The sequence below is a fragment of the Perlucidibaca piscinae DSM 21586 genome, assembly GCF_000420045.1.
Taxonomy (GTDB): domain Bacteria; phylum Pseudomonadota; class Gammaproteobacteria; order Pseudomonadales; family Moraxellaceae; genus Perlucidibaca; species Perlucidibaca piscinae.
The window spans coordinates 1-54,882 of the sequence record NZ_ATUE01000008.1 but is presented as its reverse complement, the minus strand read 5'-3'; the positions used below and the strand labels follow the sequence as shown (position 1 = coordinate 54,882).

General features: G+C 64.7%; 62 protein-coding genes and 1 other RNA gene (1 of these 63 only partly in view). 19 read left to right on the top strand and 44 right to left on the bottom strand.

Annotated features, from left to right (window positions below; translation table 11 throughout):
* From murC to rsmI, 13 genes are all read right to left on the bottom strand, one after another.
* On the bottom strand, positions 1-449 hold the 5' end (the start) of the coding sequence (gene murC / locus F595_RS0109465; protein WP_022956630.1) for a UDP-N-acetylmuramate--L-alanine ligase. 985 nt of this gene lie to the left of the window's left edge; the window shows 449 of its 1,434 coding nt (coding positions 1-449); its start codon is at positions 447-449; its stop codon lies off the left edge, out of view.
* Positions 446-1,525 carry an undecaprenyldiphospho-muramoylpentapeptide beta-N-acetylglucosaminyltransferase gene (gene murG, locus F595_RS0109460; protein WP_022956629.1) on the bottom strand — a complete coding sequence of 360 codons (1,080 nt, stop codon included), beginning with the start codon at positions 1,523-1,525 and terminating at the stop codon, positions 446-448. Before murG ends, murC begins: the two co-directional genes overlap by 4 nt.
* Positions 1,522-2,709 (bottom strand): putative lipid II flippase FtsW, encoded by a 1,188-nt coding sequence (gene ftsW / locus F595_RS0109455; RefSeq protein WP_022956628.1) that lies wholly within the window; start codon positions 2,707-2,709, stop codon positions 1,522-1,524. Before ftsW ends, murG begins: the two co-directional genes overlap by 4 nt.
* The gene (gene murD, locus F595_RS0109450) at positions 2,709-4,070 is read right to left on the bottom strand and encodes a UDP-N-acetylmuramoyl-L-alanine--D-glutamate ligase (protein WP_022956627.1); all 1,362 of its coding nucleotides are present in this window, start codon (positions 4,068-4,070) and stop codon (positions 2,709-2,711) included. The genes ftsW and murD overlap by 1 nt, the downstream gene beginning before the upstream one ends.
* A gap of 10 nt (positions 4,071-4,080) precedes the next feature.
* Entirely contained in the window at positions 4,081-5,163 is a 1,083-nt protein-coding gene (gene mraY, locus F595_RS0109445) for a phospho-N-acetylmuramoyl-pentapeptide-transferase (RefSeq protein WP_022956626.1), read from the bottom strand.
* 1 nt (position 5,164) lies between these two features.
* Complete coding sequence (locus F595_RS0109440) at positions 5,165-6,520, bottom strand: UDP-N-acetylmuramoyl-tripeptide--D-alanyl-D-alanine ligase (protein WP_022956625.1); 1,356 nt, start codon at positions 6,518-6,520, stop codon at positions 5,165-5,167.
* Positions 6,517-7,989, bottom strand: coding sequence for a UDP-N-acetylmuramoyl-L-alanyl-D-glutamate--2,6-diaminopimelate ligase (locus F595_RS0109435; protein WP_022956624.1), 1,473 nt, complete (start codon positions 7,987-7,989; stop codon positions 6,517-6,519). Before F595_RS0109435 ends, F595_RS0109440 begins: the two co-directional genes overlap by 4 nt.
* Before the next feature lies 1 nt (position 7,990).
* Positions 7,991-9,733: a peptidoglycan D,D-transpeptidase FtsI family protein gene (locus tag F595_RS13625; RefSeq protein ID WP_022956623.1), complete on the bottom strand. Its 1,743-nt coding sequence runs from the start codon at positions 9,731-9,733 to the stop codon at positions 7,991-7,993.
* On the bottom strand, positions 9,730-10,041 hold the full coding sequence (ftsL, locus tag F595_RS0109425) for a cell division protein FtsL (protein ID WP_022956622.1): 312 nt from the start codon (positions 10,039-10,041) through the stop codon (positions 9,730-9,732). The genes F595_RS13625 and ftsL overlap by 4 nt, the downstream gene beginning before the upstream one ends.
* Positions 10,038-10,979 (bottom strand): 16S rRNA (cytosine(1402)-N(4))-methyltransferase RsmH, encoded by a 942-nt coding sequence (gene rsmH / locus F595_RS0109420; protein WP_022956621.1) that lies wholly within the window; start codon positions 10,977-10,979, stop codon positions 10,038-10,040. Before rsmH ends, ftsL begins: the two co-directional genes overlap by 4 nt.
* Before the next feature lie 2 nt (positions 10,980-10,981).
* Positions 10,982-11,437, bottom strand: coding sequence for a division/cell wall cluster transcriptional repressor MraZ (gene mraZ / locus F595_RS0109415; RefSeq protein WP_022956620.1), 456 nt, complete (start codon positions 11,435-11,437; stop codon positions 10,982-10,984).
* A 305-nt stretch (positions 11,438-11,742) separates the two neighbouring features.
* An RNA gene (gene rnpB, locus F595_RS14285) (RNase P RNA component class A) lies at positions 11,743-12,162 on the bottom strand.
* Positions 12,163-12,194: 32 nt separating this feature from the next.
* Positions 12,195-13,058, bottom strand: a complete 864-nt coding sequence (rsmI, locus tag F595_RS0109410; RefSeq protein WP_026913450.1) for a 16S rRNA (cytidine(1402)-2'-O)-methyltransferase — start codon at positions 13,056-13,058, stop codon at positions 12,195-12,197.
* A 77-nt stretch (positions 13,059-13,135) separates the two neighbouring features.
* Between rsmI and F595_RS0109405 the strand changes: the two genes are divergently transcribed.
* Genes F595_RS0109405 through F595_RS0109395 form a run of 3 tightly spaced genes read left to right on the top strand, consistent with a single transcriptional unit; the run spans position 13,136 to position 14,731 of the window.
* Positions 13,136-13,531: a YraN family protein gene (locus F595_RS0109405; RefSeq protein ID WP_022956618.1), complete on the top strand. Its 396-nt coding sequence runs from the start codon at positions 13,136-13,138 to the stop codon at positions 13,529-13,531.
* Positions 13,532-13,539: 8 nt separating this feature from the next.
* Entirely contained in the window at positions 13,540-14,133 is a 594-nt protein-coding gene (locus F595_RS0109400; protein WP_022956617.1) for a D-sedoheptulose-7-phosphate isomerase, read from the top strand.
* Entirely contained in the window at positions 14,126-14,731 is a 606-nt protein-coding gene (locus F595_RS0109395; protein WP_022956616.1) for a BON domain-containing protein, read from the top strand. Before F595_RS0109400 ends, F595_RS0109395 begins: the two co-directional genes overlap by 8 nt.
* Here F595_RS0109395 and F595_RS0109390 read toward each other — a convergent pair whose 3' ends face one another.
* From F595_RS0109390 to F595_RS13620, 9 genes are all read right to left on the bottom strand, one after another.
* The gene (locus F595_RS0109390) at positions 14,732-15,139 is read right to left on the bottom strand and encodes a ClpXP protease specificity-enhancing factor (protein WP_026913449.1); all 408 of its coding nucleotides are present in this window, start codon (positions 15,137-15,139) and stop codon (positions 14,732-14,734) included.
* Between the two features lie 3 nt (positions 15,140-15,142).
* Positions 15,143-15,781 (bottom strand): glutathione S-transferase N-terminal domain-containing protein, encoded by a 639-nt coding sequence (locus tag F595_RS0109385; RefSeq protein ID WP_022956614.1) that lies wholly within the window; start codon positions 15,779-15,781, stop codon positions 15,143-15,145.
* 116 nt (positions 15,782-15,897) lie between these two features.
* Complete coding sequence (locus F595_RS0109380; protein WP_022956613.1) at positions 15,898-16,566, bottom strand: cytochrome c1; 669 nt, start codon at positions 16,564-16,566, stop codon at positions 15,898-15,900.
* Positions 16,566-17,774, bottom strand: a complete 1,209-nt coding sequence (locus F595_RS0109375; RefSeq protein WP_026913448.1) for a cytochrome b — start codon at positions 17,772-17,774, stop codon at positions 16,566-16,568. The genes F595_RS0109380 and F595_RS0109375 overlap by 1 nt, the downstream gene beginning before the upstream one ends.
* Positions 17,775-17,797: 23 nt before the next feature.
* Complete coding sequence (gene petA, locus F595_RS0109370) at positions 17,798-18,388, bottom strand: ubiquinol-cytochrome c reductase iron-sulfur subunit (protein ID WP_022956611.1); 591 nt, start codon at positions 18,386-18,388, stop codon at positions 17,798-17,800.
* A gap of 227 nt (positions 18,389-18,615) precedes the next feature.
* Positions 18,616-19,008 (bottom strand): 30S ribosomal protein S9, encoded by a 393-nt coding sequence (gene rpsI, locus F595_RS0109365; RefSeq protein WP_022956610.1) that lies wholly within the window; start codon positions 19,006-19,008, stop codon positions 18,616-18,618.
* Between the two features lie 10 nt (positions 19,009-19,018).
* Positions 19,019-19,447 (bottom strand): 50S ribosomal protein L13, encoded by a 429-nt coding sequence (gene rplM, locus F595_RS0109360; protein WP_026913447.1) that lies wholly within the window; start codon positions 19,445-19,447, stop codon positions 19,019-19,021.
* A gap of 131 nt (positions 19,448-19,578) precedes the next feature.
* Positions 19,579-20,676 (bottom strand): cell division protein ZapE, encoded by a 1,098-nt coding sequence (gene zapE, locus F595_RS0109355; protein ID WP_026913446.1) that lies wholly within the window; start codon positions 20,674-20,676, stop codon positions 19,579-19,581.
* 20 nt (positions 20,677-20,696) lie between these two features.
* A complete protein-coding gene (locus F595_RS13620; RefSeq protein WP_211213169.1) occupies positions 20,697-21,215 on the bottom strand; it encodes an alpha/beta hydrolase in 519 nt (172 codons plus the stop codon).
* Between the two features lie 292 nt (positions 21,216-21,507).
* Between F595_RS13620 and F595_RS13615 the strand changes: the two genes are divergently transcribed.
* Entirely contained in the window at positions 21,508-21,957 is a 450-nt protein-coding gene (locus tag F595_RS13615; protein ID WP_022956606.1) for a YhcB family protein, read from the top strand.
* 127 nt (positions 21,958-22,084) lie between these two features.
* Positions 22,085-24,700: a bifunctional aconitate hydratase 2/2-methylisocitrate dehydratase gene (locus tag F595_RS0109340; protein WP_022956605.1), complete on the top strand. Its 2,616-nt coding sequence runs from the start codon at positions 22,085-22,087 to the stop codon at positions 24,698-24,700.
* A 215-nt stretch (positions 24,701-24,915) separates the two neighbouring features.
* Here the strand turns inward: F595_RS0109340 and F595_RS0109335 are convergent, their stop codons facing one another.
* A complete protein-coding gene (locus F595_RS0109335; protein WP_022956604.1) occupies positions 24,916-25,482 on the bottom strand; it encodes a phosphatase PAP2 family protein in 567 nt (188 codons plus the stop codon).
* A gap of 128 nt (positions 25,483-25,610) precedes the next feature.
* Here F595_RS0109335 and F595_RS0109330 point away from each other — a divergent pair, with 128 nt between their 5' ends.
* Positions 25,611-26,639: a glycosyltransferase family 4 protein gene (locus tag F595_RS0109330; protein WP_022956603.1), complete on the top strand. Its 1,029-nt coding sequence runs from the start codon at positions 25,611-25,613 to the stop codon at positions 26,637-26,639.
* Positions 26,640-26,658: 19 nt separating this feature from the next.
* Here F595_RS0109330 and F595_RS0109325 read toward each other — a convergent pair whose 3' ends face one another.
* Entirely contained in the window at positions 26,659-27,564 is a 906-nt protein-coding gene (locus F595_RS0109325; protein WP_026913445.1) for a PhzF family phenazine biosynthesis protein, read from the bottom strand.
* Positions 27,565-27,701: 137 nt separating this feature from the next.
* On the bottom strand, positions 27,702-28,568 hold the full coding sequence (locus F595_RS0109320; protein ID WP_022956601.1) for a Tim44 domain-containing protein: 867 nt from the start codon (positions 28,566-28,568) through the stop codon (positions 27,702-27,704).
* 213 nt (positions 28,569-28,781) lie between these two features.
* On the opposite strand from F595_RS0109320, the gene fadI reads away from it, so the two are divergent.
* Positions 28,782-30,083, top strand: coding sequence for an acetyl-CoA C-acyltransferase FadI (gene fadI / locus F595_RS0109315; protein ID WP_022956600.1), 1,302 nt, complete (start codon positions 28,782-28,784; stop codon positions 30,081-30,083).
* 59 nt (positions 30,084-30,142) lie between these two features.
* Here fadI and F595_RS0109310 read toward each other — a convergent pair whose 3' ends face one another.
* The 8 genes from F595_RS0109310 to F595_RS13605 form a co-directional block, all read right to left on the bottom strand.
* Positions 30,143-30,928 carry a nitroreductase family protein gene (locus F595_RS0109310; protein ID WP_022956599.1) on the bottom strand — a complete coding sequence of 262 codons (786 nt, stop codon included), beginning with the start codon at positions 30,926-30,928 and terminating at the stop codon, positions 30,143-30,145.
* A gap of 87 nt (positions 30,929-31,015) precedes the next feature.
* Positions 31,016-31,345, bottom strand: coding sequence for a hypothetical protein (locus tag F595_RS13610; RefSeq protein ID WP_022956598.1), 330 nt, complete (start codon positions 31,343-31,345; stop codon positions 31,016-31,018).
* A 91-nt stretch (positions 31,346-31,436) separates the two neighbouring features.
* Complete coding sequence (locus tag F595_RS0109300) at positions 31,437-32,423, bottom strand: serine/threonine protein kinase (protein WP_026913444.1); 987 nt, start codon at positions 32,421-32,423, stop codon at positions 31,437-31,439.
* 63 nt (positions 32,424-32,486) lie between these two features.
* Positions 32,487-33,386: a lipid A hydroxylase LpxO gene (gene lpxO / locus F595_RS0109295; RefSeq protein ID WP_022956596.1), complete on the bottom strand. Its 900-nt coding sequence runs from the start codon at positions 33,384-33,386 to the stop codon at positions 32,487-32,489.
* 94 nt (positions 33,387-33,480) lie between these two features.
* Positions 33,481-34,008: a DUF2058 domain-containing protein gene (locus F595_RS0109290; protein WP_022956595.1), complete on the bottom strand. Its 528-nt coding sequence runs from the start codon at positions 34,006-34,008 to the stop codon at positions 33,481-33,483.
* A gap of 7 nt (positions 34,009-34,015) precedes the next feature.
* Complete coding sequence (locus tag F595_RS0109285) at positions 34,016-35,062, bottom strand: hypothetical protein (protein WP_156873856.1); 1,047 nt, start codon at positions 35,060-35,062, stop codon at positions 34,016-34,018.
* A gap of 11 nt (positions 35,063-35,073) precedes the next feature.
* Positions 35,074-35,841, bottom strand: coding sequence for a glutathione S-transferase N-terminal domain-containing protein (locus F595_RS0109280; RefSeq protein ID WP_022956593.1), 768 nt, complete (start codon positions 35,839-35,841; stop codon positions 35,074-35,076).
* A gap of 157 nt (positions 35,842-35,998) precedes the next feature.
* Positions 35,999-36,550 (bottom strand): C40 family peptidase, encoded by a 552-nt coding sequence (locus tag F595_RS13605; protein WP_022956592.1) that lies wholly within the window; start codon positions 36,548-36,550, stop codon positions 35,999-36,001.
* A gap of 172 nt (positions 36,551-36,722) precedes the next feature.
* On the opposite strand from F595_RS13605, the gene F595_RS0109270 reads away from it, so the two are divergent.
* Entirely contained in the window at positions 36,723-37,730 is a 1,008-nt protein-coding gene (locus F595_RS0109270) for a hypothetical protein (RefSeq protein ID WP_022956591.1), read from the top strand.
* Between the two features lie 3 nt (positions 37,731-37,733).
* Positions 37,734-38,369, top strand: coding sequence for a pyridoxamine 5'-phosphate oxidase (gene pdxH / locus F595_RS0109265; protein WP_022956590.1), 636 nt, complete (start codon positions 37,734-37,736; stop codon positions 38,367-38,369).
* A gap of 16 nt (positions 38,370-38,385) precedes the next feature.
* On the opposite strand, the gene F595_RS0109260 is transcribed toward pdxH, so the two are convergent.
* Complete coding sequence (locus F595_RS0109260) at positions 38,386-39,144, bottom strand: Nif3-like dinuclear metal center hexameric protein (RefSeq protein ID WP_022956589.1); 759 nt, start codon at positions 39,142-39,144, stop codon at positions 38,386-38,388.
* A gap of 102 nt (positions 39,145-39,246) precedes the next feature.
* Here F595_RS0109260 and F595_RS0109255 point away from each other — a divergent pair, with 102 nt between their 5' ends.
* The gene (locus F595_RS0109255; protein ID WP_026913440.1) at positions 39,247-40,380 is read left to right on the top strand and encodes a S1C family serine protease; all 1,134 of its coding nucleotides are present in this window, start codon (positions 39,247-39,249) and stop codon (positions 40,378-40,380) included.
* A 14-nt stretch (positions 40,381-40,394) separates the two neighbouring features.
* The gene (locus F595_RS14670) at positions 40,395-41,174 is read left to right on the top strand and encodes an OST-HTH/LOTUS domain-containing protein (RefSeq protein ID WP_156873855.1); all 780 of its coding nucleotides are present in this window, start codon (positions 40,395-40,397) and stop codon (positions 41,172-41,174) included.
* 82 nt (positions 41,175-41,256) lie between these two features.
* Here F595_RS14670 and F595_RS0109245 read toward each other — a convergent pair whose 3' ends face one another.
* From F595_RS0109245 to F595_RS0109200, 10 genes are all read right to left on the bottom strand, one after another.
* Positions 41,257-42,333, bottom strand: a complete 1,077-nt coding sequence (locus F595_RS0109245) for a pyridoxal phosphate-dependent aminotransferase (protein ID WP_022956586.1) — start codon at positions 42,331-42,333, stop codon at positions 41,257-41,259.
* Positions 42,334-42,338: 5 nt separating this feature from the next.
* Entirely contained in the window at positions 42,339-43,655 is a 1,317-nt protein-coding gene (gene hisD, locus F595_RS0109240; protein WP_022956585.1) for a histidinol dehydrogenase, read from the bottom strand.
* A gap of 96 nt (positions 43,656-43,751) precedes the next feature.
* On the bottom strand, positions 43,752-44,402 hold the full coding sequence (hisG, locus tag F595_RS0109235; RefSeq protein ID WP_022956584.1) for an ATP phosphoribosyltransferase: 651 nt from the start codon (positions 44,400-44,402) through the stop codon (positions 43,752-43,754).
* Entirely contained in the window at positions 44,399-45,673 is a 1,275-nt protein-coding gene (murA, locus tag F595_RS0109230; protein WP_022956583.1) for a UDP-N-acetylglucosamine 1-carboxyvinyltransferase, read from the bottom strand. The genes hisG and murA overlap by 4 nt, the downstream gene beginning before the upstream one ends.
* Positions 45,674-45,708: 35 nt before the next feature.
* Positions 45,709-45,960, bottom strand: coding sequence for a BolA family protein (locus F595_RS0109225; RefSeq protein WP_022956582.1), 252 nt, complete (start codon positions 45,958-45,960; stop codon positions 45,709-45,711).
* Between the two features lie 6 nt (positions 45,961-45,966).
* Positions 45,967-46,281, bottom strand: a complete 315-nt coding sequence (locus F595_RS14525; protein WP_169447009.1) for an STAS domain-containing protein — start codon at positions 46,279-46,281, stop codon at positions 45,967-45,969.
* A complete protein-coding gene (locus F595_RS13595) occupies positions 46,278-46,952 on the bottom strand; it encodes an MlaC/ttg2D family ABC transporter substrate-binding protein (protein WP_022956580.1) in 675 nt (224 codons plus the stop codon). Before F595_RS13595 ends, F595_RS14525 begins: the two co-directional genes overlap by 4 nt.
* A gap of 30 nt (positions 46,953-46,982) precedes the next feature.
* Complete coding sequence (mlaD, locus tag F595_RS13590) at positions 46,983-47,492, bottom strand: outer membrane lipid asymmetry maintenance protein MlaD (protein WP_022956579.1); 510 nt, start codon at positions 47,490-47,492, stop codon at positions 46,983-46,985.
* Positions 47,492-48,268 (bottom strand): lipid asymmetry maintenance ABC transporter permease subunit MlaE, encoded by a 777-nt coding sequence (gene mlaE, locus F595_RS0109205; protein WP_407635952.1) that lies wholly within the window; start codon positions 48,266-48,268, stop codon positions 47,492-47,494. Before mlaE ends, mlaD begins: the two co-directional genes overlap by 1 nt.
* A gap of 8 nt (positions 48,269-48,276) precedes the next feature.
* The gene (locus tag F595_RS0109200) at positions 48,277-49,080 is read right to left on the bottom strand and encodes an ATP-binding cassette domain-containing protein (RefSeq protein WP_022956577.1); all 804 of its coding nucleotides are present in this window, start codon (positions 49,078-49,080) and stop codon (positions 48,277-48,279) included.
* Between the two features lie 166 nt (positions 49,081-49,246).
* Between F595_RS0109200 and F595_RS0109195 the strand changes: the two genes are divergently transcribed.
* From F595_RS0109195 to F595_RS0109160, 8 genes are all read left to right on the top strand, one after another.
* Entirely contained in the window at positions 49,247-50,218 is a 972-nt protein-coding gene (locus F595_RS0109195) for a KpsF/GutQ family sugar-phosphate isomerase (RefSeq protein ID WP_022956576.1), read from the top strand.
* Positions 50,219-50,220: 2 nt separating this feature from the next.
* Entirely contained in the window at positions 50,221-50,751 is a 531-nt protein-coding gene (gene kdsC, locus F595_RS0109190) for a 3-deoxy-manno-octulosonate-8-phosphatase KdsC (RefSeq protein WP_026913438.1), read from the top strand.
* Between the two features lie 2 nt (positions 50,752-50,753).
* Entirely contained in the window at positions 50,754-51,317 is a 564-nt protein-coding gene (gene lptC / locus F595_RS0109185; RefSeq protein WP_022956574.1) for an LPS export ABC transporter periplasmic protein LptC, read from the top strand.
* Entirely contained in the window at positions 51,301-51,843 is a 543-nt protein-coding gene (gene lptA / locus F595_RS0109180; RefSeq protein ID WP_022956573.1) for a lipopolysaccharide transport periplasmic protein LptA, read from the top strand. The genes lptC and lptA overlap by 17 nt, the downstream gene beginning before the upstream one ends.
* Positions 51,840-52,565, top strand: a complete 726-nt coding sequence (gene lptB, locus F595_RS0109175) for an LPS export ABC transporter ATP-binding protein (protein ID WP_022956572.1) — start codon at positions 51,840-51,842, stop codon at positions 52,563-52,565. Before lptA ends, lptB begins: the two co-directional genes overlap by 4 nt.
* The gene (locus tag F595_RS0109170) at positions 52,565-54,037 is read left to right on the top strand and encodes an RNA polymerase factor sigma-54 (protein ID WP_022956571.1); all 1,473 of its coding nucleotides are present in this window, start codon (positions 52,565-52,567) and stop codon (positions 54,035-54,037) included. Before lptB ends, F595_RS0109170 begins: the two co-directional genes overlap by 1 nt.
* Before the next feature lie 212 nt (positions 54,038-54,249).
* Positions 54,250-54,537 carry a ribosome hibernation-promoting factor, HPF/YfiA family gene (hpf, locus tag F595_RS0109165; RefSeq protein ID WP_022956570.1) on the top strand — a complete coding sequence of 96 codons (288 nt, stop codon included), beginning with the start codon at positions 54,250-54,252 and terminating at the stop codon, positions 54,535-54,537.
* Positions 54,538-54,644: 107 nt separating this feature from the next.
* The coding region (locus F595_RS0109160; RefSeq protein WP_022956569.1) for a helix-turn-helix domain-containing protein at positions 54,645-54,882 on the top strand (238 nt) is incomplete at its 3' end.

Here is a 54,882-nt window from a genome sequence, read left to right as displayed (position 1 = left end):
ACGTAGGTCGGATCAAAGCCGCCTTCGCCCAGGATGGAGGCGATCAGGCTGGTCGTGGTGGTCTTGCCGTGGGTGCCGGCAATCGCGATGCCATGGCGGTAGCGCATCAGCTCGGCGAGCATTTCGGCACGACGCACGATGGGCAGACGACGCTCCTGGGCTGCCTTCACTTCCGGGTTGCTGGCATCGATGGCCGTCGACACCACGAGCACGTCGGCCTTGTCGATGTGTGCGGCGTCATGGCCGATGAAGATCTCGGCACCGAAGGACTTGAGGCGGTCCGTGGTCTTGCCGGCCTTGGCGTCGGAGCCGGCCACCTGGTAACCCTGGTTGAGCAGCACCTCGGCGATGCCGCACATGCCGGCACCACCGATGCCGACAAAGTGGATGCGCCGGATGCGGCGCATTTCCGGAATTTCAATCAGGCGGGTGCGCGGGATGTTGCTCATGCGTTACCTCGAAGAATGGCATTGACGACCAGCCCGGTGGCATCCGGCCGGGACAGGGCACGGGCCTTCACGGCCATGTCCTGCAGGCGGGAACGATCGAGCAGCTCGCGAAGGGTGTCGGCGAAGGACTCGGGTGTCAGATCGCGCTGCTGGAACAGCACGGCGGCACCGGCATCGCTCAGGAAGCGAGCATTGGCGGTCTGGTGATCATCGACGGCATGCGGAAACGGAATCAGGATGGAGGCCACGCCAGCGGCGGCAAGCTCGGATACGGTGAGCGCGCCACTGCGGCAGATCACCAGATCGGCCCAGCCATAGACCGCTGCCATGTCGTCGATGAAGGGCAGGATCTCGGCATCGACGCCCAGGCGACGATAGGTTTCTTCCGCCTTGCCGGCGTGCTTGCGACCGGCCTGATGGCGGATCTGCGGACGCTGTGCCGGATCAAGATGGGCAAAGGCCGCCGGCACCAGCTCGTTGAGCGCCACGGCACCGAGGCTGCCGCCCAGCACCAGCACGTGCAGGGGACCGCGACGGCCCTGATAACGCTGCTCGGGGCCGGACAGGTTGCAGATCTCGGCACGTACCGGATTGCCCACCCAGTCGACATTGGCCGCTGCCGGAAAGGCCTGCGGAAAGGCCTGCAGGATACGGGTCGCGAAATGCGACAGCGCCTTGTTGGTGAAACCGGCCACGGCATTCTGCTCATGCACGTACAACGGCAGGCCGGCCAGGCGGGCAGCCAGGCCACCGGGGCCGGTGACATACCCGCCAAGACCGATGACCGCATCCGCCTCGACGCGGCGGAACAGCGCCAGCGACTGCCAGAGCGCGCGCAGCAGCTTGAAGGGCGCCTGCAGTAGTGGCTTCAGACCGTTGCCGCGCAAGCCGCCGACATCCAGATAGGTGATGTCGATTCCTGCGGCCGGCACCACATCAGCCTCGATGCCGGCACGCGTGCCCAGCCAGTGGATGCGTACGCCCTGGGCCTGCAGGGCGCGCGCCACGGCGAGCGCCGGAAACACGTGGCCACCGGTCCCGCCGGCCATGACCACCACGGACTTGACGAGCGTCATGCCGACCTCCCCGCGCGCCGCACGCCACGCTCGCGCACCTCGCCCGACTCGGCGTCGATGCGCAGCAGCACGGCCAGCATCATGAACACGATGACCAGGCTGGAGCCGCCGTAGCTGACCAGCGGCAGGGTCAGACCCTTGGTCGGGAAGAAGCCGATGTTGACGCCGATGTTGATACAGGACTGGATACCGATGATCACCGCCAGCCCGTAGGCGACGTAGGCGGAAAACAGCTGGCCGGCCTTCTCGGCACGCTGGCCGATGCGCAGCGCCGAGGCCACCAGGGCGACCACGGCCAGCAGCAGCAGGAACACGCCAATCAGTCCGAACTCCTCGGCATAGACGGCGAACACGAAATCGGTGTGTGCCTCCGGCAGATAGAACAGTTTCTGCACACTGTGGCCGAGGCCGACACCAAACCAGTCGCCACGGCCGAAGGCGATCAGGCTCTGCACCAGCTGGTAGCCGGACCCGTACTGGTCCTCCCAGGGATTGGTAAAGGCCAGCAGCCGCTTCATGCGATAGGGTTCGGCAATCATCACCGCGACGCCGGCCAGCGCCACCACGCCGGACATGGCAAGAAACTGGTTCAGCGGAGCGCCGGCCAGGAACAGCATGGCCATGACGGCGGTGAGAATGACCAGGCTGGCCCCGAAGTCAGGCTCGAGCAGCAGCAGGAAGAGCACGATGCCGACAAACGCCAGCGGCTTGACGAAGCCGGCGAGACGGCTGCGGACTTCCTCCTGACGACGCACCAGATAGGCGGCCAGCGCAATCACGGCGCCCATCTTCATGACTTCGGAGGGCTGCAGCGTGATGCCGCCAAACCCGATCCAGCGCATGCTGCCGTTGACGCGACGACCGATGCCCGGAATCAGCACGATCAGGATCAGGAACAGCGCCAGCAGGAAGAACGGATAGGCATAGCGATGCCAGACCTGCATCGGCACCTGCATGACCACGGCGGCCGCACACAGACCGATGCCGAGATAGACGAAGTGGCGCACGAAGAAATAGAACGGGTTGTCGAAGCTGGCTTCCGCCACCCCCATGGAGGCTGATCCGACCATGACCAGACCGACGCAGAACAGGAACCCCGCCGACAGCAGCAGGATCTGGCGTTCGCTCAGGTTGGCGCGGACATCGCGCAGCAGCTCCAGCGGGCGGGCGAGAAGCGTCATCATCAGACCTGCCCCTCCACCAGGCGGCGCACACCCGCCACGAACTGGTCACCGCGATCCTCGTAGTGCTTGAACATGTCAAAGCTGGCACAGGCCGGTGACAGCAGGACGGCATCGCCAGGCGCGGCCAGTGCCAGCGCCGCCACGATGGCCTCGTCCAGGCTGCTGCAGTACTGCTTGCTGATCGGCGCCTGCACGGCATGGTCGATCTCCAGCGCATCCTCGCCGATCAGCAGCAGGGCCTTGCCGTAGCGAGCCATGACTGGAGACAGCGGACTGAAGTCCTGACCCTTGCCTACGCCACCGGCAATCAGCAGCAGCTTGCCGGGAATGGCCGCGCCCAGACCGCGAATGGCGGCCAGCGTGGCACCGACATTGGTGCCCTTGGAGTCGTTGTACCAGCCGATGCCGTTGACCAGCGCCACACGCTGGCAACGGTGCTTGAGTCCGGAGAATTCGCGCAGCGTGGCCAGCATGGCCTCGCGCGGGATGTTCACGGCTTCGCCCAGGGCCAGGCAGGCCAGCGCGTTGGCAACGTTGTGCTCACCGAAGATCTGCAAGTCCGACACCGGCATCAGGGCTTCGCGGCCACGGGCCAGCCAGGGCTTGCCATCGACCAGACGCACGCCGAAGTCGCCCAGGTCCGGCTCACCGAGGCCGAAGCTGGCGCGCGGCAGATCATCAGCGATCAGCGGCATGGTCAGGGCGTCGTCGCGGTTGAACACGAAGCGCTGGCAGTTGCGGAAGATGCGGTGCTTGGCCTGGTGGTACTCGACCATGCCGGCATAGCGGTCCATGTGGTCTTCACTGATGTTGAGCACCACGGCAACCGCCGCCTTCAGCGAGTGCGTGGTCTCGAGCTGGAACGAGGACAGCTCCATCACGTAGAGGTCCTTGTCGCCTTCCAGCAGCATGTCCAGCACCGGGGTGCCGATGTTGCCGCAGACGCCGGTACGCAGTCCGGCGCGCTCCGCCATCAGGCCGACAAGCGTGGTCACCGTGCTCTTGGCATTGGAGCCGGTGATGGCGACGATGGGCGTTTTCACCTCGCGACAGAACAGCTCGACATCCCCCACCACCGGAATACCGCCACCGAGACGCGCGGCAGCGATGGCCGGCTCGTTGATGGAGATGCCCGGGCTGCAAACGATCTCGCGTGCCTTGAGCAGCAACGATTCGTCGAGCTGACCGAGACTGACCTCGACTTCGGGAAACTCGGCACGCAGTTCCGCCAGGCCGGGCGGCGTGTCGCGCGTGTCGTTGACCGCCACCGGATAGCCCTGACGACGCAGGAAGCGCACGCAGGAGAGCCCGGTCTTGCCCAGACCGACCACCACCCGCAGACCGTCACGCTGAATCAGCATCGTCATCTCCTCAGCGCAGCTTCAGGGTCGCCAGACCCACCAGCACGAGCATGAAGCTGATGATCCAGAAGCGCGCGACCACGCGGGTTTCCGGCCAGCCCTTGAGCTCGAAGTGATGATGAATGGGCGCCATGCGGAAGATGCGCTTGCCGGTGAGCTTGAAGCTGGCCACCTGCAGCATCACCGACACCGTCTCCATGACGAAGACGCCGCACATGATGAAGAGCACGATCTCCTGACGCACGATCACGGCGATGGTGCCGAGCACGGCGCCCAGCGACAGCGCGCCGACGTCACCCATGAACACCTGTGCCGGATAGGCGTTGAACCAGAGGAAGCCGAGGCCGGCACCGATGATGGCGCCGCAGATGATGATCAGCTCGCCGGTCCCGGCGACGAAGGGAATCTGCAGGTAGCTGGCGAACTTGATGTTGCCGGTCAGGTAGGCGAACACCGCGAGCGCGCCGGCGACCATGACCGTGGGCATGATGGCGAGGCCGTCGAGGCCGTCGGTGAGGTTGACCGCGTTGCTGGCACCGACGATGACGAAATAGCTGAGCACGATGTAGAACAGGCCCAGCGGCAGGATGATGTCCTTGAAGAACGGCACGATCAGGCTGGTCTCGACCGGCGTCTTCGCGGTCAGGTAGAGCGCGACGGCAGCGCCGAGGCCGCCGAGGGACATCCAGAAGTACTTCCAGCGGCTGGGCAGGCCGCGCGGGTTCTTCTCCACCACCTTGCGGTAGTCATCGACCCAGCCGACCGCACCGAACACGGCCATCACGGCGAGCACGATCCAGATGTAGAGGTTGTCGAGACGCGCCCAGAACAGCGTGCTGACCGCGATCGCGATCAGGATCAGGGCACCGCCCATGGTCGGCGTGCCGGTCTTGGCGAGGTGGGTCTGCGGACCGTCGGTGCGGATGGCCTGGCCGAACTTCATCTCGCGCAGCTTGTCGATCAGGCGCGGACCCAGCCACAGCGACAGCGCGAAGGCGGTGGCGATGCTGAGCATGAAGCGGAAGGTGAGGTAGCTGAAGACCCCGAAGCCCTTGTAGCCGGGCGCCAGCTGTTCGGCGAGCCAGAGCAGCATGTCAGTGATCTCCTGTCTGACCGGTGAGCGCGGACACGACGCGGTCCATGTGCGCACTGCGCGATCCCTTGACCAGGATCGACACGACGCCGCTGAGTTCGGCCTCGAGCGCACGAATCAGGTCCGCCTGCTCGCTGAACTGGCGAGTACCCTCGCCGAAGCCGCGGGCATAGTCGCCACGGTGGCGACCGACGACATACATGGCATCCATGGCTTTCATCCTGGCGTACTCCCCTACTTCTTCATGGCCGGCAGCAGCCGACTCGCCCAGCTCGCCCATGTCACCGACCACCACCAGACGACGTCCCGGCAGTTCCGCGAGCAGGTCGATGGCCGCCTTCATGGCGACCGGATTGGCGTTGTAGCTGTCATCGATGACGCAGATGTCCTTGCCCAGGCGATGCAGCACGGCGCGCCCGGCGTAGGGACGCGCCTTCTGCAGGCCGCTGACGATGGTCTCGATACGGATGCCGACGGCATGCGCCAGCGCGGCAGCCGCGAGGGCATTGGCAACCTGGTGGCGCCCGAGCAGCTGCAGCTGGACCGGGGCGCTGCGCTCGCCGACCTGCAGCATGAAGCGGTACTGCGCCATGCCGTTGCTGGCGATGTCGGTGGCACGAAGGGTGGCCGGCGCCTGTTGCGAAAAGGTGATGACCCGCTTCGGATCCAGCTTCTGCAGCCAGAAGTTGGCGAAGTCGTCATCACGATTCACCACGGCGATGCCGTTGTCCGGAAGGGCGTCATAGATTTCGCCCTTGGCGCGGGCAATGCCTTCGCGGCTGCCGAAACCTTCGAGATGGGCAACGCCGACATTGGTGATGACCGCGGCATGCGGCTGCACCAGACCCGCCGTGTAGGCGATCTCGCCGGCATGGTTGGCGCCCAGCTCGAAGACGCCGTACTGGTGCTGGTCACGCAGACGCAGCAGGGTCAGCGGCACGCCGATGTCGTTGTTGAGGTTGCCGATGGTGGCCAGGGTCTCGCCCTGCTCCTCGAAGATGCGCGCTGCGAGCTCCTTGGTCGAGGTCTTGCCGGCACTGCCGGTCATGGCGACGCGGATGACGTCCGGGAAGCGGGCACGCCAGGCAGCGGCAATCTGGCCCAGGGCGCGGTGTGCATCCGCGACAATGATCTGGGGAATGCCGGCCTGGGGATCCATGCGGGTGACGATCGCGGCCAGGGCGCCCTTGCCGGCCGCCTGGGCGATCAGCGTGTTGGCATCGAAATTCGGCCCCGACAGGGCAATGAACACATCACCGGCATGCAGCGAACGGGTATCGGTGGAAAAGCTGCCGGCATCGGCATCCAGGCCGATCAGCTCGCCACCCACCTGACGGGCGATGTCGGACAGTCTCATGACTGCGCCTCCAGACCGAGAACCTGGCGCACCTGGTCCGCATCGTTGAAGGGGTAACGCACGCCCATGATCTCCTGGTAGGTTTCGTGACCCTTGCCGGCGATCAGCACCACGTCCTCTGGACGCGCCTCGCGCAAGGCATGGGCAATGGCTTCGGCACGATCCGCCACCACCACGACATCGACATCTGCCGGCATGCCGCTGCGGACATGGGCGATGATCTCGTCCGGCGCTTCCTCGCGCGGGTTGTCGGTGGTGATGACGACGCGATCGGCGAGTTCGGCGGCGACGCGGCCCATCTGCGGACGCTTGCCGGTATCGCGACCGCCGCCGCAGCCGAACACGCACCAGAGCTGCCCGGTCGTGTGCTCGCGTGCGGCCTTCAGCGCCTGCTCGAGCGCATCCGGGGTATGTGCGTAATCGACCACGGCCAGCGCCGAACCGGCGTTGCGCAGGCACTGCATGCGACCGGCCACCGGCGGCACGGCGGCCAGCGCGGCAGCCGCTGAGACGGCGGAGTGGCCCAGGGTCATGAGACCGCCCAGCACCGCCAGCAGGTTGCTGGCATTGAAGCGTCCGAGCAGCGCGCTGTGCAGCGCGATCACGCCCTCGGGCGTGCGCACGCGCAGCTGCAGCCCCTGCAGCGAGGGTTGCACGGACTCGGCCACCAGCTCGGCATCACTGGCCGGATCCAGGCTGTAGCGCAGGCAGCGCACGCCCGGGGCGAGCAGGCTGCGATAGATGGCACCCTGCGGATCGTCCGCATTGATCACGGCAGCCTTGAGATCCGGCCACTGGAACAGCAGGCCCTTGGCTGCCGCATAACTGGCCATGTCTCCGTGGTAGTCGAGATGATCACGGGTCAGGTTGGTAAAGAGGGCGGTATGGATGCGTGTGCCGGCCATGCGCCCCTGCTGCAGGCCATGCGAGCTTGCCTCCATGGCGATGCAGCGGGCACCGCGATCACGGAAGGAGGCCAGCAGCCCCTGCAGCTGCAAGGGATCAGGGGTGGTGAACTGCGACGGCAGCAGCTCGCCGTAGAAGCCGTTGCCGAGCGTGCCGATGACCGCGCTGCGCTGGTGCAGCTGCTCCAGTGCACCGGCCAGCAGATTGGCGATGCTGGTCTTGCCATTGGTGCCGGTCACCGCGAGCACGGTCATCGCGGCCGAGGGCTGGTCGTGGAAGCAGGCGGCAAGGTCGCCAAGACGCTGGCTGAGCTCCGCCACCACGACCACCGGCACGGATCCGCAGACGCCGTGCTGCTGCCAGTCACCGCCCGCCTCGGCAAGCACCAGGCGGGCACCGGCGGCCACGGCGGCCGGGATATGCTGGCGCGCATCATGCTGGATGCCGGCCAGCGCGACGAAGGTGTCGCCCGGCTGGATGCGACGCGAATCGACGATCAGGCGCGATACCTGCAGATCGGCGGCAGCGGCAGGGGCATCGCTCAGCCAGTCACGCAGCAGCATCTCAGCCCTCCTGCCCGGGACGTGCCCAGGTTGCCGGATGCGGCAGACGGTGCTGCTCGGCCAGACGCTCGGCACTGCGATCAGGGGAAATGTTCATCAGACGCAGCGTCTCCGACATGGCTCGGGCAAATACCGGGGCAGCCGCCAGGCCGCCGTAGTAGCCACCCTTGCGCGGGTTGTCGATGACCACCACGGTCACCACACGGGGGTTGCTGGCCGGTGCCAGACCGGCAAACAGCGACATGTACTGGTTGCGGGCATAACCACCGGATTGCGCCTTGTGCGCCGTGCCGGTCTTGCCCGCCACGCGATAGCCCGGCACCGCGGCCTTGAGCGCGGTGCCTTCCTGGGTCACCACGTTCTCCATCATGGGAATCAGGCTGCGCGCCACGGTCTCGTCCATGACCCGCTTGCCCGCCACGGGGCCGCTGACCTTGATGAAGCTGACCGGACGTTCGATGCCGCCGCTGGCAATCGCCGCATAGGAGCGCGCCAGCTGCAACGCCGTCACGGTGAGGCCGTAGCCATACGACATGGTGGCCAGCTCGACCGGATTCCAGCGGTTGGAAGGCTGCAGGCGACCGGCGCTCTCACCCGGGAAACCGCTGCCGGTCTTGCTGCCGAATCCCAGGCGCTGATGCAGCGTCGGCAGGGTCTCGCGCGGCAGTGCCAGAGCGATCTGCGCAGACGCGATGTTGCTGGACTTGGTGATCAGCGTGGCCAGATCGATGACGCCGTAGTTGTCGTGATCGCGAATGGTCTTGTTGATGACCCTGAACGTGCCGGGATTGGTGTTGAACAGGCTGCGCGTGTTGTAGCGCCCGCTTTCCAGCGCGGCAGCCACGGTGAACGGCTTCATCGTCGAGCCCGGCTCGAACATGTCGGTGACGGCGCGATTGCGCAGTGCCTGCGGCGTCAGCCGGCTGCGATTGTTGGGGTTGTAGGACGGCAGGTTGGCCATCGCCAGCACCTCGCCGGTCTCGACATCCAGCGACACCAGCACGCCGGCGTCCGCTTCATGCTCGGAGACGCCACGCGCCAGTTCGCGGTAGGCGGCATACTGGACGCGCGAATCAAAGCTGAGCGTGACCTCGCGCCCCGGTCGGGCCGCCTTCAGCAGCGCCACGTCCTGGACGCGATGTCCCTTGAGATCCTTGACGACACGCTTTTCGCCGGGCACGCCGTTGAGCTGCTCGTCCAGCGCCAGCTCCAGGCCTTCCTTGCCGCGTCCGTCCAGATCCGTGAAACCGAGCAGGTGCGCCGTGACCTCGGCTTCCGGATAGAAGCGACGGTATTCGGTCATGCCGTAAACACCGGGAATGTCACGATTCAGCAGCGCTTCGGCGACCACTGGCGACAGGTGACGTCTGGCATAGAGAAAGCCCTTGCGGGCATTGCGCTGTATGCGCCGGCTGAACTCGACCGGCTCCAGGCCAAGCTGACCTGCCAGCGCATGCAGATCGACCTTGGCAGCCAGCATCTGGCGCGGATTGACCCAGATCGACACTACCGGCGTGCTCACCGCCAGCGGGGCGCCATTGCGGTCGCGAATCATGCCGCGCATGGCCATGATGGGCTCGGTGCGCATCATGCGCGCATCACCCTGGGCGCGCAGAAAGTCACTGTCGATGACGGTCAGATAGGCGGCACGCGCCGCCAGTCCGGCAAACAGAATGCCGAAAACCCCGACCAGCACACGGTGCCGCCAGGGGTAGCGCAGTTCGGGCTCGATACGCCGGGTCATGGCCGCACCATCATGATTTCCTGAGGTGCCGGCGGGCGCATGCCCATCTCGTCAACCGCCACCTTGCCGATGCGACCGTAGGCACCCCATGCCTGCTGCTCGAGCAGCAGCTGACCCCACTCCACCTCAAGCTGGTCACGCTCGGCCTGCAGCGCCTGCAGCTGGGCCAGATTGAGGCGTGACTTGTGTACGCTGAAGGCGACCGCGACCGAGGCTGCCACCAGCGCCAGAATCACGGCAGCCGTCTGCAGCAGACCTGGTTGCAGCAAGGAGTAGCGCAGCGAGCGCAGGCGCGTCTGCCAGTTCATGCCGCCACCCCCAGTCGCTCGGCGACACGCAGGCGGGCGCTGCGCGCACGCGGATTGGCGGCGACCTCGTCAGCACTCGGCTCGACAGCCTTGCCGACACGACGCAGACGCGGATTCATCTGCGCCTGCGTCACCGGCAAGCCGGCCGGAAAGTCGTCGCCACGCTCTTCGCGCTGAATGAACTGCTTGACCAGCCTGTCTTCCAGCGAATGGAAGCTGATCACGGCCAGTCGACCGCCCGGCGCCAGCGCGGAAAGCGCCTGCGCCAGCAGATCCTCGAGATCACCGAGCTCGCGATTGATGACAATGCGAATGGCCTGGAAGCAGCGCGTGGCCGGATGCTTGTGACGCTCCCAGGACGGGTGCGCAGCCGCAATCAGCTCGGCCAGCTGGCGCGTACCGGTAATCGGGGCCTTCGCGCGAGCCGCCACCACGGCACGAGCAATGCGTCGCGAGTGACGCTCCTCGCCATAGGTGAAGAAGACATCGGCAAGCTCGCTTTCGCCCACCTCGGCCAGCCACTCGGCGGCAGAGCGGCCGCGCGTGGTGTCCATGCGCATGTCGAGCGGACCGTCATTCATGAAGCTGAAGCCACGCGAGGCATCGTCCAGCTGCGGAGACGACACACCCAGATCCGCCAGAATGCCCGTGACGCGACCGAGCAGACCACGCTGCTCAAGCTGCTGGCGCAGCGTGGCGAAGGACTCGTGAACGATCTCGAAGCGGGCATCGCGCTGAGCCAGCGCCTCACCCTCGGCGATCGCCAGCGGATCCTTGTCGAACGCGATCAGCCTGCCCTGCTCGCCCAGCTGCGCCAGCAGATGACGGCTGTGGCCGCCACGACCGAAGGTGGCGTCGACATAGCAGCCTTGCGGGTCCACCATGACAGCGGCAACCGTTTCTTCGAGCAGGACGGTGAGGTGCTGGAAGCTCGTCATGGTCAGAGCGCCAGAGTGTCGATCGCTTGCGCGAGCTCGGCAGCCGAGAAGTCGGCCGCCAGAATCTGCGCCTGCAGGGCATCCCAGGCCGCCTTGTGCCAGATTTCGCACTTCTTGCCCTGACCGGTCAGCACCACGGCACGATCAAGACCGGCAAACTGGCGCAGCTCCGGGCTGACCAGAAAGCGGCCGGCGCTGTCGAGGGAGATTTCGGTGGCATAGCCGAGGATGCGGCGCTTGAGCAGGGCAATTTGCGGGTTGGCACCCGGCAGGGCATTGAAGCGCGCCTCGATGGCCTCCCACTCGGTCAGCGGGTAGAGCACCAGGCAGGGTTCGCGCAGGTCGACGGTCAGGACAAATCTGCCCTGACACTCGGCCAGCACGCGATCGTGGTAGCGGCTCGGCAAGCCGATCCGCCCCTTCGCGTCCATGGTCAATTCGTCGTAGCCACGAAACATGCTGTCATCCCTTGGCTGGGGGCGGGTTTTCCAGAAAACACCACAAACCCACACTTTCCCCCACCATTGGAGAAATATAGGGAGCGCACGCGGGAGCGTCAAGGACAATCAAGACAGTTATAAGTCTTTATTAGTCATTAAATATCAATAAGTTACAGCATCAGCAGAAAGCTGATGCACAGAATGGCAACCAATTAAATCAATAGGTTACAAGACAGTTCTAATGCACACCTTATGGTCTCGCGATAGCTAGAATTTTTAGCTATATGCGAAAAGGGCTTACAAACATTAGACATGAGGAAATGAGGTGGAGTCGGCCTGTAAGCCGGGTTCTGTCGAGGACGGTCATTCCTCTAGGCGCACCGTCGCCGGTGCGCTCAAGCAACCTACCCGTGTCCCGCGCGGGCCACGCGTCTGGACACCTATTTGGTCTTGCTTCGAGTGGGGTTTGCCGTACCGGTCTGTTGCCAGACTCGTGGTGCGCTCTTGCCGCACCGTTTCACCCTTGCCTGATCCCTCCATCCTCGCCGCCTGCGGCGGTGCAGGAGCACTTTGTCAACCTTGCGGTCGACAAGTGTCCTCGCGGACATCGGGCCATCGGCGGTCTGCTCTCTGTTGCACTTTCCGTCGGCTCACGCCGCCCAGGCGTTACCTGGCACTCTGCCCTGCGAAGCCCGGACTTTCCTCCCCCGCCTTGCGGCGGCAGCGACCGTCCGGCCGACTCCGGCGCGGAGCTTACGGGCAGGCGCCAGCGAACTCAAGGTGAATTTTTCGCCGCCGCCTGTTTCAGCGCCTGGGCACGGTCATAAAGCGCATTGCGCTTGAGCCCGAACAGCTGCGCTGCCAGCCCGGCCGCCTGCTTCACCGGCAACTCGCCAACCAGCACCGACAGCACCTGATCCAGCGCCAGCAGGCGCTGGTCGTCCAGCGTGCGCGCTGGCGCCCCCGCCACCACCAGCACGATCTCGCCGCGCTGCTGATTGGCATCCTCGGCCACCCAGGCCGCGAGCTCGGCCAGCGTGGCGCGACGCACCGTCTCGAAGGTCTTGGTCAGCTCGCGCGCCAGCGTGGCCTGGCGCTCGCCCCCCCATTCCGCCACCAGATCCTGCAGGGTCTCGGCAATACGGTGTGGTGCCTCGTAAAAGATGACGGTATGCGGCAGCTCAGCCAGCTCAGCGAGACGCGCACGCCGCGGCCCCGTGCGGGCGGCCAGGAAGCCCTCGAACAGGAAGCGGTCACTGGGCAGGCCTGCCGCGCTCAGGGCGGCAATCGCGGCACAGGGTCCCGGCACCGGAGACACCCGCACGCCATGCTCATGCGCAGCAGCAATCAGGCGATAGCCCGGGTCGCTGATCAGCGGCGTCCCGGCATCCGAAATCAGTGCCACGCTGTCGCCGGACTGCAGTCGCGCCAGCAGGTCAGGCACCCGGTCTGCCTCGTTGTGATCGTGCACGGCCGTAAGCGCACGCTCGATGCCGTAGGCCGCCAGCAGACGCCCGGAATGACGCGTGTCTTCCGCCGCCACCAGGGAGGCATCGGCCAGCACCTCGCGGCCGCGCTGCGTCATGTCATCCAGATGGCCTATCGGAGTGGCAACGACATACAGGGTTCCGGGGGTCATGGCGAGTCTCGGGCGAGGTGGCGCAAACGATGCGCAGAGTCTATCCGTTAATGCGGACCGGAATGCAGGAGCACGCCATGAAAAGCCATCACCGTCTCGCTGCAGGCTCGCCCAAGCAATGCCAGGGACGTGTCGCCGAGGATCATGCATTGCGCCGGCTGCTGCAGGCGGGCCACCATCTGCTGGCACGCAACTATCACTGTCGCGCTGGCGAGATTGACTTGATAACCTTGTCCACTGCCAATGTGCTGGTGTTCACCGAGGTACGCTGGCGACGCAACCTGGCCTATGGTGGTGCACTGGCCTCGGTCACCCTCAGCAAGCAGCGTCGCCTGATTGTCACCGCCCGTCACTTTCTCGCCTGTCACCCGGTCAACCAGATCCGGGCCATGCGGTTTGATGTCTTCGGGCTGACCGGATTGCCGCCACACTGGCAATGCCACTGGATACGCGGCGCATTTGCCGCCGCTTAGGAAATCCCATGCAAGAACGCATCGTGCAACTCTGCCAGGACAGCATGACCATGCTGGCCCGTCTCGCGGAAGAACAGGCCGGGAGCATCGAGCAGGCCGCCATGGTCATGGTGGATGCCCTGGTCAGCGGGCACAAGCTGATCTGCTGCGGCAACGGTGCCTCCGGCGCCAATGCCCAGTCCTTTGTCAGCAAGCTGCTCAACCGCTTCGAACACGAACGCCCGGCACTGCCCGCCTACACCCTGGCGCCGGACAGCATCACGCTGAGCGCGCTGGCGCAGGACAACCGCCTCACCGAATCGTTCTCGCGTCCGTTTCTGACCCTGGCGCAACCCGGAGACGTGCTGGTGGTGCTGTCGGCCACCGCCACGGCCGCCAACATCCTGAACGTGGTTGCCGCCGCCCACGAGCGTGGCTGCCCCGTCATCGCCCTGACCGGCAGTGGCGGTGGCGACCTGCAGCACATCCTGCATGAACGCGACATCCTGATCGCGATGCCCGAAAGCCGCACCTACCGTGTGCACGAGGCGCAGCTGTTTACATTGCACTGCTGCTGCGCCTTAATCGATACCGCCCTGTTTGGAGACCCAGATCTTGTCTAGCCCCCGTCATTCCCTGCTTGCCGGCCTGGTTGCCGGCACCCTGCTGCTGCCGCTGAGCGGTTGCACCACTCTCGCCAAGCTCGGCGTCGGTCCCGATGTTGCCGACCCCGGCTCGCGCACCACCAGCGTGCGCCTGAACGACATCAGTCTGGGCCAGGCCATACGTCGCGACATCTACCGCGACATTCCGGCCGCCCGCGATGCGCGCATCGAGGTCACCGTGTTCTACAAGGCCGCCCTGCTCACCGGCGAAGTCCAGGATCAGACCCTGAAGGATCGCATTGCCGACATCGCACGCAGCTATCCTGACATCCAGGTGGTGCACAACGAACTCAGCATCGGCCCGACGCGCACCTTTGGCGAGCGCAGCATCGACAACCTGCTGGAGTCCAAGGCCAATGTCAGCCTCGGCACCGCCGATGGCGTGCACAGCGGCCAGACCAATGTCATTGCCGTCGGCGGCACGCTCTATCTGATGGGCAAGCTGACCCAGCGCGAAACCGATCGCGCCATCGTGCGTCTGCAGGCACTGGATGGCGTCAAGCGCATCGTCAAGATTGTCGACATCCTGCCCGATCCGGGCCCGGACGCACGCTGATCACTTCACCACGCGCAAGGCAGGCCGGGGCTTTGCTTCCGGCTCGCTGCCGCTGCCGCCGGCACCATCCGTGACCGGCGGGAGTGGCTCGTACTCATCGCCATCGAAGAACAGACCTTCGCCATTTTCCCGGGCATAGATGCCCAGCACCGCCGCAATCGGCACCCTCACCTGCATCGGCTGCCCGCCGAAACGTGCCGAGAAAGTGATCTCGTCATTGCCCAGCTGCAGATAACGCACAGAATTCGGCCCGATGTTGAGCACGATGCGACCGTCCTCGACATAGGCCCGGGGCAGCTCGGTACCCGGCCACTCGGCATTCACCAGTAGATAGGGCGTCCACTGGCGATCCACGATCCAGTCGTGAATGGCCCGGATGAAGTACGGTCGCGTTCCCTGCATCGCCATGACTCAGCCCCCGCGCCGGATGTCGCGCTCAATATCGGTCAGGCTGGCAAGGAAACCGTCGCGGCGGAACACCCGGTCCATGTACTTGAGCAGGCCGCGGCAGGAACGATCCGGCAGCTCGATGCCCAGTACCGGCAGACGCCAGAGGATGGGTGCCAGCATGCAATCGAGCAATGACAGCTCGTCGCTCATGAAGAAGGGCTTCTCGTCGAAAACCGGCGCAATGGTCACCAAGTCGTCACGCAGGATCTTGCGTGCCTTCTGCATCGCGGCATCGCGACCGCCGCCAGCCAGCAGCAGGTCGACCTGCGGACACCAGTCACGCTCGATGCGATAGGCGAGCAGACGCGCCTGCGCCCGCGCCACCGGATACACAGGCAGCAGCGAGGGATGCGGAAAGCGCTCGTCGAGATACTCCATCATGATGCGGGTCTCGTACAGCGACAGCTCGCGGTCCACCAGCACGGGGAGCGTGTTGTACGGCGTGAGGTCAGCGAAGTCATGAGGCCGGTTGGCATCGGTCACCTGGATCACGTCCACCGAAACCCCCTTTTCAGCCAGCACGAAACGAACACGGTGACTGTAGTGATCTGCCGCGTCCGAATAGAACGTCATGGACGCACGCCTTGCCACGATACCCATACCTCACTCCTCCCCTTGCACGCGCCAGGGACTAGAAAAGACAAAAGGGAGACACCCTGAAGTGTCCCCCTTGCGTCCCGCCGGACCGCCCTCGCGTCACGAGGGCAGGCTTGCGCTTACTTGATGTCCTTCCAGAACTCCTTGTTCAGGAGATAGACCGGAATGAACAGGATGCCCAGGAACAGCAGCACCCAGAAGCCCATGCGTTCACGCGTGGCGCGAATCGGTTCGGCCATGTAGGTCATGAAGTTGACCAGATCGCCCACCGCCTCTTCATAGGCTTCCGGACCCAGCTTGCGCTCAAGCGGTTCGAGCACGTGCGGCATCGCCACGTCCTTGAACACCCGGTTGTTGACGCCGAACGGGCGCTTGTCATCCGGGTAGAAGTTGAGCAGGTAGGTGTAGACCCAGTCCGGCGAACGGAAACGGGTCTCCAGCGACAGGTCAGGCGGTGCGTTGCCGAACCACTTGGCCTGGTCCTTGGGGTTGACCTTGGCATCAATCGGATCACCGATCTTGTCGGTGGTGAACATCATGTACTGCTCGACCAGCTTGGGATCGATCTCCAGATCCTGGGCGATGCGCTCGTAACGCATGTACTTGGCGCTGTGGCAGCCGGAGCAGTAGCTCAGGAAGAGCTGGGCACCATGCTGGAGGGAGGCCTTGTCATGCAGATTGACCGGCGCCTTTTCGCACTCGTGCAACGTACCGCAGCCACCACCTGCTGCTGCCATGGCAGCAGCAGGCGACAGCACCAGAAGGAGCGACAGAATCAGCTTTTTCATCAGTGCGCCCCTCCGGTGACACGATCAGGAACCGGCTTCACCGTTTCCATCGAGGTGTAGAACGGCATCAGCAGGAAGAACAGGAAATAGATCAGGGTGAAGATCTGCGAGAACAGGGTACGCACAGGATCCGACGGCACCGCACCCAGGTAGCCGAGACCGACGAAGCTGATCACGAACAGGGTCAGCCAGATCTTGCTCTGCGTGCCCTTGTAGCGGATCGAGCGCACCGGACTCTTGTCCAGCCACGGCAGCACGAACAGGATCGCGATCGCGGCACCCATGGCAATCACGCCACCGAGCTTGGACGGCACGGCACGCAGGATCGCGTAGAACGGCGTGTAGTACCAGACAGGCGCGATGTGGTCAGGCGTCTTCAGCGGATTGGCCGGCTCGAAGTTGGGACGCTCGAGGAAGTAGCCGCCGCCATCCGGGAAGAAGAAGATCACCGCCGAGAAGGCTGCCAGGAACACCACGATGCCGACCAGGTCGTGCACGGTGTAGTACGGGTGGAAGGCCACGCCGTCGAGCGGAATGCCGTCCTCGCCCTTGACCTTCTTGATGTCGACGCCGTCCGGGTTGTTCGAGCCGACATGGTGCAGCGCCACCAGGTGCATGAACACCAGGGCCACCAGGATCAGCGGCAGGGCCACCACGTGCAGCGCGAAGAAACGGTTCAGGGTGATGCCGGAGATCAGGTAGTCACCGCGCACCCAGGTCACCAGCTCCTCGCCCACCACCGGCACGGCACCGGCAAGGTTGAGAATCACCTGGGCACCCCAGTAGGACATGTTGCCCCAGGGCAGCAGGTAGCCGAAGAAGCCTTCCGCCATCAGCACCAGGTAGATGCCCATGCCGAACAGCCAGACCAGCTCGCGCGGCTTCTTGTAGGAGCCGTAGAGCAGACCGCGGAACATGTGCAGATAGACCACGACGAAGAACGCCGACGCGCCGGTGGAGTGCATGTAGCGCAGCAGCCAGCCGTACTCGACGTCACGCATGATGTATTCGATGGAGTCGAAGGCGTCCTCGCCGGTCGGGCTGTAGGACATGGTCAGCCAGATGCCGGTGACCAGCTGGTTGACCAGCACGATCATCGACAGCACGCCAAAGAAGTACCAGAAGTTGAAGTTCTTCGGCGCGTAGTACTTCGACATGTGATATTCGTAGGTTTCAGTCGCGGGGAAGCGCGCATCCACCCAGCCCATCAGGCTCTTGCCGATGTTTGCCATTAGGCCTTCTCCTCACCGATGATGATGACCTTGTCGCTTTCGTACATGTGCGGCGGCACCACCAGGTTGGTCGGCGCCGGAACGCCACTGAAGACACGGCCCGCGAGGTCGAAGCGGGAACCGTGGCAGGGGCAGAAGAAACCGCCCTTCCAGTCGGCACCGAGATCGGCGGCAGCCACTTCCGGACGGAACAGCGGCGAGCAGCCCAGGTGGGTGCAGATGCCGGTCAGCACGAGAATCTCGGGCTTGATCGAACGCGTCGCGTTCTTCGCGTAGGCCGGCTGCTGATCTTCAACGTCGGAGTTGGGATCGCTGAGATCGCCTTCGACCGCCTTCAGGTTGGCGATCATCTCGGGCGTGCGACGCACCACCCAGACCGGCTTGCCACGCCATTCGAAGACAGCGCGCTGACCCGGCTCAAGCTGGCTGATGTCGGCCACGACAGAAGCACCGGCGGCTTTCGCCTTGGCACTCGGGTTCCAGGATTTGACAAATGGCACGGCAACTGCCGCGACGCCTACCGCCCCGAGGGCTGCAGTCGTCCCCAGCAGCAAGCGCCGGCGATCCATGTTTACGCCGTCAGTACTCATTGACGCACTCTCCGAATCAGCTTTGGGCCGTCAGCGACATTGCAGACCACTGACAGAGCGAGAAAAAAGCCCACTAATGGTAATGAAATCACTTTCCAGTGACAAGGCGGACGATCTGCCGGAAAGCCAATAAACATGCGGCTTCCAACCGACGAACGGGGCCTTGGACAAAAACGAAAAAGGCCCGCAGACGGAAGTCTGCAGGCCCTTTCGACAAACGCCGGAGATCAGCGCTTGGAGTATTGCGGACGCTTGCGCGCCTTGCGCAGGCCGAGCTTCTTGCGCTCGACTTCGCGGGCGTCGCGAGTCACGAAGCCGGCCTTGCGCAGCGGCGACTTCAGTTCTTCGTTGTACTCGATCAGTGCACGGGTGATGCCATGGCGAATGGCGCCAGCCTGACCACCGATGCCACCACCAGCGACGGTGACCTTGATGTCGAACTTGCTCAGCAGCTCAACCAGCTCCAGCGGCTGACGAACCACCATGCGAGCGGTTTCACGACCGAAGTAGGTGTCCAGCGGACGGTCGTTGACGACGATGTTGCCAGCGCCCGGGCTCAGGAAGACACGAGCGGTTGCCGTCTTGCGACGACCGGTACCATAGTTAGCTTGCACAGTCATGATGCTCTGCTCAGATGTTCAGTTCTTGCGGCTGCTGCGCGGCGTGCGGGTGCTCAGCACCACCGTACACCTTCAGCTTTGCCAGCATGTCGCGACCCAGCGGGCCCTTGGGCAGCATGCCCTTGACGGCGATCTCGAGCGCGGCTTCCGGACGGTGAGCCATGAGCTTGTCCAGATTCACGCCCTTGATGCCACCCGGGAAGCCGGTGTGGTGCCAGTACATCTTGTCCTGCATCTTGTTGCCGGTGACTGCCACCTGGGCAGCGTTCACGACAACGATGTAATCGCCGGTATCCACGTGCGGAGTGAACTCCGGCTTGTGCTTGCCGCGCAGGCGACGGGCGATCTCGGACGCCAAGCGACCCAGCGTCTTGCCGTTGGCATCGACGACGAACCAGTCGCGCTTCACGGTTTCGGGCTTGGCACTGATAGTCTTCATGTCAACATGCCTTCAAAAAATCAAGTTTGGCGACCACCCGTATTTCAGGCCGCCGCAATGAGGTCGCGAATAGTACCCAAGGACTCGCCCCTGTGCAACCGCCAGCAGCGAAGTTTTTCTGCCGGCGACACTCAGGGCCGATGCTCACGGGCAAGATACTCGTGCGACTGCATCTCCTGCAGCCGGCTCAGGGTGCGCTGGAACTCGAAGTTCAGCCTGCCCTGGCCATAGAGCTGAAGCAGCGGAACGGCAGCCGTGATGATGAGCTTGACGCCTCGATCATAGAACTCGTCGACCAGATTGATGAAGCGGCGGGCCGCATCGTCATTCTCCGCCCCCATGGCCGGCACCGCCGACAGCAGCACGGTATGGTACTCGCGCGCCAGCTCGATGTAGTCATGCGCACTGCGCGACTGCTCGCAGAGCTCGGCAAAGTCGGCCCAGAGCGTGTCCTCGGTACGTTGCACCACGGCGATCTGGCGTGCATTCACCGTTATCGGCTCGTGACTCGATGCCATGCCCTGGGCCAGCTCGTCGAAGTTCGTCCGCAGCATGGCGGCGGCAGCGCCATCCAGCGGCTCGTGATAAAGCTCGGCACGGCTGAGCACGCGCAGGCGGTAGTCGATGCCGGCGTCGACATTGAGCACCTGGCAATGCTGCTTGACCAGGGCGATCGCGGGCAGGAAGCGCTGACGCTGCAAGCCGTTCTCGTACAGCCTGTCAGGCACGATGTTGGAGGTTGCCACCAGGGTCACGCCACGGGCGAACAGGCGCTCGAAGAGACCGCCGAGAATCATGGCGTCGCCGATGTCGGTGACGAAGAACTCGTCGAAACAGATCACCACGGCATCCTTGTGCAGACGCTCGGCGACCTCGGTGAGCGGATCGGCAATGCCCTGCAGCTCGGCCAGCTGATGATGCACCTGCTGCATGAAGCGGTGGAAATGGATGCGCAGCTTGCGACGGAACGGCAGCGTGTCGAAAAACAGATCCATCAGCCAGGTCTTGCCACGCCCCACCCCACCCCAGAGGTAGACCCCCTGGGCCGGCACCTTCTGGCGCTTGATCTCGCGCAGGCGCGCCGGACCGCGCACCCGCTGCGCACGCTCGTAGCGTTGCAGCAGCACCTGATGGACGCCATCAAGAGCCTCCACCGCAGCGCGCTGCGCCGGATCCGGCTGGTATCCGCGCTCCGCGAGCTCGGACTCGTAGCGCTGCAGAGGCCCCATGTTCAATGACATCGTTGTGCTCACTCCCTGACACCACTGTTCTGAATACACCGCGTCGCCCAGTCTTTCAATTCACCCAGGCGCGCGTGAAAGAAATGACCGGCCCCAGCCAGACAGGTGACCGCCTCGGCCGGCAAAGCGCGCCTCAACCAGTCCGCCATGGCCACCGGATCAACCACCTCGTCGGCATCTCCGTAGATCGCGCGGGTGACTGGCGGCAGCACCAGGTCATCGAGCGGGAAACGGGTCACCGGCGGCGCCACCAGCAATGCGGCACGCAATGTCCAGCCAGCCGCCTGCACACGCGCCAGCACCGACGCCGTCACCCAGGAGCCGAACGAGAAACCGGCCAGAACCAGTGCCGGACGCTGCGGCAGCGTGTCCAGCCAGGCCAGCACGGCGAGCAGATCCTCCTGCTCGCCAACCCCTTCGCCATAGCCCCCGGCACTGGCACCCACGCCGCGAAAGTTGAAGCGTATCGTGGCCATGCCCAGGTCGCGACAGGCACGATGCAGCGTGAACACGACTTTGTTCTGCATGGTGCCCCCCATCAGTGGATGAGGGTGGCAGATCACTGCCACTATTGTCGGAAAAGCCGTGCCCTCCAACGCGCTCTGAGGCACACTCAGAACCGCCTCGAGCCCGCCCGCAGCTCCCGGAATCAGGATGGCCCTCTCTCCTGGCTGCCCAAGGCAGTCTTCTGCGTGCTGGCAAGTCACCTGGCCGTCCCTCCCGGGGCTGCAATCGAGGACGGCATGGTATAGCGACACGCGGCCTGCGCCAACGCGCACGTCGGCAAACTCCGGCTGCGTCCGGACCTGGAGACATCTGATGACGGTATTGCTGCATATTCTTTTTTTCGTGCTGGGCGCTGGCGCCGGCTTTCTTTATGCCCGCCGCCAGCCATCCGATCTGCGCGTCAAGGAACTGGAAACCCTGCTCACCGACCTGCAGGGCCGGCATGAGAACTACCAGCATGCCGTGGCCTCGCACTTCGAGCACTCGGCCGAGCTGGTCAACGAGCTGACCCAGCGTTACCGCGACATGCATCAGCATCTGGTCGATGGCGCCCGCACGCTCTGCGAGAACCCGCGCCGGGCCAGCGAAGACAATCCGGCCAACAACTTCCAGCGCCTTGAAAGCCCGGTGAATCCGTCACTGCACTACCATTCCTATGGTCATGACAGTGCCGACCTGGCCGACTTCGAGCCGCCGCGCGACTACGCCACCAAGCAGCCCAGCGACAAGGGCATGCTCGACGAGCGGTTCGGCTTCAAGTAATGACCTACCCTTCCAGAGGGCTTTCCGCTAGACTTTTCAACCGTTTTCTCGCCCTGCCTCCGGCTTCTGCCCCACTCGGCAAACGGTCGGCGACAGGGCTCCTCCCGCCCGATTGAGGACACACACTGTGCTCGAAGCCTACCGTCAACACGTTGCCGAACGCGCCGCCCTCGGCGTTCCCCCGAAGCCCCTCGATGACAAGCAGGTCGCTGCACTCGTCGAACTGCTGAAGAACCCGCCCGCCGGCGAGGAAGCCTTCCTGGTCGACCTGCTGGAAAACCGCGTTCCTGCTGGCGTTGACCCGGCCGCTTACGTCAAGGCCGCCTTCCTGGCTGCCGTCACCCAGGGCGAAACCAGTTCGCCGCTGGTCAGCAAGGCACGTGCTGTCTATCTGCTCGGCACCATGCTCGGCGGCTACAACGTCGAACCGCTGATTCGTCTGCTCGATGACGCCGAACTCGGTGCTGCCGCCGCCGAAGCCCTGAAGAAGACCCTGCTGGTCTTCGACGCCTTCCACGATGTCGAGGAAAAGGCCAAGGCCGGCAATGCCAATGCCAAGGCCGTACTGCAGTCCTGGGCTGACGCCGAATGGTTCACCGGCCGTCCGGACGTGCCGACCGAGATCACGCTGACCGTGTTCAAGGTCACCGGCGAAACCAACACCGACGACCTCTCCCCGGCGCAGGACGCCTGGAGCCGTCCGGACATCCCGCTGCATGCCAACGCCATGCTGAAGAACACGCGCGACGGCATCACCCCGGAAAAGCCGCAGGAAATCGGTCCGCTGACCCAGATCAAGGGCCTGATCGCCAAGGGCAACCCGGTCGCCTACGTCGGCGACGTGGTCGGCACCGGCTCCAGCCGCAAGTCCGCCACCAACTCGGTGCTGTGGTTCTTCGGCAACGACATCCCGCACATCCCGAACAAGCGTGAGGGTGGCGTCTGCATCGGCTCCAAGATCGCCCCGATCTTCTTCAACACCATGGAAGACGCCGGCGCCCTGCCGATCGAGCTCGATGTCGGCCAGATGGGCATGGGTGACGAGATCGTCCTGAAGATCGACCACGCCACCGCCACCGTGACCGCATTCAAGGCTGGTGCCGAGATCGCCAAGGCCCCGCTGAAGACCCCGGTCCTGCTCGACGAAGTGCGCGCCGGCGGCCGCATCAACCTGATCATCGGTCGTGGCCTGACCGCCAAGGCACGCGAATCGCTGGGCCTGGCGCCCTCGAGCCTGTTCCGCATGCCGGTGCAGCCAGCCGACTCCGGCAAGGGCTACACACAGGCCCAGAAGATGGTCGGTCGTGCCTGCGGTCTGCCGGAAGGCCAGGGCGTGCGCCCGGGCACCTACTGCGAACCGAAGATGACCACCGTCGGCTCCCAGGACACCACTGGCCCGATGACCCGTGACGAACTGAAGGATCTGGCCTGCCTGGGCTTCTCCGCCGGTCTCGTGATGCAGTCGTTCTGCCACACCGCCGCCTACCCGAAGCCGGTCGACGTCAACACCCACCACACGCTGCCGGACTTCATCATGAACCGTGGCGGCGTCTCGCTGCGTCCGGGCGACGGCATCATCCACTCCTGGCTGAACCGCATGCTGCTGCCCGACACCGTCGGCACCGGCGGCGACTCGCACACCCGCTTCCCGATCGGCATCTCGTTCCCGGCCGGCTCCGGTCTGGTCGCCTTTGCCGCAGCCACCGGCGTCATGCCGCTGGACATGCCGGAATCCGTGCTGGTCCGCTTCAAGGGCAAGATGCAGCCTGGCATCACCCTGCGCGACCTGGTCCATGCCATCCCCTACGCGGCCATCCAGCGTGGTGAGCTGACCATCGAGAAGAAGGGCAAGAAGAACGTCTTCAACGGCCGCATCCTCGAGATCGAAGGTCTCGAGGATCTGACCGTGGAACAGGCCTTCGAACTCTCCGACGCGTCGGCCGAACGCTCCGCCGCCGGCTGCTCGATCACCCTGTCGGAAGCTTCGGTGAAGGAATACCTGACCTCGAACATCACCATGCTGAAGTGGATGATCTCGCAGGGCTACGGTGACGCCCGCACCATCGCTCGCCGCATCGAGGCCATGGAGAAGTGGCTGGCCAACCCGTCGCTGCTGCGTGCCGATGCTGACGCCGAGTACGCTGCGGTCTACGAGATCGACCTGAACGAGATCAAGGAACCGATCCTGTGCTGCCCGAACGATCCGGACGACGCCAAGCCGCTGTCCCAGGTCGCCGGCGCGAAGATCGATGAAGTGTTCATCGGTTCGTGCATGACCAACATCGGCCACTTCCGTGCCGCCGGCAAGCTGCTCGACAAGGTGGAAGGCGGCTCGCTCGCCACCCGCCTGTGGCTGGCTCCTCCGACCCGCATGGACGAGCACCAGCTGATGGAGGAAGGCTACTACAACATCTACGGCCGCGCCGGTGCCCGTACCGAAATGCCGGGCTGCTCGCTGTGCATGGGCAACCAGGCGCGCGTCGCGCCGAACACCACCTGCGTCTCGACCTCGACCCGCAACTTCCCGAACCGTCTCGGTCAGGGCGCCGATGTCTACCTCGCATCGGCAGAGCTCGCATCCGTCGCCGCCGTGATGGGCAAGCTGCCCACCGTTGCCGAGTACATGGAGTACGCCGGCAAGATCGACTCGATGGCTGGTGACATCTACCGTTACCTGAACTTCGACAAGATGGGCGAGTACACGGAACAAGCCGACAAGATCAACGTCGCCCAGCTGACCTGATCCTGACCCGGTAATGCGAAAAGCCCGGCCATGTGCCGGGCTTTTCGCTTTCTGGGACTGGGGTTTTCAGAAATGGCTGGCACTTGCTTAGCGCAACGTGGTGGGGGCGGATGAGCGCCTGGAAACCGCGTGAACCCCTCCCTGGGGCTCTCCTCGGCATCCATGCCTCGGATGTTTCCAGTCGCTCACCCGCCCCGCCACTCCCGCAAATCAGGTCACGCCAGAGCCGGCCACCAAGCCAGAGACGCCTGCGCAAGGCCATAGCCGATCAGGGCGCCGCAGACCACATCCGTGGGATAGTGCAGGCCCAGCACCACACGTGACAGCGCGACCAGCACGGTGAATGGCAGCAGCACGGGCGCCAGCGCCGGGAACCAGGCCAGTGCCAGCGTGGTGAACAGCACGGCCTGCAAGGTGTGCCCGGAGGGAAAGCTGTAGCGATCCAGCGGCGGACAGCCGCATTGAATGTCGCGATGGGCAATGAATGGCCGCTCCCGCACCAGACTGCCCTTGAGCAGCTTGTAGATGACCACGCCCACCAGCGCCGTGGCAGCCATCTGCGCCGCAGCCAGCTGTTCCGCCGGCCCCTGGATGACCAGCATGGCCAGCAGCACGTACCAGAACACGCCATCGCCAAGGCGGCTGATACCGGCGAAGAAGCATCGCACCACCTCGCGCCGCGAGGTCTGGTTGATGGTCAGGCAAAGCCGGTATTCCAGCACGTCGAAACGCGCCAGCACGGTGTTGCGGGGGAGCACGAGGCGAGAGCTGATCTTGTTCATGGCGATCATGCTGAAGCGGCCATGCTAAGAAGCGATTGCACGTCGATGATGATTGCGTGACAGCCGGTGTCGCCGGATCGTCACGCAAGCGTTACGCACCTGTCATCTTCAGGCGACAGGCTCACGGCATGAAAATAGCCGTTTGCACTGATGCCTGGTCGCCCCAGGTCAACGGGGTGGTCACCACCCTGACCCGTACCCGTGAGCTGCTCGAGCAGTTCGGCCACGAGGTCGCCGTGTTCTCGCCGGACTGCGGCTTCCTGACCGTGCCCCTGCCCAGCTATCCGGAGATTCGCCTGCCCCTGTTTCCGAGCCGTCGCCTGTCGCGGCTGCTGGAGGCATTCGCGCCGGATTGCGTGCACATCGCCACCGAAGGCACGCTGGGCCTGGCCGCCAGGGCCTGGTGCCGCCGCAACGGCCTGCGCTTCACCACGTCATATCACACGCAGTTTCCCGAGTTCGTGCACCAGCGCTTTCCCTTCATTCCGGCAGCGGCGGTGTACCGGATGCTGCGCTGGTTCCACGACGAGGCAAGCGCCACGCTGGTGGCAACCCCGCAGGTACGTGCCGAGCTGACCGCACATGGCTTCCGGCACGTGGTGATGTGGGGGCGTGGCGTCGACACCGTCCTGTTCGACCCGGCCAAGGCAGAGGCATCCGGCCTGCCCGGCCCGGTCTGGGTCTATGTCGGCCGTCTCGCCGTGGAAAAGAACCTGCCTGCCTTTCTCGCGCTGGAACTGCCCGGCAGCAAGCTGGTGATCGGTGACGGCCCGGCACGGCGCGAGCTTGAACGCCGCTTTCCCGACGCACATTTCACGGGCTACCGGTTCGGCGAAGCGCTGGCCTCCCTGCTGGCCAGCGGTGATGTCTTCGTGTTTCCCAGCCGCAGCGACACCTTCGGACTGGTCATGCTCGAGGCCATGGCCTCCGGGTTGCCGGTTGCGGCCTATCCGGTCACCGGCCCGGTGGATGTGGTCCAGGAAGGCCTGAGCGGCTGCCTGCGCGAGGATCTGCGCGACGCCTGCATGGCCGCGATCTCTCTGGACCGGGGCAAGGTACGCGCAGCCGCGCTGGCATGCAGCTGGGAAAAGGCGGCTCGCCAGTTCGAGAGTCACCTGGTGCCCTGCCGGGTTGCCGGGACGCTGGAGCGCTGCTGAGCAGCGCCACGGCCGGCCCTCAGGCGTGCAGCAGCTCGCCGACCCCCATCTTGATCACATGGCCGCCGATGCGGCAGCGCACTTCGCGCCCCGGACGCTTGTCGAACTCGACATGCAGGATGCTCTTGCGCGTCCCCATGCTGCCGCGATCGATGGCAAAGGTGTGCGTGCCCTGCGCGGTGTCATCCTGCTCGGCCAGATAGGCGATGAACTCGGGCATGACGCTGCCGATGGGCGGAAACACGTCCCGGCCCAGGTCAAGATTGAGCAGGCGGCCGTGGAACTGGGACTGGCCGGTGACCGTGCCGGGCGCGAACAGGAACAGCTGCGAGGTATAGACCTGCCCGGCCAGATCCGCCCAGCGCGCCGGATTGAGGCTGGCGGCCAGGACATGCTCGGGACGGGTGAATGGAATGATCAGCACCGGTTGATCGACACTGACCACCCGCGGGCGGTACTTGCTGAAGGCCAGATGACGCTCGTCGGTGTTGAGCGCCGCCGCCAGATGCGGCAGCTCAGGCGTGTAGCGATCCTGGGTAGCGCTCAGGGTGCGGGTGAACTGGATGGTGCCCGGACCGCTCCCGGTCTTGTCGATGAAGCTCTCGATGACCTGCTGCTGCTGGCGCAGCAGGAAGCGGGAATACGCCCCCTCGTCACTGACCAGCCCGCGCTCACATGCCGCATACGACGCGGCCAGTATGGTATGGGCGCCAAACAGGCACGGGCCCTTGCTGTTGAACACCGTGGCCGGAAACTCATGCGATGACGGATCGAGAAACACCGTTTCCGTCTGCGGAAACTCGCTGGCGATGGCCTGCTTCCTTTCCTCGCTCAGCACCTGTCCATCGAGCATCACCACGGGGATCTGTATGCCCTGGAAGGGCACATCGGCAAACACGTCAAGCAGGGAATAGGTCAGCGCCACGGTCTTCGTCCTTTCGTTGCCAGGGAGACAGGTCAACACGACAGGCAGGACCGGCATCAACGGGCTTGCGGCCCTGTCACGACGACGCTAGCACATTGCCCGGACGGACACACAGGGCATCCGTCCGGGCGACGACCTCAGAGCGTTTCAACACCGGTGACATGCCAGGGGGCATCGGCCTTGCTGCAGTCACGCTCCAGATGCCAGATGTCAGTGAAGTCCTCTTCGACACCCTCGACGGCATCGCGGTAGCGGCCACGGAAGCGCACGCTGACCTCGGCCATGCCGAACTGCTGGTCGGCGCGCACCAGATCGGCGTCCAGCGCCAGGATCTCGGTGTGCTGCTCGGCCGGCAGGGCCGCGCGCTCGACACGCAGCTGATCGTAGAGCGCCGGCGTGCAGTACTCGCGGATCGTGGCCAGATCATTGCTGTTCCAGGCCGCCTGCAGAATGCGGTAGTGCTCGCCGGCACCCGTCAGGAAGGCCGGCGAATCAAAACCCAGGGGCAGGTTCATGGGTACTGCGGGCGCGGCGGCACGCGGGCTGCCGGCGGCACTGCCGAAAACCGGCGTGGCACTGTTGCGCGTCTGCACCGATGCGGCCGCCGGAGCGGCCGTCGCGTAGGACGGCTGGCGCCTGCCGGCGCCGCCACGCAGCTGTCGCAGGATGAAGAAGATCAGAAACACGAGCGCCGCAATGAGCACGACATCCATGATCTGCAGGCCGTCAAAGGCACCGCCGGCAAACAGCGCCGCGATGAGACCGCCCGCCAGCAGACCGCCGAGCAGACCACCCATCATGCCCTTGCCGGTCGATGGTGCGGCAGCGGGCTTGGCAGCCTGCTGCGGGCTGCTGGCCGGCATGGCATCCTGGCGCTGCGGTGCAGGCGCGGTCTGATAGGTGCGGCCGAAGGTCTTGCCACCGCCAAGACGCTTGGCGTGGACCGCTTCAAGGGTCAGGGTGAACGACAGCAGGATGGCCAGAACAGCCCACAACTTCTTCATCTCGGTTCTCTCGGAATCCAGGGAATCACGGCATGCCTGTGGCATGACCATGCAGCGCGAGTCTGAGGCCTTGGCGAGGCAAGTCAAGTGATCGTCACCACCGGCATGCCGTGCTGAGCATTACGGTCACCCCGGCATGTCATTGACGGCTGTCACCGCACTGCCAGAATCCGCTGACCGGGCGCTTCCCGCCCCTATCCCCGGATACCTGTCATGAGCACACGCCAGAACCTGCGCAACCACCGTGGCCGCATCGCCGTCGTCGACGGCCTGCGCACGCCCTTTGCCCGCATTGCCACGCACTATCGCGACCTCAGTGCCATTGATCTCGGCGCGCTGGCCGTGCGCGAACTCATGAAGCGCAACCAGCTCAGGCCGCAGGATGTCGATCAGCTCGTCTATGGCATGACGGTGATGATCCCGGAGGCGCCGTTCATCGCGCGTGAAATCGCCCTGCAGCTGGGGCTGCACGATCTTGATGCCTACTCCATCACCCGCGCCTGTGCCACCAGCTTCCAGACCGCTGCCAGCGCGGCCGAAAGCATTCTGGCCGGCAGTGCCGAGGTGGTCATCGCCGGCGGCACGGACTCGACCAGCAGCGTGCGCCTGCCCATGTCGGCAAAATTCTCCTCAACCCTGCGCGATGTCAGCTTCGCGCGCTCCGCTGGCGAGCGCCTGAAGCTGCTGGCAACGCTGCGCCCCGGTGACATCCTGCCCCGTCAGCCCTCGATCACCGAGTTCTCGGTCGGCGAAACCATGGGCCAGAGCACGGAAAAGATGGTCAGGAAATGGGGGGTCAGCCGTGCCGAGCAGGATGATCTTGCCCACGCCTCGCACAGCAACGCGGCACGCGCCTGGCGCGAAGGACGCCTGGATGACCAGGTCATGACGGTGGATCTGCCGACCGGCCCGCTGAAGGCGGACAACCTCGTGCGCATGCAGTCCGAACGCGCCAGCTACGACCGCCTGAAGCCGGTGTTCGATACCAGTGGCAGCGGCTCGGTCACTGCTGGCAATGCCAGCCCGCTCACCGATGGCGCAGCCGCCCTGCTGCTGATGAGCGAAGCGCGGGCCCAGGCCGAAGGCCGCGAGGTGCTGGGCTACATCCGCTCCTACGCCTTTGCTGCCAAGACACCGCAGGACGATCTGCTCATGGGCCCGGTCAAGGCCGCCCCCATCGCCATGGCACGTGCCGGCCTGACGCTGGCCGACCTCACCCTGGTGGACATGCACGAGGCATTTGCCGGCCAGCTGGCCTGCAATCTGCGCGGACTGGCCAGTGACCGCTATGCGCGTGATGAACTGGGACTGGACAAGGCGTTGGGAGAGATCGACCGCAGCCTGCTCAACGTGAATGGCGGCAGCCTTGCCTACGGGCATCCCTTCGGTGCCACCGGCGCCCGCGTGATCGCCCAGGCCCTGCACGAGCTCAAGCGTCGTGGCGGCGGCTTCGCGCTGACCACGGCCTGCGCGGCCGGCGGCATTGGCGCCGCCATGGTGCTGGAAGCGGACTGACACCCTGCCCTCCCTCCGTCAGCAGCAGCGGATTGCCGACGGAGAGGGGGCTGCCGGCATCAGACCTCGTGCACGAAGAGCTCGCGCTCGAAACGCACCTGAGGCCAGAACACGCCATCGTCGGCACGCTCACCCGCCCCCACCACCATGATCGGGAAAGCGCCGTCGTCGAGCTTGAGCAGCTTGCGCACGCGCACTTCGTCAAAGCCCTCCATCATGCAGGTGTCGTAGCCGTGGGCGCGGAAAGCCAGCACCAGGTTCTCGCACGCCAGTGCCGTGCTCTTGGCAGCCCAGAGCTGCACTTCGGAACTGGTGTAGGGACCGCGCGGCACGGCGGCGAACAGACCGCCGGCAGCAAAGGCGGCCTTCTTGACCAGCGCGAAGCTGTTCAGCGGGCCCGGCGCGTAGTTGTAGGGAATCAGCTGGTAATAGCGCTGCACCAGCTTGGGGACATCCGGCATCGGCCACTCGCGCAGCATCTTGCGGGCAAAGTCATCGATGCGATCAGTGCGGGCGACACAGACGATGAGCTCGGCAGCCGTCTTGGCAGCCAGCTGACTCATGCAGGCCTTGACCAGCTTCGCCTTCTTCTCGGGCGAGCGCACGACATAGAACTCCCAGGGCTGCAGGCCCGAGGAACAGGGTGCCAGCAGGGCCATGTCCAGGCAGTCATCGAGCACCTCGCGGGGAATGGGCTTGCGGGTGAACTTGCGCACCGAGCGGCGGCTGGTCACCACCTGGCGAAACTGCTCGACATCGATGCCCTGGGGCGCGGGTTCATGGTAACGGGGCTTGCCATCGACCAGGATGGTCTGATGGGAAGCCGGCTGGCTGGCGTCCGACATGGGCGACTCCTGACTGGTTTCATGGGCGAAACTAGCCAAGCAGGCAGCGGGAGTCAAACCGACAGATGACGGAAGGATCGGCAGGAGTCAGCCGCCGCGGGCAATCTCGCGGATCTTGTCGAGGTAGCGTGGCATGGTGACCGGCCCGCCGAGATGACCGGAGAGCACGGGATCCAGCGCCGTCGCCCCCAGCGGGGCATCACCGGGCAGACTGCCCTCCAGCTCCAGCAGAGCCACATGCAGCAGGCTGGAAATGATGTCCGACTCATCGAGCTGATACAGCGAGCCCAAGGCCCGCAGCTTGATGAGGTCGGTGGCGTGCAGATGCAGGCCAACCACATGGGACAGCCGGTGACGACGCGATACCTGGCCGGTTTCCCAGTCTTGCAGCAGTTCCAGCAACGGACTGACGGACATCGGCGCGCCCCCTGCGCTTGGCGGTCAGAAAATAACCAGACAACAGTTGGCTAACGATACTCCCAGCCTGCGTCGAGGGCACTACCACTGGTCAGTTCAGCGACTGCCATCCGTCATTCCGGCCCTGCTCGCGCAAGCGCTCCAGCTGCCGACCCAGATCCTGCACGTGCTCGCTCCAGCACGCCTCCGTGCCGAACCAGGGAAACGCCGACGGAAATGCGGGATCCTGCCAGCGCATGGCCAGCCAGCCCATGTAATGCACCATGCGCAGCGCGCGCAGGGGCTCGATCAGCGCCAGCTCGCGCCGATCCAGCTCGCGGAAGGTCTCGTAGCCGGCCAGCAGCTCGTCCAGCTGCAGACGGCGCTCGCGCTCGTCACCGCACAGCAGCATCCACAGATCCTGCACCGCCGGCGCTGTCTGGCAGTCATCGAAGTCCAGCAGCCAGGGACCGTCATCGCGCGTCCACAGCACATTGCCGGGATGACAGTCGCCCTGGCAGCGCAGCCCGGGCCAGTCGAACACGCCGGAGGCCTCGACCTCATGGCGGATGCCTGCCAGCACATCCTGATAGGCCGTCAGCCAGTGCGACGGCAGCAGCTGCAGCACCGCTTCGCGGGGCTGATCGAGATAGCGCTCGGCCGTCAGCCGCGGGCGCGCCTGGAATGTTCCCGAGGCCGCCACCGCGTGCAGACGCCCGAGCAGCAGGCCCATGCGGTACAGCTGCTCGGGGTCGCCCGCCTCCAGGCCCTGGCCACCCTTGCGCGGGAACAGCGCGAACCGGTAGGGGCCGTCGCGAAACAGGGTCTCGCCATGGGCATCGGCCAGCGGCGCGATCACCGGCAACTCGGCGGCGGCCAGCTCACGCGTGAAGGCATGCTCCTCGCGCAGCTGGGCATCGCTCCAGCGACCGGGCCTGTAGAACTTGGCAATCAGGGGCGCCTCGTCCTCGATGCCGACCTGGTAGACACGGTTCTCGTAGCTGTTGAGGGCAAAGACACGGGCATCGCAGCGACGTCCGCTGGACTCCACGGCCTGGATCACGTGATCGGGCGTGAGTGCGGCATAGGCCTCGTCCACGAGACCATGGGCCGCACCGGCAGAATTGGACATGGACCGCTCCGTCAGAGCCGGCCCCGATCATCAGAAGATGAAGATCCAGGCCAGCAGGCCGCCAAGGATAAGCCACTTGAGCACGTAGTAGAGCCTGCGATTCTGCTTCTTCAGCGCCTTGGCGCGCAGACGCAGCTTGTAGACATGGCGGAAGGCGCGATTGAGGGCACCGGTGTTGTCGTCATCGGTGTTGGGCGAGCTGGCCGCCGTCATCACCGTGCGTGCGAACCAGTGATTCAGGGCCTGGGCCCAGCGCCGGGTCATAGGGCGCTCGATGTCGCAGAGCAGGATGATGCGGTTGGCGTCGGTCCGGTTCTCGGCATAGTGGATGTAGGTCTCGTCGAACATCACGCCTTCACCATCACGCCAGCTGTAGCGTTCACCGTCGACATCGATGAAGCAGCGATCGTCATTGGGGGTGATCAGGCCCAGGTGATACCGCAGCGAACCGGCAAACGGATCGCGATGACGCACCAGACGGCTGCCCGGCGGCAGCTCGGTGAACATGGCGGCCTTCACCGAATCCAGACCGCGCACCAGCTGTGTGGTCTGCGGACAGAGCTCCATGGCGGACGGGTGGCCGCTGTCGTACCACTTCAGGTAGAAGCGCTTCCAGCCGACCTTGAAGAAGGAGTTGAAACCGAGGTCGTTGTGCGTGGCGGAGGCCCTGATCAGCCCCTTGTCCGCCAGCGCCTGCGCCTCGTCGCGAATGGTCTCCCAGTTCGCTTCCAGCACCTTGAGGTCGGGAAAGCTGTCACTGGACAGATAGGGCGTGGTCGGCACCCTGGAGAACCAGTACATGATCACGTTGATCGGGGCAAGCAGGGTGGAGTGATCGAAGAACTGGCGAAAGAACGGATGCCTGACCTTGCCGCGACGCTGCACGTAGAGCGCCGACAGCACGAAAATCGCAAGAATGACCCACTTCATGGCTGAGATCCCGTCGCGGAAAACGGCGGAATTCTAGGCAGGCAGCGCCGGCTGTCAATGGCCGGCCGACGTCTGCACCAGGCTCATGCGGTCATCACCACATCAGGTCATCCGGGATCGGATAGTCGGCATAGGGATCATCCTCGGCCACGGTCGTCGTGCTGCGCTCGTTCAGGCAGACGATGCAGGCGGCGTCACGCTGCGCGATCTTGCCGGCAATCGCCGCCGGCACCAGCTCGTAGCCCTCGCCCAGCCGCACCACCGCGAGCACGCCACGCACCAGCTGGTCCTGCTGCACGCCGCTGACCAGCAGCTTCTTGACCTTGCGCGCATCGACGAACTGCCAGGCGACATCGCCACCGCGCACAATGCGATGCACCTCGATGAGCTGGCGTATCTGCGCGGCAATCGCCTTTTCCTGCTGAGCCAGCTGGATCTGGCGATTGGCCTCGCGATCACGCTCGGCCTGCTCGACCCGGGCCTGCTGGGCCAGCTCGGCGGCCGTGGGACCATCGACGCGGCCCTTGGCCGCCTGGCGCCGGGCATGATCGGCCTGACGGGCCTTCTTGGCATCAGCCAGCCCGGCCTTGAGCAGCTGATCCTTGAGCGAGATCGCCATCATGTGCCCCTTACTGAACGCCGTGTGCCGCCAGCACGTGCTCAAGACGGCCGGAGGCATAGAACGGCAGCAGCTGGCGGCGCACCATGTCCTCGAGCACGCCGCGCTCGCGCAGCACGGCGATCACCGGTGGCGCGAACCGCAGCGCCTCGCGCAGGATCATGTCGCGGGTGACGCCGACTTCCTCGAGCAGATGCGCCAAGGTGGCACCTTCGTACTTGTCGAAGAAGCAGTCGATGCCGACATTGATGACGGCGGAATAGGTCGGCGTGTGACGCAGCTCGCTGCGCCAGTATTCGTAGCCGATGACAAACCACTCCTCGAGCGACTCGGCAGACACGTAGTCACGCAGCACGCTGGCCGGCTGGTGCTTGATCTCGCCCCAGAAATCCAGCGCCACACGCTCGATGGCCTCATCACTGAGGCGCTGCAGCAGCGCGTTCTTGCTGCTCAGCAGCGTGGCACGCGTGCTCTTCTGGACATAGTTGAGCAGGCCTTCATCCAGCGACCTCTCCAGTCCCGGCGATGCCTTGCTGAGCACGGACTTGCCCAGGCTCATCAGCGTGCCGGCGCCGGGAATGGCCTTGGCGGCGTCGTTGCTCTGCGCCAGGTAACCCTTGATGCCGCGATAGATGAGATCGGCCGCCATGTCAGACAGGATGGGGTTGCCGAGCACGCGCTCGATGGCCTGCTCGCGCACCTCGCGCATCTCCACGGCCTTGGCAATGATGTCGCGCACCTGGTGATCGGAGATCAGGTCGGCCAGTCGCGTGCTGTCATGCATGGGGTGGGCATGCAGGGCGCGGGCAATGTCACCGACCAGCTCGGGAATGCCGCCCGCCATCGGCATGTCGACGGCATAGGTGTGAACGGTGGCCTTGATCAGGTCACGCGTCACCACCTCGCCCAGGGTGAGCTGGGCGGCATGCACGAGGCCGGCATCCACTTCAGCGGACAGATGCGCAGCAAGAAAGTCGCCACCCAGCAATTCCAGGGTGTGCTCGACATGGGCCTCGAAAAGCGCGGCGGCCACCGGGTGTGTGATCACGTTCATCATCTTGCTCGGCCTCAAAGGGCGTAGGTGGTATTGAGATAGGCGAGGATGTCTTCCGACTCGAAAAGTCGGGCCCCGGTGTTCGGATCTTCCAGATACGGCACCTGCACGCGTCCGTAGGTCCTGAGGAACTCCTCGCGCTTGCCGCCGGCGATCGGCGTGTAAGGCCCGCGTTGCAGACGGAAAGTGGCTGGCCCGATGTCCTGCCAGCGCTCCTTGCCGAGGTTGCAGAGACGATAGGGCAGTTCGAGCTCGCTCAGGCGCTCGCGCACCAGGCGTGAATAGGGGCTGGCCTCGAAGCTCCACAGCACCAGTGGCTGCCCGGCAGGCCGCGACGGCAGCGCCTTGAGGCCGCGCAGACCACGGCTGACCGTGCTGGCGAGGCCGGCTGCGACATGCCAGCGGTTGGGACGGTAGCGCGCCGGGGTGGGTCGCCCGGCATAGGTGCGGAACAGGTAGTCAATGATGTCGGCGGACTCGTACATCATGGCGCCGGTATTGGGGTCCAGCAGCAGCGGAAACTGCTGCTTGCCGCCCAGACGCTCGGCCTCGGGACGGAAACGCGTGCCGCCCTTGGGACAGGGACGAATGTCGAGATCGAGATGCAGTGCCGTCGCCACTTCACGCACCAGACGGCAGTAGGGCGAGGCTTCGAATTCGTACAGCACCGGTGCCTGCGGCGGCTGGCGGAAGTCTGCGCGACCGGCACCGCCACCGCGCCAGCTGGACAGCGTGGACGCGAGCACGGAGCTGGCAACATTGAGTTGATGCTTGACGGTCATTGAGCAGCTTCTCCGACAGGACGGTATCGGAGCAGAGTTTACACAGGTCGCAGGTGCGGAGTCGCCACAAACGTGCGCCGGCTGCAAATGCCCAGGCCGACACCATGACACGCATGAAAAAGCCCGCCGAGGCGGGCCGTTCAGGAATTGGAAATGCCTACTGGGCGAGGCTGCCGCCGGCATCACGCAGCGCGGTCTGCAGATGGCCGTCATCGGTGAACAGGCGCCGGGCCTTGTCGAAGTAGCGCATCCAGTACCGGTTGTCGAGCTTGTCGATGCGCACCACGGCACCGGTACGCGGTGCATGCACGAATCGGTCCTCGCCGATGTAGACGGCCACGTGATTGATGCGGGTGCTGTTGTTGAGACGGAAGAAGATCAGGTCACCGACCGTGAGCTCGCGGGTGTCGACATTGCGTCCGGCCAGGTTGGCCATCTCGGCCGCGGTGCGCGGCAGCGTGACCTTGCTGATGTCGCGATAGATGTACTGCACCAGACCGCTGCAGTCGAAACCCTGCTCCGGCGAGGAGCCGCCAAAACGATAGGGCGTGCCCATCAGGGTCAGCGCGGTCATCACCATGTCATCGGCAGCAGCAGCCGTCACCGGCGATTGCTCGTCCACCGGATCGACCACGGAAAACGCCCAGGAAAAAGCGGGAAACAGCAGAAAAGCGAGTGCTGCAGCGCGTCCGTATCCGGATCTTGTCATGTGTATTCCTCGCTGGCAGGGGCCGGAAAAAATGCCTCAAGGGCCCTGAAAATTCGTTTATTCCAGAAATTCATGGCCTTGGCAAGCTGCGACCATTGCGCCTCATGGATTTTGCCGGGTCAAACCGCTATGTTGCGCAGCAGATGCGACCTCATTTCCGGAGCCTGATTTCATGCCGCTGACTGCCCAAGACCTGATGCAGGCGCAGATGAACTTCATCCTCAACGAGTTGCGCGGTGAAGCGCTGACGCAGCATCTGGCCAGCGAAGCCGAGGCCTATTGCGACCTGCTCGAGCAGCTGCCCATCGCGCGCCTGATCCCGGCCAGCCTGACCATCGGCTGGATCGAGCGCAACGTGCTCAGCTACGCGCCCACGGAAGTGATGCGCGAACAGGTCGCCATGCTGGTCGAACTCGGGCTCAACAATCCCTCGCATCAGCAGATGCCGATGCGCCAGCTGATCAGCCGGCAGATCTACGACCTCATGGTGGAGCGACTGATCGCCCGCCCCGCCCTGCGCCAGGAAATCATCCAGACCGCACTGCGCAACCCCATCTACCTCAACCTGATGTCGGACGTGCTCTACCGCAGCATCACCGACTACCTGATGACCGAGAACCCGCTGGCGCGGAACGTGCCCGGCGTATCCTCGCTGCTCAAGGTCGGCAAGGGCGTGATCGGTCGCATGGGCTCGCTGGAGCAGACCGCCCAGCAGGCCATCAAGACCTACATCGCGCGCAACATCAGCGCCACCGTCGAGTACAGCGAGCGCCTGCTGATGAAATCGCTGAGCGAAACCCGCCTGCGCGCCTTTGCCGACACGCTGTGGCCGCATCTGGAGGCCTACGAGCTCGGACAGGCCACCCGCCATCTCGAGATCCAGGGCCTGAGCACCCTTGCCGTGGTGTTCTGGAACCAGATCCGCAGCACCGAGTTCATGCGCCAGCAGGTCTCCTACCTGGTCAATGCCTGGTATCAGCAATACGGCGAGCGGCCGGCCCTGGAAGTGCTGGAGGACCTCGGCATCACCCGCGAGCAGCTGGTGCGCGAGGTGGTGGCCATCGGGGAACCGCTGATGACGGCCTGGGTCGACTCCGGCCATATCGAGCAACGCCTGCGTGGACACCTGCAGCGCTTCTTCGACGAGCCTGCCACCCAGGCACTGCTGGCCCGGGAGTAAGCCATGACGTCACTTGCCGACATCCGCATCGAATACGGTCTGCATGGCCTCAGCCCGGCCGAGTGCGCCGATGACCCGCTGCAGCAGCTGCAGCACTGGCTCGACGATGCCATCCGGGCAGGCGCTGCCGAACCGACCGCCATGACCCTGTCCACGGTGTCGGACGACGGCCGCCCGAGCGCGCGCATCGTGTTGCTCAAAGGCATGGAGCAGGGTCAGCTGCACTTTTTCACCAACTACGACAGCCGCAAGGGCAAGCAGCTGGCCGGCTCGCCGTGGGCAGCCGTGACATTCTTCTGGCCTGAGCTGGAGCGCCAGGTACGGGTCGAAGGTCGCGTGACGCAACTGCCTGCCGCCGTGTCAGACGCCTATTTCAGCTCACGCCCGCGCGGCAGCCGCATTGGTGCCTGGGCGTCGGCACAGAGCCAGCCGCTCGATGACGGCATCAGCCTGGCGGCACGTGTCGAGGCACTGAACGCGCGCTATCCGGACGAGGTCCCGCGGCCACCGCACTGGGGCGGCTACGGCCTGAGCCCGGATCGTGTCGAGTTCTGGCAGGGACGCCCAAGCCGCCTGCATGATCGTGTGCTCTACCTGCCCGACGGCACTGGCTGGCAGCGCAGCCGGCTGCAGCCCTGACGCCGGACACCCCGTCTCAGGCCGGATTGTCGATGTCGGTGAAGCAGTGCTCGATGCCGAGACGCTGCGCGCACCAGCCGCCCAGCGCCTGCACGCCATAGCGCTCGCTGGCATGATGGCCGAGCGCGAAGTAGTGCACGCCCGACTCACGCGCGGCATGCACGGTGGGTTCGGAAATCTCGCCGCTGAGGTAGGCATCCACACCCTGCTCGATGGCCTGCTCCATGAACCCCTGGGCGCCACCCGTGCACCAAGCCACGCGCCGTATCGGCGCACTGCCCCCGGCAATGTGCAGAACCGGCCGACCGAGACACTCGCCAAGCCGCTGCTGCATCGCCTGCGCCGACATCGCCGCCGGCCACTCACCGACGTCACCGACCGCCCGGCTGTCGTGGGGAAACAGGGCACCGGTGCGATTCAGGCCGAGCACGGCGGCCAGCTGCGCGTTGTTGCCGAGCTGCGGATGCGCATCCAGCGGCAGGTGATAGGCGATCAGGCTGATGTCATGTGCCAGCAGCTTCGCCAGGCGTCGCCGCTTCATGCCCTTGAGCACCGGGCTCTCGCCCTTCCAGAAGTAGCCGTGATGAACCAGGATGGCATCCGCCTGCCAGGCGATCGCGGCATCGATCAGGGCCTCGCAGGCGGTGACGCCGGTCATCAGGCGCCGGACCTCGGACCGCCCCTCGACCTGCAGGCCGTTGGGGCAGTAGTCCGCGAAACGCGCCGGTTGCAGCTCGTCATCCAGCAGGCCGATCAATGCGTTCAGTGATGCCATGTGCTTCCTCGTCTGCCACGGGGATGTGCCCCGCTGCTGCCTTGTGATGTGGTGCAAGGCACCCCATAGTGTTGTTTGAGTCGACCGCAACAGGATCTCGTCATGCGTTTCAGTACCGCCCTGCCCTGGCTGGCACTTTCTGCCGTGCTCGGCTACATGACCTGGCAGGAATTCTCGCCTGCCGATGGCACTGGCGACCAGCCCAGCCTGCCCCGGGAATATGCCCTGCCGGCAGGCACGCCGGCCAGCGGCCCGGTGTCCTACGCGCCGGCCGTGGCCCGTGCCGCCCCGGCCGTGGTCAACATCTACACCACGCAGACCGTGCGCGAAGCCGCCAATCCGCTGTTCGAGCATCCCTGGTTCCGCTTCCAGGCACCGCCGGTGCCGCGTGAACGCAGCGCGTCCAGCCTGGGCTCGGGCGTGATCGTTTCCGCCGACGGCTACATCCTGACCAATGATCACGTGGTCGCCGATGCCGAGCGCATCGAAGTCGCGCTGCATGACGGCCGCGAAGTGCCGGCACGACTCATTGGCCGCGACCCGGACAGCGACCTTGCCCTGCTCCGCATAGAGCTCGACCAGCTGCCGGTGGTGCCGTTCAAGACCACGGCGAATGCGGTCGGCGATGTGGTGCTGGCCATCGGCAACCCCTTCGGCGTCGGTCAGACCGTGACCCAGGGCATCATTTCCGCGCTCGGACGCAGCGGCCTCGGCATCAACACCTACGAGGACTTCGTGCAGACTGACGCCGCCATCAATCCCGGCAACTCCGGCGGCGCCCTGGTCGACGTGCAAGGCAATCTGGTCGGCATCAACACGGCCATCTACTCACGCTCAGGCGGCAGCATGGGCATAGGCTTTGCCATCCCGGCGCCAGTGGCCAGACAGGTCATGGATTCGCTGATCGCCAACGGCCATGTCGTGCGCGGCTGGCTGGGCGTGGAAATCAGTACTGCCATGCAGGCCAATGGCGAAGAGCCGCGCACTGGAGACGCACCGGTGGTGGTGGCCGGCGTGCTGCCTGGCGGCCCCGGTGACCGTGCCGGCCTGCGCACCGGCGATCAGCTGCTGCAGGTGGGTGACGTCAAGGTCGACAGCCCGGACCAGGTCATACGCCACATCGGCAGCCTGCCACCCGGCAGCCACACCCGCATCACGGTGCTGCGCGGCAACGACACGCTGACATTGAAGGTGACCATGGGCACCCGGCCCAAGCCGGTGGCGGCGCGGCAGTAGGCGAGGACAACCACATGGATAACGACCTGGATCTTGCATTTGAAAAGTCCGAGATGCATCGCCTTTTAGGTCTCTGCCTGCTCAAGATTCAAATGGCCGAAAAGACCATAAAGCAAATATACACACTACAGAACATAAACTTAGATGAGAGCACTGTAGAAAAAAGTGTTCTCGGACTCACGGAACGAACCAAAAATCTTGGAATGGGCCAAACGCTGGATCGATTCATAGAAAACTTCATCATCGAGACAGAAAAAAATGCAGATGAAGAAGCACAAAGCAAATCGATAAATCTTCAATCATACATAATAAAAGATTCAAAAGAAAAACTACAAGCAATAAATGATCTCAAGAATTTGGTCGCCATGCGAAATCGGCTTGTTCACAACCTGCTGGACAGACACGAGACATGGAAATTGAATAGCATTATTGAAACACAGGACCATCTCAAAAACTGCATTTCCCAAACAGACCAACAATTAAACGTTCTTCGCTCTTGGAAAGAGTCGATATCAATAGGCATCCGATTTCTGGCTGAAAACCTCGATTATATCTCGCAAGAACCGATAAAAAGTGCAATCCACGAAGCTTATGACAGAAACAAGAGAGATGATGGATGGTGCTCTGTAAACGATGCAAAAGCATGGATCAGTAAAAACATGCCCTACCTCAGCCCATCGCAATTTGAATGCACCACATGGCAACAGGCAATACATGAGCTGAAAGAATTCACTATCAAAACACTAGACTCAGAGATGAAAAAACAGAAGTATTTTCGACCATCAAAAAAATGATACCACCCTGCAATGAATAGCAGCGACTGACATCAGATAGTTCAACGCTTAATTTTCCATCCTGAAACTGACTCCAAGGCCATCAGCCCGCCAGAATCTCCTCCAGCGCCCCCAACAGCGACCGGTGCTGCTCCGGCGTGCCGATGGTGATGCGCAGGTAATCCCGTATGCGTGGCGACTTGAAGTGACGCACCAGCACCGCCCGCTCGCGCAGCGCCGCCGTCAGGTCGGCGCCCGCATGTGACGGGTGGCGCGCGAAAATGAAGTTGGCACCGGATGGCAGCACCTCGAAGCCGAGCCGCTCCAGCTTCAGGGTCAGCGAGTCGCGCTGCATGATGACCATCTCGCACATGGCATCGAAATGCGCCCTGTCCTCGAAGGCCGCAATGGCACCTGCCTGCGCGACACGCCCCAGCGGATAGGAGTTGAAGCTGTCCTTGATGCGCACCAGCGCCTCGATCAGCGCCGGCTGGCCGATGGCGAAGCCGACGCGCAGGCCGGCCAGGGCTCGCGACTTGGACAGGGTCTGGGTCACCAGCAGGTTCGGGTAGCGGCCAACCAGCGCGATGGCGCTGTCGCCGCCGAAATCGATGTAGGCCTCGTCGACCAGCACCACCGAATCCGGATTGGCCTGCAGGATGCGTTCGACCGCCTGCAGCGGCAGCAGGCGTCCGGTGGGCGCGTTCGGATTCGGAAAGATGATGCCGCCATTGGGACGGCTGTAATCCGCCGGGTCGATCTCCAGCGCGGCCGTCAGCGGGACCGTCTCGTGGCGGATGTCGTAAAGGCCGGCGTAGACCTGGTAGAAGCTGTAGCTGATGTCCGGGAACAGCAGCGGCTGCTCATGCCGGAACAGGCCGTGAAAGGCATGCGCGAGCACCTCGTCGGAACCGTTGCCGACGAACACCCAGGACGCATCGCCACCCTGCCCGGCGAGATCGAAGTGCTCGGCGATGACCGTGCGCAGACGCAGCGAGGCCGGATCGGGGTACAGGCGCAGGTCGTCATCCACTGCCGCCTTCATGGCGGCGATCGCGCGCGGCGACGGCCCGAACGGGTGCTCGTTGGTGTTGAGCTTGACCAGGTTGGCGATCTGCGGCTGTTCACCCGGTACGTAGGGCACCAGATCGTGGACGAACGGACTCCAGAAACGGCTCATGCCAGTCACTCCTTGCCGATGTCGGGCAGCAAACGGTATTCCGCCGAGCGCGCGTGCGCGGTCAGGCCCTCGCCGCGCGCCAGCACCGAGGCGATGCCGGCCAGTGTCGACGCGCCCGCCGGGGAGCAGCCGATCAGGCTGCTGCGCTTCTGGAAGTCATAGACACCCAGCGGCGACGAGAAGCGTGCGGTGCCCGAGGTCGGCAGCACGTGATTGGGCCCTGCGCAGTAGTCGCCCAGCGCTTCCGGCGTGTGGCGGCCCATGAAGATGGCGCCGGCATGACGGATGCGCGGCAGCAGCGCCTGCGGATCGGCCACCGACAGCTCCAGGTGCTCGGGCGCGATGCGGTTGATCAGTGCCAGCGCCTCGTCCTCGTCACGCACCAGGATCAGCGCGCCACGGTCACGCAGCGAGGTGCGCGCGATGGCTTCCCGCTCCAGCGACGGCAGCAGCTTCTCCACTTCAGCCGCCACCGCATCCAGGTAGGTGGGATCGCTGGCGATCAGGATGGATTGCGCCAGCTCATCGTGCTCGGCCTGCGAGAACAGGTCCATGGCGATCCATGCCGGATCGGTGAGGCCGTCGCAGTAGATGAGGATCTCCGACGGTCCGGCGATCATGTCGATGCCGACCTGACCGAAGACCTGGCGCTTGGCGGTGGCGACGTAGATGTTGCCGGGACCGACGATCTTGTCGACACGCGGGACCGACTGCGTGCCGTAGGCCAGCGCGGCCACGGCCTGGGCACCGCCGATGGTGAAGACCTGGTCGACACCGGCCAGCCAGGCGGCCGCCAGCACCAGTTCGTTGACCTCACCACCCGGCGTCGGCACGCACATGATGACCTCGGCGACACCGGCAACCTTGGCCGGGATCGCGTTCATCAGCACCGAGGACGGATAGGAGGCCTTGCCGCCCGGCACGTAGATGCCGACACGATCCAGCGGCGTCACCTGCTGACCCAGCACGGTGCCGTCGGCTTCGGTGTACTGCCAGGAGTCCTGTCTCTGATGCGCGTGATAGCGACGAATGCGCTCGGCCGCCGCCGTGAGCGCGGCACGTTCGGCCTCAGGCAGGCCGTCATGGGCCTGACGCAGGCGTTCGCGCGACAGCGACAGATCGCTCATGGCGGCGGCCTGGAGGCGATCGAAGCGGTTGCTGAAGTCGACAACGGCGAGGTCGCCCTCGCCACGCACTCGGGCGATGACCTCGTTCACGGTGGCCTGCACGGCCGCGTCGGAAACGCCCTCCCAGGCCAGAAGCCGCTCCAGGGTGGCGTTGAAATCGTTGGCCTGGCTGTCCAGGCGTTGCATCACCGTCATGGCTCTACTCTATCTCGACCAGGATGGAAGTCCGGACACCAGACCTCCTGCGGGCTCGCGGCCCGATCGATCAACAGCGACGGGCGCGGGCGGACATCAGGCGTGAACGTGGCTGGCCTGGCGACGCACGACGGCGGCCTGGAGCTGGTCCACAAGCGGCTGGATTCTAGCCTGTTTCAGCTTCATCGCGGTCTTGTTCACAACCAGACGCGAACTCACCGGCATGATCAGGTCACGCGGCTCGAGACCGTTTTCCTTCAGGGTCTTGCCGGTGTCGACGACATCGACGATGAGATCGGCGAGATCCATGATCGGCGCCAGCTCCATGGAGCCGTAGAGCTTGATCAGCTCGACCTGCTCGCCCTGCTCGGCATACCAGCGCTTGGCGATGTTGACGAACTTGGTGGCCACGCGCAGACGACGCCCCGGATGGACGGCACCGACCTTGCCGGCCGTCATCAGGCGGCAGGTTGCGATGCGCAGATCAACCAGCTCGTAGAGGCCCTCGGCACCATGCTCGACCAGCACGTCCTTGCCGGCAACGCCGATGTCGGCAGCGCCCTGCTGCACGAAGGTCGGCACGTCGGTGGCACGCAGGATGATGATGCGCACCTCGGGATGCGTGGTCGGGAAGATCAGCTTGCGGCTCTTCTCCGGATCCTCGAGCAGCTCGATGCCCGCCTCGGCCAGCAGCGGCAAGGTGTCCTTGAGAATGCGTCCCTTGGACAGGGCAATGGTCAGGCTCATGAACCGCTCCGCGCCGAGATGCGTCGCAGCTGGGCACCGAGGCCGGCCAGCTTCTCCTCAAGACGTTCGTAGCCGCGATCCATGTGGTACAGGCGATCAATGACGGTATCACCCTCTGCCGCCAGGCCGGCCAGCACCAGCGACATCGAGGCGCGCAGATCCGTGGCCATGACCGGGGCCGCCTGCAGCTTCTCGACGCCGGTGACAATGGCGGTGTGACCATCGACTGCCACCTTGGCACCGAAGCGGCAGAGCTCCGGCACATGCATGAAGCGGTTTTCGAAGATGGTCTCGGCAATCGTGCTGGTGCCTTCCGCGATGGTGTTCAGGGCCATGAACTGGGCCTGCATGTCGGTCGGAAAGGCCGGGTGCGGCGCCGTGCGGAAGCTGACGGCCTTCGGACGGCGGCCCTGCATGTCGAGATCGATCCAGTCCGGACCGGTGGTGATCACGGCACCGGCTTCCTGCAGCTTGAGCAGCACGGCATCGAGCTGCTTGGGATCGGCGGCCGTGGTGCGGACGTGACCACCCGTCATGGCGGCGGCACACAGGTAGGAGCCGGTCTCGATGCGATCGGGAATGACGTCATGGGTGCAGCCATGCAGGCTCTCGACGCCATGCACGGTGATGGTGTCAGTGCCGGCACCCTCGATCTTCGCGCCCATGGCCTTGAGAATGTCGGCCAGGTTGACGATCTCGGGCTCCCGTGCGGCGTTCTCGATGACGGTGGTGCCTTCGGCCAGCGTGGCTGCCATCAGGATGTTCTCGGTGCCGCCGACAGTGACCATGTCGAACACCAGTCGGGTGCCCTTGAGGCGGCCATTGACCTTGCCATGCACGTAGCCGTTCTCGACCCGGATGTCGGCGCCCATGGCCACCAGCGCCTTCAGGTGCTGGTCGACCGGACGCGAACCGATGGCGCAGCCGCCAGGCAGCGACACCGAGGCCTCGCCGTGGCGCGCCAGCAACGGGCCGAGCACGAGAATGGAGGCGCGCATGGTGCGCACCAGCTCGTAGGGCGCGACGGCACTGGTCAGGGTGCGCGCATCGATCTCGACCTGGTTGTTTTCCATCATGGTGACCGTGACGCCCATGCGACCGAGCACCTGGAGGATGGTGGTGACATCCTGCAGATGCGGCACATTGCCGATGGTGACCACGCCATCGGCCAGCAGCGGGCTCACCAGCAGCGGCAATGCAGCGTTCTTGGCGCCGGAAATGCGGACTTCGCCACGCAGGGCGCGACCACCGGAAATAAGCAATTTGTCCATGAATCCACCCGCCGTGCTGAGAACGTGAAAAGGAATTAACCGAAGAGCCTCATCTTGCGCCAGTCTTCCGGCGTCAGGGTCTGCATGCTGACCGCGTGAATGGCACCGCTGGCGATATGCGCCTGCAGCGGAGCGTAGATCTTCTGCTGCCGTGCCACCGGGCGCAGGCCCTCGAAAGCGGGATGCACCACGATGACCTGGAACTTGCCACCGTCACCGGAGACTTCGACATGCCCGGCGTCGGGCAGAGCGGCAACCAGAAGGGCCTGGATTTCAGCTGCGTTCATGAGGACTCACTTGACCGGATTGAACACGGGCAGCAGGTTGCTGGCCCGAAGAATGGCTTGCAGGCGGTCCGGCATCGCCGTGACCGTGAGCTGGTGGCGCCGCGTACGCGCCACCCGCTGCCAGGACAGCAGCACGGCCGCCGTGATGCTGTTGCCGGCGGTCAGTCCGCCCAGGTGACAGACCCACTCGCCTGCCGCATCCGGCAGCCGCGCCAGGATGGCCTGGCCCTCGGCGGCCAGCGCCTCGGCGTTGGCAAAGTCTATGCAGCCGGTGACCAGCAGGCCGACCGGCTGCTCCTGACGCGTCACGCTGGCAGTCAAGATGGCTTGCCCGGTTTGGCCTTGACCACCTCGACCGGCCCCGGCGACCAGCCGGCAATGGCTTTGTCGATGTTGCCGCCGGACTGCTCGACCACCTCGGCAAAGCGCTTGCGGAAGGTCAGACCCAGGTTCAGGCCGTTGACGATGAGGTTGCGCGCCTTCCACTGACGATTGGCGTCGAGCACCATCTGGAAGGTCACCGGCACCACGGTACCGTTGTCCAGGGTGATTTCGACATCGACCGAGGCGCGCGACGGATCATCACCGGGCTTGAACGGCTTGACCACGATCTTCTCGTTGTCATAGGCCACCAGACCGTTGGCATAGGTACGTACCATGCTCTGCCGGAACAGACGGGTAAAGCGCTCACGCTGCACCGGCGACGACTGGCGATAGAACTGCCCCATGACACCACGCGCAATGCCGGGGATGTCGACAAACGGCTCGATATGCTGCTCGACCAGGGCATTGAGCGCATCCGGGCTGGATTGCAGATTCTTGCGATCCTTGATGATGCGGGTGGTGAGCACCTCGACGGCCTGCTGGATCACGACCTGCGGGGACGCCGGGGCGGTTGCTGCCACGGCCGGGGCGGCCGCCATGACAGGCGCTGTCGGGGCAAGGCCGGCGGCGGCCGTCAGCAGCACGGCACAAAGCTTGATGGGACGCATGAGCACAACTCCTTCTGGTTTCATGTCGACTCAGAACGCTTCATCGGCACTGTCGGCTGACGCCGGAGCAGCGGCCGGGGCCGTCTCCTGGGTCTTGTTGAACAGGAACTTGCCGATCAGGTCCTCAAGCACCAGCGAAGACTGGGTCTGCTCGATGCGACTGCCCTCCTTGAGGAAGGTCTCGTCGGCACCCGGAGTCAGGCCGATGTACTTCTCGCCCAGCAGGCCCGCGGTGAGGATGGCGGCCACGGTGTCGGTGCTGATGTCGCTGATGTCACGGTCGATGGACATGTCGACACGCGCCAGCTGGGTGGCCGGATCCAGCGCGATGGCCTCGACACGACCGATGTTGACACCGGCCATGGTGACCTTGGCGCGCACGGTGAGACCACCGACATTCTGGAACATGGCATGCACGCGGTAGCTTGGCTTGCTCATCTCGGCCGACAGCCCGCTGACCTGCATCGCCAGGAAGGCCAGGGCAAGGAATGCGGCCAGCAGAAAGGCTCCCACCAACAGTTCCAACGACTTCATGCGCATCAGACAGCTCCGAACATCACGGCAGTGAGAATGAAATCCAGGGCCAGCACTGCCAGCGACCCGTGAACCACCGTGCGCGTGGTGGCACGCGATATGCCCTCACTGGTGGGAACGCAGTCATAGCCCTGGAACACGGCAATCCAGGTCACAGCGATGCCGAAGGCAAAGGCCTTGATCAGGCCATTGACCACGTCATCGGCGAACTCCACCGACTGCTGCATGTTGGACCAGTACGAGCCCTCGAACACGCCCAGCCAGTCAACACCGACCAGGCGTCCGCCGAGGATGCCGACAGCGGTGAAGATGATGGCCAGCAGCGGCATGCTGATGACGCCGGCCCAGAAGCGCGGCGCGACGATGCGGCGCAGCGGATCGACCCCGATCATCTCCATGCTGGCGAGCTGCTCGGTGGCCTTCATCAGACCGATCTCGGCGGTCAGGGCGGAGCCGGCACGGCCGGCAAACAGCAGCGCGGTCACCACCGGGCCGAGTTCGCGAGTCAGGGTCAGGGCCACCATGGTGCCCAAGGCCTGCTCGCTGCCGTAGGTGATCAGGATGTTGTAGCCCTGCAGGCCCAGCACCATGCCGATGAAGAGGCCGGAAACCACGATGATGACCAGCGACAGCACGCCAACGGAATGAATCTGCCGGACCAGCAGGGGCAGCGCCAGACGCCAGCGCGGCCAGCACACCAGGGCCTGCCACAGGAAAATGCCGGCTGCGCCCAGCGCCCGGACCGTCTCGATGCCTTGCGCACCCAGCGCCTGTACTCGCATCAACATGCTCATGCCCTCAGCATGTCGGCCCAGGGCCGCGGAGAGTAGTGGAAACGCACCGGGCCGTCGGCGCTGCCTTCGAGGAACTGCCGGACCAGCGCCGACTCGCTGGCACGCAGCTGCTCCGGCGTGCCTTCGCCGACCACGGAGCCGTTGGCCAGGATGTAGATGTAGTCGGCAATCGACAGGGTCTCGTCGACATCGTGCGAGACGATCACCGTGGTCAGGTCCATGGCCTCGCGCAACGTGCGGATCAGGCGCACCAGCACGCCCATGACAATGGGGTCCTGACCGGCAAACGGCTCGTCATACATGATCAGCTCGGGATCCAGGGCGATCGCGCGCGCCAGCGCGGCACGCCGCCCCATGCCACCGGACAGGGCTGCCGGCATCAACTGCTCGGCGCCACGCAGACCGACCGACTCGAGCTTGAGCGCGACAATCTCGCGGATCAGCGACTCCGGGAGCACCGTGTGCGCGCGCAAGGGAAAGGCCACGTTCTCGTACACCGACAGATCGCTGAACAGGGCGCCGGACTGGAACAGCATGCCCATGCGCGCGCGCAGACCGAACAGCTGCTGGCGCGAGAGGTCGGGGACGTTCTCGCCGAACACGCGCACCTCGCCCTCGTCGGGCATGAGCTGGCCGCCGATGAAGCGCAGCAGGGTGGTCTTGCCGCAACCGGAAGGCCCCATGATGGCCGTGACCTGGCCACGGCGTATGCGCACATTGACCTTGTCGAAGATGACGCGGCCCTGGCGCTTGAAACTGAGGTTGCGGATGTCAACCAGATCGGTCTCTGCAGCGGTCATCTGAATCCAGTCAGGCTGTCGTAAACGGCGCATGATAGCACCGGCTTCCCTGCACCGGAATCGGGCAAAACTGCCGCTGTCCGCAACAATCGGACAACAGGGCTGGTGAGCCCGCACCGGCTTGGACATAATTGGCATCGAATTTGTATAGGCGGACAGAACGACGATGACTGCGAGCTCCCTGATTGCTACCGGCCAGCGCGTGCTGGATGTCGAAATGCAGGCCATACAGAACCTGCGTCCGCTCATCGACGCGCAGTTTGCCGCCGCCTGCCAGCTGATGCTGGACTGCACCGGCCGCATCGTGGTCACCGGCATGGGCAAGTCCGGCCACATCGGCAACAAGATTGCCGCCACCCTCGCCTCCACCGGCACGCCGTCCTTCTTCATGCATCCGGGCGAGGCCAGCCATGGCGATCTCGGCATGGTCACCGGCCAGGATGTGGTCATCGCCATTTCCAACTCCGGCGAGGCGCACGAGATTCTCGCCATCATTCCGGTCATTCGTCGCCGGGGCGCCAAGCTCATCACCATCACCGCGCTGGCCGACTGCAGCATGGGGCGCCATGCCGATGTGGCACTGACCATCGGCAAGTCGCCGGAAGCCTGCCCGCTGGGTCTGGCACCGACCTCCTCGACCACCAGCACCCTGGTGCTGGGCGATGCGCTCGCCGTGGCCCTGCTCGAGGCACGCGGCTTCACCGCCGAGGATTTCGCCCTGTCGCACCCGGGCGGAGCCCTCGGTCGCCGTCTGCTGCTGCGCGTGGATGACATCATGCACAAGGGTGAACAGGTGCCCATCGTGCAGACCGGCACCACCATCCGTGACGCCCTGCTCGAGATCACCCGCAAGGGTCTGGGCATGACCACGGTGGTCGACGCCGATGGCAAGCTGGCCGGCCTGTTCACGGACGGCGACCTGCGGCGTACCATCGATCACAACCTCGACATCCGGGTCACGCCGATCGAGCAGGCCATGACGCCGCGCTGCCTGACCGTCAAGGCCGGCATCCTCGCCGCCCAGGCACTTGCCGAAATGGAGGCGCGACGCATCAATGGCGTGGTCGTGGTCGATGATCAGGGCCGTCCGGTCGGGGCGGTGAACATGCACGGATTCCTCAAGGCCGGAGTGGTGTGATGCTGTCAGTACGCGTGAAGGAAAAAGCCGCCCGGGTCCGCCTGCTGGCACTGGATGTCGATGGCGTGCTCACTGACGGACGCCTCTACTTCGCAGAGGACGGCCAGGAATTCAAGACCTTCGACACCCAGGACGGTCACGGCATCAAGATGCTGCAGGCCGCCGGCATCGAAGTCGCCATCATCACCGGCCGCAACACCAAGCTGGTCCAGCGCCGTGCCGGCAACCTCGGCATCCGTCACCTGCTGCAGGGTCGCGAAGACAAGCTGGTGGCACTGCGCGAGCTGACCGGCGAGCTCGGCATCGATCTGGACGAAGTCGCCTATGTCGGCGACGACTGGCCGGATCTGCCCGCCATCCTCGCCGCCGGCTTTGGTGTCGCCGTGGCCAATGCCCATGCCGAGCTGCGCGCGCGCGCCGATCATGTCACCACCCTGGCGGGCGGTCGCGGCGCCGTACGCGAGGTCTGCGACCTTCTGCTGGGCGCCCAGGACCGCTATCACGAGGCGCTGGCGCCCTATCTGGAAACCTGAGCATGGACATCCGGCCACTGCTGCAGATCACCACCGTCCTGCTTGCCGCAGGCGCCCTTGCCTACTACGGCTACGGTGGCTGGGACGAGCAGCAGGCAGTCGCCCTCGATGACCCGCGCCAGCCGGATTACCTGATTGATGGTGTCGAAGCCTGGCAGACCGACGCCAACGGACGCCTGACGCGACACTTCACCGGCCGGCAGCTGGTGCACCGGCCGCAACCCGAGCAGTTCCGTGTCAGCGGCCCGGTGCTGACCCTGCTCGACCAGGGGCGGCCGCTGTGGCAGGTGACCGCACGGGAAGCCCTGAGCAGCAATCCGGCCACCGACATCTGGCTCCAGGGCAACGTGGTCGCGCTGCGCGGCGCTCATGCCGGCCCGCCCTTACGCATAGAAACCGCGCGCCTGCATGCCAACCCGCGTGGCAACCAGATCAGCAGCCCCGAACGCGTCACCGTGAGCGGCCCGCAGGGCCGCCTGCAGGGCGTCGGGCTGAGCACCGACCTGAACGCCAAGTCGCTGCAACTCCATTCCGCTGTCGAGGTAACCTATGCTGCATCCAAGTAAGCGCCGGCTGGCTGTCGCCGCCCTGCTCCCTGCCCTGCTGCTGGCAGGCGCTGCCCATGCCCTGCCGGAAGATGCGGAGCAGCCCGTTCGCGTGCTGGCCGACAATGCCCGCTTTGATGAAAAGCAGGGGGTCGCCGTGTATCGCGGCAACGTGCAGATCAACCAGGGCACGCTGGAAGTGCGTGGCGACACCCTGACCCTGAACGTCAATGCCGCTGGCGAACTCACCACGGCACGCACCCAGGGCTCGCCCGCGCACTACCAGCAGAAGACCGATCCGGCCAAGGGCCCGGTGATCGCCACCGCCAACGAGATTCTCTACGACAACAGCAACAGCGTGGTGACCCTGATCGGCAATGCATTCCTGCGTCAGGACGGCGCCAGCTTCAAGGGCCCGCGCATCGTCTACTCGACCGTGAACAAGCGCGTCGAAGCCAGCGGCAACGCCAGCGAGCGCGTGCAGCTGGTGTTCCCGCCAGCGGCCCGGAAGCCGGGCAGCAAGCCCGCCGGAGCAGCAACGCCATGACCATCCTGCGTGTCGACAACCTGGCCAAGAGCTACAAGGGCCGCTGCGTGGTCAAGGACGTCAGCCTGAGCGTGGAAAGCGCGCAGATCGTCGGCCTGCTCGGCCCCAACGGCGCCGGCAAGACCACCAGCTTCTACATGATCGTCGGCCTGGTGCCGATGGATCGCGGCCGCATCCAGCTCGATGGCGAGGACCTCTCGCACCTGCCCATGCACGGCCGTGCCCGCAAGGGCATCGGCTATCTGCCCCAGGAAGCCTCGATCTTTCGCAAGCTCAGCGTCGAGCACAACATTCTCGCCATCCTGGAAACCCGCAAGGATCTCGACAAGGCGGCCCGCGAGGCCAAGCTGGAATCCCTGCTCGAGGAATTCCACATCACCCACATCCGCAAGAGCCTGGGCATGAGCCTGTCTGGTGGCGAACGCCGTCGCGTCGAGATCGCCCGCGCGCTGGCCAGCGACCCGCAGTTCATCCTGCTGGACGAGCCCTTTGCCGGCGTCGACCCGATCTCGGTGGCCGACATCAAGGGCATCATCACCCACCTCAAGCAGCGCGGCATCGGCGTGCTGATCACCGACCACAACGTGCGCGAGACCCTGGACATCTGCGAGAAGGCCTATATCGTCAGCGCCGGCGTCGAGATCGCCGAGGGCACGCCGGAGGAGATTCTCGCCAATCCGCTGGTGCGTGAAGTCTATCTCGGGGAGCAATTCTCACTGTGATGAAGGTCGGGCTGCACCTCAATCTGGGGCAACACCTCACGATGACGCCGCAGCTGCAGCAGGCCATACGCCTGCTGCAGCTGTCGACCCTGGAACTGCAGCAGGAAGTCCAGTCCGCCCTCGACAGCAATCCGCTGCTGGAGCTCGATGACGGCAGCGATGGCGAGTCGCGCAACGATGCTCCCGACACCGAGGCGCGCAGCGCCGAGTCAGCGCAGTCGCTGGATCTGGATCACCAGTCCGAAATGCCGGATGACCTGCCGGTGGACACGGCCTGGGACGACATCTACGTCGGCAGCGCCGGCGGCAGTGGCGGCGAACCCGTGGACGAGGACGGCGACCCGCTGGAGACGCGCAACGCCGCCAGCGAAACCTTGCAGGATCACCTGCGCTGGCAGCTCAACCTGACACCGTTTTCCGATGTCGATCGCCTGCTCGCCGAAGCCATCATCGACGGCATCGATCCGCGCGGCTACCTCACCGTGAGCCTGGCCGAGCTGGCCGAAACCGTGCAGCACTGGCTGGAGACCGAGGTCGAGGAAGACGAGGTGCTGGCCGTGCTGCACCGCGTGCAGCAGTTCGATCCGGCCGGCGTGGCCGCACGTGACCTGCGTGAGTGCCTGCTCATACAACTCGCCCAGATGGCCCAGCGCGAACCGGACATGCCGCTCCTGGCCGAGGCTCGCACCCTGCTCGGAGAGCATGCCGACAAGCTGGCCGCCGGCGATCTGGCCGGCCTCATGCGCAGCATGAAGCTCAGCGAATCCGGCATTCAGCAGGTCATGGCGCTGATCCGCCAGCTGCGTCCGCACCCCGGCGAAGGCTGGGGCGCCGGCGACCAGGACAAGGCCATCATTCCCGATGTCGTGGTACGCCGGCATCAGGGCCGCTGGCGCGTCGAGCTGAATCCGGATGCGGCCCCGCGCCTGCGCGTCAACGCCGGCTATGCCGGCATGCTGCGCCGGGCCGACAGCAGCCGTGACAACCAGTTCATCCGCGACCACCTGCAGGAGGCGCGCTGGCTGATCAAGAGCCTGCAGAGCCGGCACGAGACCCTGCTCAAGGTCGCCAGCTGCATCGTCGCGCACCAGCGCGGTTTCCTGGAGGACGGTCCGGAGGCCATGAAGCCGCTGATCCTGCGTGATGTCGCGGAAGAGGTCGGCCTGCACGAGTCGACGATCTCGCGCGTGACCACGCAGAAATACCTGCACACCCCGCGCGGCCTGTTCGAGCTGAAATACTTCTTCTCATCCCATGTCGGCACCAGCGCCGGCGGTGAAGCCTCCTCGACCGCCATCCGCGCCATGATCCGCAAGCTGGTGACACAGGAAAACCCGCGCAAGCCCCTGAGCGACAGCAAGATCGCCGACCTGCTGCTGGAGCAGGGCATCGAGGTCGCCCGGCGCACCATCGCCAAATACCGGGAGTCGCTCAACATTCCCTCATCCAGCGACAGAAAGCGCTTGCTCTGATCCGCAAGGGCTGTGCTAGAGTCAAGTCATACCGGTTGTTGATGTGTTTCGCGAAGCAGGTACCTGAATCAGCTTTTCAACTGGGGACCTCTGCTCTCAAGACCCGACAGGCCGCCCGGACACCAACACCCTGTTGGTCCGCCCGTCCGACCCGCTGTGCCGTGAGGCTCTGGGCCCCGCATTCGTCAGCCACGAAAGCGAGGAAGTGTCTTATGCAAATGACCATCAGCGGACATCACGTCGAACTGACCCACGCCCTCCGGGATTACACCACCAGCAAGCTGTCCAAGGTCGAACGCCATTTCGATCACATCACCAGCGTGCAGGTCATCCTGAGTGTCGACAAGCTGGTTCAGAAGGCCGAAGCCATCATCCGAACCTCGGGCGCCAAGCTCTTTGCCATCGCCGAATCCGAGGATCTCTACGCCGCCATCGACATGCTGTCCGACAAGCTGGATCGACAGATCCTGCGCCACAAGGAGAAGCATCTCGCGCACTGAGCCGCGCCAGATGAGCACGAGAAGCCCGGCATGTCCGGGCTTCTTCGTTTACAGTGTCTCGTCCTGAATAAGGTTGACACTTTCCATGCTGTTTTCAGGAGAGTGCGATGAATGCTGAGGTGAAGCGGACGCAGGGGGATTACTCGCTGGCTTTTAAACTCGCCGTTGTCGAGCAGGTTGAAAAAGGCGAACTGAGTTACAAGCAGGCGCAGGTGCGCTACGGTATCCAGGGGCGGTCGACGGTTCTGGTCTGGTTGCGCAAGCATGGGCGACAGGACTGGCAGGGTGGATTGACCGCCAGACCCTATCGGATGCCCGCCATGTTAGACCCTTTGCCGATGACGC

What these genes read in the sequence shown, in the direction of transcription:
- F595_RS0109285 (WP_156873856.1), bottom strand. Translation starts at nt 35,062, where the DNA reads ATGATGAACGTGATCACACACCCGGTGGCCGCCGCGCTTTTCGAGGCC.
- mlaE (WP_407635952.1), bottom strand. Translation starts at nt 48,268, where the DNA reads ATGCGAGTACAGGCGCTGGGTGCGCAAGGCATCGAGACGGTCCGGGCG.
- zapE (WP_026913446.1), bottom strand. Translation starts at nt 20,676, where the DNA reads ATGGGGCCTCTGCAGCGCTACGAGTCCGAGCTCGCGGAGCGCGGATAC.
- F595_RS0109270 (WP_022956591.1), top strand. Translation starts at nt 36,723, where the DNA reads ATGCCGCTGACTGCCCAAGACCTGATGCAGGCGCAGATGAACTTCATC.
- F595_RS0109385 (WP_022956614.1), bottom strand. Translation starts at nt 15,781, where the DNA reads ATGGGTATCGTGGCAAGGCGTGCGTCCATGACGTTCTATTCGGACGCG.
- pdxH (WP_022956590.1), top strand. Translation starts at nt 37,734, where the DNA reads ATGACGTCACTTGCCGACATCCGCATCGAATACGGTCTGCATGGCCTC.
- F595_RS13610 (WP_022956598.1), bottom strand. Translation starts at nt 31,345, where the DNA reads ATGTCCGTCAGTCCGTTGCTGGAACTGCTGCAAGACTGGGAAACCGGC.
- mraY (WP_022956626.1), bottom strand. Translation starts at nt 5,163, where the DNA reads ATGCTGCTCTGGCTCGCCGAACAGCTGGCGCCCGGCTACAAGGGCTTC.
- F595_RS0109440 (WP_022956625.1), bottom strand. Translation starts at nt 6,520, where the DNA reads ATGAGACTGTCCGACATCGCCCGTCAGGTGGGTGGCGAGCTGATCGGC.
- F595_RS13625 (WP_022956623.1), bottom strand. Translation starts at nt 9,733, where the DNA reads ATGACCCGGCGTATCGAGCCCGAACTGCGCTACCCCTGGCGGCACCGT.
- rsmI (WP_026913450.1), bottom strand. Translation starts at nt 13,058, where the DNA reads ATGACCCCCGGAACCCTGTATGTCGTTGCCACTCCGATAGGCCATCTG.
- F595_RS0109195 (WP_022956576.1), top strand. Translation starts at nt 49,247, where the DNA reads ATGACTGCGAGCTCCCTGATTGCTACCGGCCAGCGCGTGCTGGATGTC.
- petA (WP_022956611.1), bottom strand. Translation starts at nt 18,388, where the DNA reads ATGAGTACTGACGGCGTAAACATGGATCGCCGGCGCTTGCTGCTGGGG.
- F595_RS13620 (WP_211213169.1), bottom strand. Translation starts at nt 21,215, where the DNA reads ATGCAGAACAAAGTCGTGTTCACGCTGCATCGTGCCTGTCGCGACCTG.
- F595_RS0109390 (WP_026913449.1), bottom strand. Translation starts at nt 15,139, where the DNA reads ATGGCGATGCAGGGAACGCGACCGTACTTCATCCGGGCCATTCACGAC.
- lptC (WP_022956574.1), top strand. Translation starts at nt 50,754, where the DNA reads ATGGACATCCGGCCACTGCTGCAGATCACCACCGTCCTGCTTGCCGCA.
- lptA (WP_022956573.1), top strand. Translation starts at nt 51,301, where the DNA reads ATGCTGCATCCAAGTAAGCGCCGGCTGGCTGTCGCCGCCCTGCTCCCT.
- F595_RS0109320 (WP_022956601.1), bottom strand. Translation starts at nt 28,568, where the DNA reads ATGAAGAAGTTGTGGGCTGTTCTGGCCATCCTGCTGTCGTTCACCCTG.
- hisD (WP_022956585.1), bottom strand. Translation starts at nt 43,655, where the DNA reads ATGACGGTGATGCAACGCCTGGACAGCCAGGCCAACGATTTCAACGCC.
- F595_RS0109280 (WP_022956593.1), bottom strand. Translation starts at nt 35,841, where the DNA reads ATGACCGTCAAGCATCAACTCAATGTTGCCAGCTCCGTGCTCGCGTCC.
- F595_RS0109170 (WP_022956571.1), top strand. Translation starts at nt 52,565, where the DNA reads ATGAAGGTCGGGCTGCACCTCAATCTGGGGCAACACCTCACGATGACG.
- F595_RS0109435 (WP_022956624.1), bottom strand. Translation starts at nt 7,989, where the DNA reads ATGCTGCTGCGTGACTGGCTGAGCGATGCCCCTGCCGCTGCCGCCGAT.
- murD (WP_022956627.1), bottom strand. Translation starts at nt 4,070, where the DNA reads ATGCTGATTCAGCGTGACGGTCTGCGGGTGGTGGTCGGTCTGGGCAAG.
- lpxO (WP_022956596.1), bottom strand. Translation starts at nt 33,386, where the DNA reads ATGAAGTGGGTCATTCTTGCGATTTTCGTGCTGTCGGCGCTCTACGTG.
- hpf (WP_022956570.1), top strand. Translation starts at nt 54,250, where the DNA reads ATGCAAATGACCATCAGCGGACATCACGTCGAACTGACCCACGCCCTC.
- mraZ (WP_022956620.1), bottom strand. Translation starts at nt 11,437, where the DNA reads ATGTTTCGTGGCTACGACGAATTGACCATGGACGCGAAGGGGCGGATC.
- F595_RS0109310 (WP_022956599.1), bottom strand. Translation starts at nt 30,928, where the DNA reads ATGTCGGACGCCAGCCAGCCGGCTTCCCATCAGACCATCCTGGTCGAT.
- F595_RS0109375 (WP_026913448.1), bottom strand. Translation starts at nt 17,774, where the DNA reads ATGGGCTGGGTGGATGCGCGCTTCCCCGCGACTGAAACCTACGAATAT.
- F595_RS0109330 (WP_022956603.1), top strand. Translation starts at nt 25,611, where the DNA reads ATGAAAATAGCCGTTTGCACTGATGCCTGGTCGCCCCAGGTCAACGGG.
- F595_RS0109335 (WP_022956604.1), bottom strand. Translation starts at nt 25,482, where the DNA reads ATGAACAAGATCAGCTCTCGCCTCGTGCTCCCCCGCAACACCGTGCTG.
- F595_RS0109245 (WP_022956586.1), bottom strand. Translation starts at nt 42,333, where the DNA reads ATGAGCCGTTTCTGGAGTCCGTTCGTCCACGATCTGGTGCCCTACGTA.
- ftsW (WP_022956628.1), bottom strand. Translation starts at nt 2,709, where the DNA reads ATGATGACGCTTCTCGCCCGCCCGCTGGAGCTGCTGCGCGATGTCCGC.
- F595_RS13595 (WP_022956580.1), bottom strand. Translation starts at nt 46,952, where the DNA reads ATGCGTCCCATCAAGCTTTGTGCCGTGCTGCTGACGGCCGCCGCCGGC.
- F595_RS13615 (WP_022956606.1), top strand. Translation starts at nt 21,508, where the DNA reads ATGACGGTATTGCTGCATATTCTTTTTTTCGTGCTGGGCGCTGGCGCC.
- rplM (WP_026913447.1), bottom strand. Translation starts at nt 19,447, where the DNA reads ATGAAGACTATCAGTGCCAAGCCCGAAACCGTGAAGCGCGACTGGTTC.
- mlaD (WP_022956579.1), bottom strand. Translation starts at nt 47,492, where the DNA reads ATGCGCATGAAGTCGTTGGAACTGTTGGTGGGAGCCTTTCTGCTGGCC.
- F595_RS0109380 (WP_022956613.1), bottom strand. Translation starts at nt 16,566, where the DNA reads ATGAAAAAGCTGATTCTGTCGCTCCTTCTGGTGCTGTCGCCTGCTGCT.
- fadI (WP_022956600.1), top strand. Translation starts at nt 28,782, where the DNA reads ATGAGCACACGCCAGAACCTGCGCAACCACCGTGGCCGCATCGCCGTC.
- F595_RS13605 (WP_022956592.1), bottom strand. Translation starts at nt 36,550, where the DNA reads ATGACAAGATCCGGATACGGACGCGCTGCAGCACTCGCTTTTCTGCTG.
- F595_RS0109260 (WP_022956589.1), bottom strand. Translation starts at nt 39,144, where the DNA reads ATGGCATCACTGAACGCATTGATCGGCCTGCTGGATGACGAGCTGCAA.
- murA (WP_022956583.1), bottom strand. Translation starts at nt 45,673, where the DNA reads ATGGACAAATTGCTTATTTCCGGTGGTCGCGCCCTGCGTGGCGAAGTC.
- F595_RS0109200 (WP_022956577.1), bottom strand. Translation starts at nt 49,080, where the DNA reads ATGACCGCTGCAGAGACCGATCTGGTTGACATCCGCAACCTCAGTTTC.
- murG (WP_022956629.1), bottom strand. Translation starts at nt 1,525, where the DNA reads ATGACGCTCGTCAAGTCCGTGGTGGTCATGGCCGGCGGGACCGGTGGC.
- F595_RS0109255 (WP_026913440.1), top strand. Translation starts at nt 39,247, where the DNA reads ATGCGTTTCAGTACCGCCCTGCCCTGGCTGGCACTTTCTGCCGTGCTC.
- hisG (WP_022956584.1), bottom strand. Translation starts at nt 44,402, where the DNA reads ATGAGCCTGACCATTGCCCTGTCCAAGGGACGCATTCTCAAGGACACC.
- F595_RS0109405 (WP_022956618.1), top strand. Translation starts at nt 13,136, where the DNA reads ATGAAAAGCCATCACCGTCTCGCTGCAGGCTCGCCCAAGCAATGCCAG.
- F595_RS0109290 (WP_022956595.1), bottom strand. Translation starts at nt 34,008, where the DNA reads ATGATGGCGATCTCGCTCAAGGATCAGCTGCTCAAGGCCGGGCTGGCT.
- F595_RS0109225 (WP_022956582.1), bottom strand. Translation starts at nt 45,960, where the DNA reads ATGAACGCAGCTGAAATCCAGGCCCTTCTGGTTGCCGCTCTGCCCGAC.
- F595_RS0109400 (WP_022956617.1), top strand. Translation starts at nt 13,540, where the DNA reads ATGCAAGAACGCATCGTGCAACTCTGCCAGGACAGCATGACCATGCTG.
- lptB (WP_022956572.1), top strand. Translation starts at nt 51,840, where the DNA reads ATGACCATCCTGCGTGTCGACAACCTGGCCAAGAGCTACAAGGGCCGC.
- rsmH (WP_022956621.1), bottom strand. Translation starts at nt 10,979, where the DNA reads ATGACGAGCTTCCAGCACCTCACCGTCCTGCTCGAAGAAACGGTTGCC.
- F595_RS14670 (WP_156873855.1), top strand. Translation starts at nt 40,395, where the DNA reads ATGGATAACGACCTGGATCTTGCATTTGAAAAGTCCGAGATGCATCGC.
- ftsL (WP_022956622.1), bottom strand. Translation starts at nt 10,041, where the DNA reads ATGAACTGGCAGACGCGCCTGCGCTCGCTGCGCTACTCCTTGCTGCAA.
- rpsI (WP_022956610.1), bottom strand. Translation starts at nt 19,008, where the DNA reads ATGACTGTGCAAGCTAACTATGGTACCGGTCGTCGCAAGACGGCAACC.